Source organism: Phenylobacterium sp., assembly GCF_035276905.1.
In the GTDB taxonomy this organism is placed as follows: domain Bacteria; phylum Pseudomonadota; class Alphaproteobacteria; order Caulobacterales; family Caulobacteraceae; genus Phenylobacterium.
Genome location: NZ_DATELG010000107.1, coordinates 1 through 57,671 on the forward strand (window position 1 = coordinate 1; position 57,671 = coordinate 57,671).

A 57,671-nucleotide genomic window follows, 5' to 3' on the forward strand; every position below is an offset into this window, starting at 1 on the left:
AGATGTGGTGATCGTCGGCGGCGGGGCGTCCGCCGCGGCCGCGGCCTGGAGCCTGGCCGACACCCGCATGCGGATCGTATGTCTCGAGCAGGGGGACTGGCCCCAGCCGGGCCAGTTTCCCACGACCGGACGGGATTGGGAGGTGCGCCAGCACGGCGAATGGAACACGAGCCCGCACCGGCGGCGCGGCGTGGCCGACTATCCGATCAACGACGACGCCTCGCCGATCAAGATCATCAATTTCAATGGCGTGGGCGGGGGCACCGTCCTGTTCGGCGCGCATTTCCCGCGCTTCCATCCGTCCGATTTTCGGGTGCGCTCGCTGGACGGGGTGGCCGACGACTGGCCGATCGACTACGCCACGCTCGAGCCCTTCTACGCCGAAAACGACCGGATGATGGGCGTTTCAGGGCTCGCAGGCGATCCCGCTTACCCGCCGAAGACGCCATTGATGCCGCCCCTGCCCCTGGGACGGTCGGGCATGACGCTGGCGAAGGGGTTCAACGCGCTCGACTGGCACTGGTGGCCCTCGGATTCGACCATCGCCACGCGCGAATACGAGGGCCGGCCGGCCTGCATCAACCTCGGCCTTTGCACCGGCGGCTGCGCGCAGGGCGCCAAGGGCAGCGCCGACGTCACCTATTGGCCGGCCGCGGTTCGCGCCGGCGTCGAAGTGCGCACCCGCTCGCGGGTCAGCCACGTGGAGTGCGACAAGGACGGATTTGCGACCGGGGTCGTCTATTTCGACGCCGACGGGCAGGAACATTTTCAACCCGCCGAACTCGTCATCATGGCCTGCAACGGGGTCGGCACGCCCCGCATCCTGCTCAATTCCACCTCCGGCCGCTTCCCGACCGGCTTGGCCAATTCCAGCGGCCTGGTCGGCAGGAACCTCATGTTCCATCCTTGCGCCTACATTGTCGGCATCTTCGAGGAAGAGCAGGACGGCTACCGCGGGCCGCACAACTGGTTCGCCAGCCAGGAATTCTACGAGACCGACGTCCGCCGGGGCTTCGTGCGAGGCTATACGCTGGAGGGCAATCGCGGCAGCGGGCCGGTCAGGACGGCCGTGGACGCGCTGGCCGCGGGTTTGGCGCCGTTGGGCGAAGGCCATCACGAGGCCTTTCGCCGCCTGTTCAACCGCACTACCGCGCTGCTCGTCATCGGCGAGGATCTGCCGGAGCCGCACAACCGGGTCACGCTCGATCCTGTGCTCAAGGACGCCAACGGCATCCCCGCGCCGAAGATCAACTACACGCTGAGCGAGAACAGCTGGCGTATGCTGGAGCACGGCCGGGACCGCGCCGTCGAGGCGCTGCGCGCCGCCGGCGCCGTCGACATCGCCGTCCAAATGCCGATCGAGCCGAGCGGCTGGCACCTGATGGGCACGGCCCGCATGGGCCTCGATCCAGAGCGCTCGGTCGTCAACGCCTGGGGCCGAGCCCATGACGTGAAGAACCTCTTCATCATCGACGGCAGTATTTTCGTGACCTCGGCGGGCGTGAACCCGACCCCGACGATTCAGGCGCTGGCGCTCTACATCGCCGACGCCATCAAGCAGCGCCTCGCCTCGGCGACCCTCTTCGATTGAGCCCCCGAATGGAAACCCCCACTCAAGCCGACCTGGAGCTGCTGCGGCGGATCGTCGGCCGCATGATCCCCGGCAGCGCCCGCTACCAGCTGCCCGGCGCGGACGATCCGGCCATCTTCGGCGAGGTCGCGGCGATGCTGCGAGCGCGGCCCGTGCCGGTGGGCGCGCTGGTGCAGGCGGCGACGGAGGACAAGCTCGGCGATCGGACGGCCGCCGCCGACCAAGCGCTGTTCGCCTGCCTGCGCGAGGCCGATGCGGATGCGTTCGCCGGGCTGACCCTGGCGCTCGCCCAGTGCTACTACCGGGACGATCGGGTCATGCGAGCGCTCGACATGGAGCCTCGGCCGCCGTTTCCCAAGGGCTACGAGGTTGCGGAGGGCGACTGGTCGTTGCTCGAACCGGTCAAGCGTCGCAGCCCGCTCTGGCGGCCCCCCTCCTGATTCCTCCGGAACCCCTATTGGGGTCCGCGGAACTCGCCCGACTTCAGCGCCGCGGTCTTTGCCGGATGGATCGCGCCCGGCGAGGCCATCACCCGCAGCCGCTCGATGCGGCGCCAGATGAACAGCCACTGGCCGTCCCGTTTCACATACTTCTCATGATAGAAGCCGAAGCCGTGCAGCCAGTGGTCGGCGTCCCCCTGCTTCCAGAAGTGCTGGTCCTCCAGGTACCATCGGCCTGACGCGGTGTCGCGCGTGTGGATGGTGATGTCGGGCGTGTGCGACAGGTGGATGATGTCGACGTGGCCGATGTCCTCGCGCAGATGCCGGACCATGTCCTCGCGCGTCCAGGGCGCGTAACCATCGTTGACCGACTGGTGATCCGGCGCGTGCAGCGCGGTGTAGGTGTCCCAGTCCTTCAGGTCGACCGCCCGGTCCCGGCGCGACTTGAGCTTCTTGATCTCCTCGATCGCGATCAGCTTTTCCAGATCCGAAAGCTCTTCCATGAGATCGTGGCTCCTAGATGCGATAGACCCGCTCGGCGGTCGCGCCGAACAGCATGGCCGCCTCGTCTTCCGTTCGGTCGGCGGCCACCGCCTCGAACACGGTCAGCAGTTCCCCGAAGCTGCTGTAGACGAGGTCGACGGGGAAGTTGCTGCCGAACATGCAGCGCTCGGCGCCGAACAGGCCGATGCAGGCGTCGAAGTAACGCCGGTGAATATCCACATCCGTGCGGTGCACGAACATTGGCAGGCCGGACAGCTTCACATGCGCAAGCGGCGCCGCCGCAAGCTCCGCCATTTCCTGTCGCCAGCAATGGAAGGTGTCCAGGTCGTCAGCGAGCGGCCAGCCCGTATGCTCCAGCACCACCACCAGCCCGTCATGGCGGCGCAACGCCCCGGCGAGCGCGGCGATCCCGCCGCCTGGGTGGGCCACGGCGTCATAGACGAGCTTGCGCTCGGCGAGCGCGCGCATGGCCGCGTCCGCCGCCGGGCTGGCGTAGTCGAGGCCGCCGAGGAAGCGGGCGCCCCGATAGAGCGGGTCGCGCATCTCCCGGTCCAGGATCGCGGCCGTCTCGGCGGCCGAAGCCGCCGCGTCGAACGTACCGACGATGGCGGTGGGAAGACCACGCTCTTTCGCGATCTGCGAGATCCAACGGCTCTCGGCCTCGACATGCGCGGCCGGACCGACCGCCGTCACATGCACGGTCTTGACGACCTCGACGTCGGCCAGCACGGCGAGATAGTCGTCCAGCACGAAGGGATCCGGGAACGCCCTCGGCAGGGCCAGGTTCAGGCCGAAATCGTCGCCCCCGGGCGCCGGGAAGGCGTACCAGTCGTTCCTGGCCGAATCCCAAAGATGCATGTGAGCGTCAACGAACCGGCGCCTGGTCTTGCTCAAGTCCGCCTCCCCTGTTGTTGCATCTTATGACCGCCGCGTTCGTCTGCGCGGCGCGCGGTCCGCCGAGATCCCGGCGGCGGGGGCGGGCACGTCGCCCCCGCCGCCTGGCGACTAGGCCGGCACCGCCGCGGCCTGCTTCAGCCAGCCGGCCGGACGCAGCTGCGGAACGAGCTCGACCGTCGAGTCCGCCAGCGGCGGGGCGCCGCCGCACTCGCGACGCAGCGCCGGCGTCACCTCTTCGGCGAAGGCCTGCATCTGGTCCTCGATCTCACGCGACTCGAAACCGGCGATCTCGAAGTCGAGATTGACCGCGAAGTCCTCGTAGCCGCAGGATTCCTTGATGCGCATGATGCCCTCGATGATCTTGTCGGGCGGACCGCCGAGCGCCAGCTCCTTCTGCTGCACGATGTCCGGCGTGATGCGGGTCGTGGCCGGCCACAGCGGCTCGTCCGCCTCGGCCAGGATCGCGGCGAAGCCGAACGGGCCGTAGTAGTCCCATCCGTGCTGCAGGCCGCGTTCCCAGCGCTTCTTGTCGCCGAGCCCCGGCATCTCGATGTGGATCCAGCGCGCCGGCACGATGCCGCGCCGCTTCTCGGCGTCCCACCCGTACTTGAACGCGCCGCGGTTCTTGTAATCGGGGAAGCCCAGCCGCTCGGCTTCCTTGTGATAGATCTCGATGTTGCGCTTCAGCCGGCTGTTGTTCTCCGCGAAGAACTGGCCGTTGATGCCTTTCTGCGCGCCCAGCTTGATCGTGCGGTCGCTGGTCATCGGCATCCAGATCTGCGGATGCGGCCGCTGAAGGGTCTGCGGGAAGACGCTGAGCTCCTTGAGCCGGGTGGTGGTCGCCACGACCGGGTTGCCGCCGGAATAGAAGTCGGGTCCGCCCATCGCCAGCACGTCCTCGAGAGCCCGCCCGGCGTTGGCTTCGCTGAAGAAGGCGATGGACTGGGTGTGGAACCACTTGGTGTAGCTCGGGGGAATCGACAGGTTTTCGCCATGATGGCTGAACGAATCCTGCGTCCAGCACTTCATCAGGACTTCATAGGCCTCTTCGAAGAAGGAGCGGTTCCGTTCCTGGTCCTGGATCGTCGCGCCGAAGTTGCGGCCCAAGATCTCCACTTCGCGCGGCTGGTAGCCGCGGCCCACGCCCATTTCGCAGCGACCGCCGCTGACGATGTCGAGCATGGCGACCTGTTCGGCCAGACGGACCGGATGGTGCTGGGTGATGACGTTGGTGGCCTGGCCGAGGCGGATCCGCTTCGTGAGCATGGCGATCGCCATCTCGCTCTGCACCGGGTTGGGGCTGAACTCGGCGCCTTCGACCTGGAAGTGGTGCTCGGTCTGCCAGAAGGTGTCGTAGCCGAGCTTGTCGGCCAGCACGCCCTGCCGGATCGTCGCGACGATGCCGCGCATGCAGGACTCGTGGACCGCCCGCAGATCACCCTTTGGAATGACGACGCCGTCCTTGCCCTCCTTCAGAGGAAGGTCGATCCCGCCGTTATGAAAAACGCCGATGTCAATCATAGCTTGTCCCGCTCACGCCGGCCGGGCTCGGCCAAGGAGTCCGGCCTGGGCGAAAATCGCCTCCCCACTGCGACCATGTTCTGCTTATGCGCCCCGGGGGAATGCTGGCGCGCATGCTCGGGATACAGAACGCGCGTGTTCTGCCCGCAATAGAGCCAGTATCTGCTTTGGCCGAAGCGGGGTCCAATAGGTAAGCGCCGGGGACCAATAGCGATTACCTATTGGCGGAAAGGTCGTCGCCGCAGCCCTCGTCGCTTGCAGCGCCGGATCCCTAGACCATTCGCCGCCGAAGTGGAGGCCGGTTCGGCGCAGCGAATGGTCTAACTTCAAAAACTTATGAGCGTTCGGCGGTTCATTCGAGCCGCCGAACGCTCTAGCTCTGCTCCGCCTCGCCACGGGCGATGTAGGCGTCGATCATCCGGTGCAGATTGCGGCACCGGATCTCCGAATAGCGCGAGAAGTTGACGGGCCGCTCGCCGAGCGCCCGCAGTCCCTCCTGGGTAGGCGCCATATTTCCCTCGTCCTGATCGTAGACGCCGGCCAGGTAGCTGAGCTCGTGGAACGCCTCGCTCCACTTCTCGTCGGGCCCCAGGGTGCGCAACTGCGCCGGCGGCGGCTTCGGCTGGTCAATCGGAGAAAGCTTGTAGAGGAAGACCTCGAGCAGGGTCTTCTCATGCTCCAAACCGACAGGCCGGAACCGATAGGAGATCTTGGTGGCGAGGCTGCCCCACAGGTGGAAGTTCGGAAACAGGTCGTGGGACACGCCGTCGAGAAAATCGGCGTCGCAGCGATCGGAGAGATCCCGGCCGGTCCGCGTCTCCAGGTTGGCCCGTCCGATGCTCGCCAGGTACTGCCGCTCGGGAACGGCGCCGTCGAAGACGCCCTCGGCGGCGCCCGCCTTATTGCCGTTCCGGGTGGCCGCCTCGAGGATCTGAGCGGGGGTCAGCTCGGGCCCCTCGTACAACAGCCCCGGATAGCCGTGCGGCGAGATCGCGCGCGTGACATGATCCGACAGCACGTCGTACTGCGCATTGGCGTCGGGGGTGTAGGCGGAGACCTGCGGGTGGGTCACGCCGACGTGGTGGTTCTCCAGGAACGCCTCGCAGACCACCTTCCAGTTCGCCGGGATGACCTTCGCGACGTGGGCGGCCTTGTAGCACTCGTCGATCTTCCAGTAGGCCATGTGCCGCGGCAGAGGATCGGCGATCTCCTCGAACGGCCGCGCGCCCAGGTCGAAGTTGACGAAGACGAACCCCGCCCACCTGGCGACCCGCGCCTCGCCCAGACCGAAGGTCTTTGGCTCGATCTGCGGGAAGTCCCAGATCACCGGCCCTGGGCGGAAGCTGCCGTCCAGCTCCCAGGTGAAGCCGTGGTAGGGACAGCGGAAGGCCGTCTTGCAGCCGCCCTGCGTGGCGATCTTGCGGCCGCGGTGCAGGCAGACGTTCTCGAACGCCCGAACCGAGCCGTCATGCTGGCGCGCCACCAGCAGAGATCGACCGACCAGGTCGAAGACATAGGTGTCGCCGGGGCTGGGAATCTCTTCTTCCCGGCAGGCGTATTGCCAGGTCTTGAGGAAGACGTGCTCGACTTCCTTCTTGAAGAAGGCCGGGTCGGTGTAGCGGCGGGCGCTATAGGGCTCGACGCCGAGGTCGACGATCCGATGCTCGCGCATGATGTCCGAGACCGGCCGCGTCTTCTCGTCCTCGTCGAGGATCTCCTGGTAGCTCGGGCCCTCCCAGGCCTCGACCGGGCTTCGTTTCATGGCGCGCCCCCGGATGGCGGCCGGGGCGGTTCCCGGCGAGGGGTCAAGGTCGTCATTTGCACTCGCCACTCCTTCTGCCCGAGGACGCCAGGCCCGGCGCAATCCTCAAGCTCACGCGTCAAAGGCGGCTCTGCTGGTGAGCTCCCGCAGCGAGCCCAGGCTCTCGAACCGCCGCACGAGGCCGACGATCTCCTTGGACCGGCCATCGCCCAGTATGGGCGCCACCAGGCTATGGAACTTGGCCTCGAGGTCCGCCCACTGCCGGGAAAGCGCCTCGTCCGGGCGGGGCTCGAAGATGTTGACGCAAGCCTCGTGCGTCTCGCCGTTCTTGAGGCGCACGGTCACCTCCGTCGGCATCGACATGTGCGGCAGGCGCGCGACGGGGGTGACCTTCACAAGCTCACGCACCGCGGTCAGGCGGGGGTCCTGGACGCGCGCGTCCGTGAACGCGTCCGGCCCGGTGTCGCTGTCGGTCAGGGCCAGCGCCGTGGCGTAGCGGACGCTGAACATCCCTTCCATGGCGGTCTTCGGCTCGGCGATCCCGCACACGCCTGGCAGCAGCTCGCAGACGACGAGCTCGACCTCCTCGACGTCATCAACGGTGAAAGGCCGCCTGGCCTTGATCGCGCGAACCCCGTCGATCGCCGAGTGCGTGCCGCCGCAGGCGGCGTGAAGCTTGAACATGATGCCCTCCACGCCCAGCCGCTCCTCCAGGAAGGCGCCGGGGCGGGAGGGATCGAAGTGCGCCTGGGTCCCGCTCATCGCATTGGCGAAGCCCTGGGGATGCTCGATCACGTCGGTCGGGCCGACGAATCCGGCCTCGGCCAACCGCGCCGACAGCACTCCGGCTGCAGCCGCGTTGCCGGCGTTCAGGTGCTTGCACATCGTGCCGAAGCCCGCCCGAAGGCCGGACGCCTGCATGCCGGCGATCCCCAGCGCCCACTGCTGGCGCAGGGGGTCCAGCTTGAGCAGCCGCCCGACCGCGGCGGCGGCGCCGAACGCGCCGAAGGTGCCGGTGCAGTGAAACCCCCGCGCATAGGAGTCGTCGGTCACCGCGGCCATGAGCAGCTTCAGGGTCTCGTACCCCCGCAGGATCGCTTGCAGCGTGTCCTGCCCGCTCGCGTCGATCTCTTCGGCCACGGCGAACGCCGCTGGAAGCACGACCACGGAAGGATGCATCAGCATCCCCATGTCGTCGAAGTCCTGAGAGTGGCTCGCGACGCCCGTGACCAGCGCGGCCTGCCGCGCGGTCATTCGATGGGGGGAGCCGGGCACTTGCGCGACCGGATCGCCGCCCTCCGCCTCCAGCACGCTGATGGCGGCCGCGGTCGAAGGCTGGCGCGATCCTGAGATCGTCACCCCAAGCCAATCCAGGACCGCGTGGCGAGTTCGCTCCAGGACCCTCTCGGGCAGCGTCCGCGAGGCGATCGCACTGGCTTCCGAGACCAATTGCGCCGTAAAGCCGCTCGAGACCTTCGCCGCACCGTCCGCCATGGGTTCCTCACTTCCAATCGACATTAGATCAGCCTTCCGGCGAGGTGCGGCAACCGCCACGCCTCATCAAGCTTCGGCGAGCTCCGTCGCCAGACACCGGCGTCGCGGCCGTCGATAGCGGCCCGCCCCGTCGCGTATCCAGCGACCGCCTTGCCCGCAATTGGAAAGGCCCTGCGTCGCTGCAGAATTCACCATCGTGATTGTCGTCGTCAGAGGGCCTTGTCGGGCGGCGAGCGGATAGTCGGATGGTTCAATTCAAATTTAGATCAGTGTATCGCCACAGTCGTTGGGGCGCGCATGGAGCGTCGCTGCGCCTGACGACCGTGCGCGGCTGGGCCACCGTCGGCGCCGGCGCAACCCGTTGGTACACGGCAGGGATGGTCGAGATGGATGCGGCGTCGTGGGAAGAAGACCTCGTGGCCTTGTCCGAGGGTATTTCCGACGTTCTGGAAGCCGAGTGCGACCGACGCGCCGTGCATGCTTTCTTCGACGGACAGAACGACCTCGACCAGCAGCTTTGGGCTCGCGCGGCTGAGCTCGGCTGGCTGGGTCTTGGACTTCCCGAAGATTACGGCGGCCTGGGCCTTGGGGCGCCGGGGCTGGATGTCCTCTATCGCGCGCTCGGCGCGGCGCTCGCGCCCGGCGCCTTCATTCCGACGCTCGCTGTCGCCCAGTGGCTCAGCGGAACAGCCGCCGACAGCGTCAAGGAAGAGGTCCTGCCGCAGGTGGCGACGGGCGCGCTGACGCTTGCCGCGCCCGCGTCGCTGGAGGCCGAGCCGCTGCCCGTGGGCGACGGCCTACTCCGCGGCGTCTCGCAGCCGATGCTGGGGACCAGCCGCGCCGCACTCGCAATCGCCCCGGTCCGCGTCGACGGGCGGAACGGCTTTGCCGTGGTGCGGCTCGACGGCGCCCGCGCCAAGTTCGAGGCGGCCGACACCTGGGACCGCACCCGCAGCATCGGCCGTATCGTTTACGACCGCGCCGAGCCCCTCGCGCTCCTTGCCGACGCCGACGGCGCCTTGAACTCGTCGCTGCGCAGCAATCTGGCGCTCGCGGTCGCCGGCGACAGCGTCGGCGGGGCGCGTGCGATCGCCGAGCAGACCATCGCCTACATGAAGGAGCGCGTGCAGTTCGGTCGTCCGATCGCCAGCTTCCAGGCCTTGAAGCACCGTGCGGCCGATCTGATGGTGGCGGTCATCCAGGGCGAGCAGGCGCTCGATCAGGCGGTCGCCGCGGCGGCCGACGGCGAGCCGAACGCGGCCATGTGGGCGAGCCTGGCCAAGGTCGCGGCGGCCGAGCATTTCCGGTTCGTGGCGGACGACTGCGTGCAACTGCACGGCGGCGTTGGCTTCACCTGGGAGTTCGACTGCCACATCTTCCTGAAGCGCGCGCTGCTCAATCGGGAGCTGGCCGGGAGCGCCGGCGCGCTACGCGACCTCGCCGCAACCTATCTCGCCGCGGCGAGCCGGGCGGGGCGGACCACTGCGGAGCTGACGACGTGATCCTCGACAAGGTTGGTGACGACGCCGCGTTCCGCGCCGCCCTGCGCGCCTGGCTGGGGACGGTCCTGCAGGCGCCGGAGGCCAGGCCCACGCCGGGCGACAGCCGCAGCTTCTACGAGAGCCAGAAGTGGTGGATGGCCGAACGGCACAAGGTCGGTCTGGGCACGCCGCACTGGCCGAGCGCCTACGGCGGCGCCGACCTTGGCCTGAGAGATCAGATCATCATCGCCGAGGAGGTCGCCCGCGCCCGGGCGCCGACCCTTGGGCTTTTCACCGTCTCCCTCAACCACCTGCCGCACACGTTGTTGAAGTGGGGCACGGAGGCGCAACGGGCGACCTATCTGCCGGGCGTCACGCGCGATGGGGTGATGTGGTGCCAGGGCTTCTCAGAGCCCGGCGCGGGGTCTGACCTGGCGGCGCTGCGCACCCGCGCGGTGCGCGACGGCGACGTCTATGTGGTCAACGGGCAGAAGATCTGGTCGTCCTACTCGATGTACGCCGAGTACTGCATACTGTTGACCCGCACTGATCCGGACGCGGCCAAGCACGGCGGCATCACCTTCCTCATCCTCGACATGAATACGCCGGGCGTTGAGGTGCGTCCCCTGCGGCAGGCCAACGGCATGGCGAAGTTCGCCGAGATATTCCTCACCGATGTCCGTATTCCGGTGGAGAATCGTGTCGGCGACGAGAACAACGGCTGGGCCGTCGCCCAGACCACGCTGGCGTCGGAGCGCGGGGTGCTGTCGTTCGAGCGGAACGAGCGCCTGCGCTACCATATGGAGGATTTTCACGCCGAGGCCCTGCGGCGCGACGCGCCTTGGCTTCGCGACGACGAACTCCGCCGCGAGTTCATGCGCCTGTTCATGGAAATGCAGGGCTGCCGGCGGCTGATGCGGCGACTGCTGAGGCAGACAGAGGCCGGATCTCCGGCGGCCTCGAGCACAGTGCCTTATGTCAAACTGATCAACACCGAGCTGCGCAAGAGCGCGGGCGAATTCATGGTGCGGGCCAACGGGATCGATGCGCTCGACTACGTACCGGGCTTCGACGAACTCTCGCTGGATCCGATGTTCACCTACATGACCGCGCTCGGCGGCACGATCGCCGGCGGCAGCAACGAGATCATGCGCAATCTCATCGCCGAGCGGATCCTGGGAATGCCGAGGGGATAGGCCAGGAGATGATCGGACAGCCCGGCTCCACGAACCAGCCGGCGGGCGACACGCCGTACTGGGCGGACGTGGTGGTGATCGGCGCCGGCTTCGCTGGCCTCTATGCCCACCACAGGCTTCGCGAATTGGGGTTCGCGGTTTGCGGCTTCGAAGCCGCGCCGGACGTCGGCGGAACCTGGTTCTGGAACCGTTACCCCGGCGCCAGGTGCGATGTCGAAAGCCTGGACTACAGCTATTCCTTCTCCGAGGCGCTGCAGGACGAGTGGCGGTGGAGCGAACGGTTCGCCACCCAGCCCGAGATCCTGCGGTACATCAACCATGTGGCCGACCGCTTCGACCTGCGACGCGACATCCGGTTCGAGCGGCGCGTCGTCCGCGCCCGTTACGACGGCGGCGAAGGCGTCTGGATCGTCGAGACCGACCGGGGCGAAAAGGTTCGTTGCCGCTTCCTGATCGCTGCGGTCGGCAGCCTGTCGTTGCCGAAGCCCCCCGACTTCGAGGGTCTGGAGACCTTCGAGGGCCAGTGGGCGCAGACGGGACTGTGGCCGCGCGAAGGCCTGGACTGCGAGGGCAAGCGGGTCGCCGTGATCGGCACCGGTTCCTCCGGCATTCAGTCAATCCCGCTGCTGGCCGAGGTGGCGCAGCGCCTCACGGTGTTCCAGCGGACACCCGCCTATACCGTCCCGGCGCTCAACGGGCCGATCGATCCGGAGTTCGAGGCCAGTGTCCGCGCCGACTACCCGGCCTACCGCCAGCAGACCCGCAAGACCTACAACGGCGGCCGAGCGCCGCTTGCGGGGACCACGTCCGCGCTCGCGGCGTCCGATGATGCGCGGCGCGCGACCTTCGAGGCCGCCTGGCGCTTCGGTTGCTTCTCGCTGCTCACCGTCTACCGCGACCTGATGACTGACGCCGACGCCAACGCGGCCGCGAGCGCGTTCGTGCGTGAGAAGCTTCGAGCGGTGGTGAAGGATCCGCTGATCGCCGACCGGCTGACCCCGCGCGGTTATCCGATCGGCGCCAAGCGCCTGGCGCTGGACACGGGCTATTGGGCCATCTTCAACCGGCCCAACGTCGAGCTGGTGGACGTCCGCGCCGCCCCGATCGAGCACATCACCGCCCGCGGCGTGTGCACGGTGGAGCGGGAATATCCAGCCGACGTGATCGTCTTCGCCACCGGCTTCGACGCGATCAGCGGACCGCTGCTGGCGATGGACATCGAAGGGACCGACGGCCGCACGTTGAGAGAGGTCTGGGCGCAGGGGCCGGTCAGCTATCTGGGCCTTATGATCGCGGGCTTTCCCAACCTCTTCACCATCAACGGACCGGGCAGCCCCTCGGTGCTGACGAACATGGTGGCGGCGATCGAGCACCATGTGGACTGGATCGCCGATTGCCTTGCGGAAATGCGCCAGCGGGGACTTGAGGAGGTGCAGGCCGAGCCTGCCGCGCAAACGGCTTGGGTGGAGGAAGTCCGGCGCATCGCCGACATGACGCTCTTTCCCCTGGCGGAGTCGTGGTACATGGGCGCCAACGTGCCCGGCAAGCCGCGCGTCTTCATGGCCTACCCCGCGGGCCTGCCCCCCTATCGTGAGCGCTGCGAGGACGTGGTCCGCAACGGCTACAGCGGCCTGCGCTTCTCCGCCCGCCAAGCCTGACACCGCTTCGCTTCGAGGATTTCAGGGACGAGGTTCACCCTCGCCCCTGCCGTCCCGCCGACTGTTCGCGCGCCGATCAGACCGGCAGCTTGTAAAGCCGGGCGGCGTTGCCCCCCATCACCTTGCGGGTCACCTCCTCGCCCCACGGCTGCAGGACCTTGAGGCCGTGCTCGACCGCCCCGGGATAGAGGCAGGTGGCGTGCGGAAAGTCGGATTCGAACAGCACGTTGTCGAAGCCGATGACGTCGAGAAGCCGACTGGGCGCGGCCTCCTCGAACCAGAAGCAGCTGTAGACCTGGTTCTTGAACAGCTCCCGCGGGCCGGGCTGCTTCAGGCCCTTGTCCTGGAACGGCGTATCCAGAAGCTGCCACTCCAGCCGCTCGATGATGAACGGCACCCAGCAGAGGCCGCTCTCGACCAGCACCCACTTGGTCTTGGGGAAGCGCGGGAGCAGGTCACAGGTCAGGAGATTGGCGAGGATGCGCGCATTGTAGAGTTCCAGCTGGGAGTTGCCGATCACCAGCTTGCGCTGGTTGTCCAGGCCCGGCCAGGTCGACTGCATCCAGGCGTCCAGGCTGAACTCCGACGAGCCGACGTGGAAGTTGATCGGCAGCTCGAGCTCGGAGCAGGCGTCCCACAGCGGGTCCCAATGCGGGTCGTGCAGCGGCGGCAGATCGCTGCCAGCGTGCGGCTCGGGGCAGATCGTCACTCCGCGCAGCTTCAGGTCACGCGCGCACCGCTCGACCTCCTTGACCGCGAACTTGATGTCCCAGAACGGCGCCAGGGCCTGCGGGAAGCAGCGGTCGCCACTGTCGCGCTGGAAGTCCGACATCGCGTCGTTGTAGACCTGAACCGTCACCCGGGCGACTTCCGGATCGAGCTTGGTCAGGCGGTGCGCGCCAAATCCCAGGATGTTGCCGTAGACAATCTGCGCCCAGATCCCCTGCTGATCCATGAACTGGGTGCGCGCCTTGGCGTCATAGGACGCCGGGGTGACCTCCTCCAGGCTCATGCCGCTGCGGATGTCCCACTCCCAGAACGACTGCTTCGAGCCGTCGGTCCTGATCACCGAGGAGGCGCCGACCTTCTTCTGCAGGATCTCGTCGCCGTTGATGTACCAATGCGGCCGCCCCTTCGGCCCGGGGCGCACGTGGGGGACCTTCGAGCGCCAGGATTCCGGCACCCGGCTCGTCCAGAGGTCGTGGGGCTCCGAGAAGTGCGTATCGGCGTCCACTACTTTCAGGTCCTGCAAAACTTTACTGCCTTTGAGCGCGGTATCGCCGTCCATGCTTAATCTCCTAAGAAAGTCGACTTAACGACTACAGTTCCATGTCCAGAATGAAGGACTGATAGGATTTGGCCTGCGTATCGACCATCAGGCTGGCCGAATAGGCGCCGCCAAGCGCCCCGTGCAGGACGAAGTTCAGTCCCTTGAGATTGGGGAATTCATAGCGCTCGACCGGGCCTTTGACCGTGCGCGAGAAGAACTCCTTCACCCGCGAGGCCGTCAGCTTCTCGCGAAGAAGCTCCCAATCCTCGTCTTTATAAGGGAAGACGCAGATGTTGGCCGTGTCGCCCTTGTCGCCCGAACGCGAGTAGGCGATTTCGCGAAGCCTCATGCCGTGACCACCTCTGTCTGGACGCTGACGGCGCTGCGATCGACCGGCACGCCGACGACGGTCAGGGCCTCGATGATCTCCGCCTTGGGGCCGGCGACGCCGGCGGGACGGTCGAAGTAGACCATGCCGGTCTCGTTGCAGACGACGCGCGCGGCGTCCCGGGTCCGGCAATGGGCGGCGACGCGATAGCGCAGCTCATTGAGTTCGGGCGGGACGTTCGCGGCGTTGCCGTACATGGTCGAGACGCCGTAGATGTCGAACCGCAGGTCGAGGATCTCCCCCTCCAGCGGCCGCAGGCGCTCGCGGACGATCTCCTCGACCAGCTTCGCCCGATCCACGCAGCCGAAGCCGCCGAGCGAGCCCTCGGCCAGGGCCTTGTAGCCGTTGCGAACGCCGACCAGCGCGCGGAGCTTCTCCGGCCGCGGCTTGCCGCGCATGCCGCGCAGCTCGACGACATCGGGGGCCGGGACGCTGAGCTCGATCATCGACATGTCCATGTCGACGTCAGGCGTCAGGTAGGATCGCGGGTCGTGGATCTCGTAGCCGACGCGGCACTTCACCGTCTCGGCGGTGACCAGGCCGCCGGCGGCGGGCAGCTTCGTCACCTGCACGGCGTCCTCGTCCAGGATGACGTAGGGGAACCCCAGCGGCGCGAGGCCGGGCACGATGCGATACGGCGGATCAGCGAAGCCGCCGCCGGAAATGCCGGTGCTCCCCTGCAGCATGTGCCCGGCCAGGGTGCCGAGCGCGGCGCGTTGCGGGGTCAGCTCGTCCCAGCCCATGGCGTCGTAGGTCAGCGCCACGGCCATCGAGGGATCGGCGATCCGGCCCGCCAGCAGGAAGGTCGCCTCGGCCTCGAGAAGCTCGATGAAGCCTTCCGCGCCGAGATAGGCGTGCGCGCAGATCAGCCGTTCGCCCAGTTCGTTGATACGGCATCCGAGCTCGGGGAGCTCGACGTTCTGGCGCTTCAGATGATCGAGCACGTCGCCGCCGTGCATCGCGCCGATCCTGAGGCCTGAGAGGCCGGCGGCGCGGGCCGCGTCCACCGCTTCGGCGAGCGCGCACTCGACGTTCGCCTGGCCGAAGCTTCCGGCCACCACGCCGCCGCGGCGCAGATAGCCGCCCAGCGCCTTGAGCACTTCGCCGGTGCGCGGATCATAGCCCTTGTTGGGGTTCTTCATCCGCCGCAGCGTCGCCTGGGTCATGGTGGCCTCGCCCAGGCGGTCGAACATCATGTAGTCCACCTCGCCGCTTTCAGCGAGGTCCACCGCTGGCGGAAGGCTGTCGCCGGCGAAGGCCGAACCAGCCCCGATCCGCGGTCGGCGCACATGTCTTGTCTTCACGTCGGCCACCTGCTCACACCACGCCCTTTTGCCGCAACTGCTCGATCTCGCGTTCGCCAAGCCCAAGCTCGCTGGCCAGCACCTCGTCGGTGTCGCGGCCGAGGAAGGGCGGAGGCCGATAGCTCTCCACCGGCTTGCCGCCGAAGCGGATGGGATTGGCGATGACCGAGACCTGGTCGACGCCGTCGCGATCGAGATCGACCCGCATTTGCCGGTGCTTGACCTGAGGGTCCTCGAAGGTCTGATCGATCGAATAGACCGGCGCGCACATGATGTCGGCGGCGACCAGCTTCTCGTACCAGTGCATCATGGTCCCCGAGCCGAACCTGGCGTTCAGCGCCGCGGCCAGCGCCTCGACGTGCTGGTAACGGTTCATCCGCGTGGCGAACCGTTCGTCCGACTTGAGCTCAGGCAGCTCCACCACATCGCAGAGGCGGTGAAACTGAGGGTCGGCGGTCGCCTGCACCTGCAGCAGCCCGTCCACGCAGCGGAAGATTTCCGAAGGCGCCGAGCCGAATGCGCGCGGACCGAGACGTTGAGGCACTGCGCCGCTCGTGAAATATTCGAGCGCGGCCGGGGCCACGGCGGCGACCGAGCAGTCCATCAACGCCATGTCGATGTGCTGGCCGCCGGCCTGCAGCACTTCGCGCGCACGCAGCGCCATGACCAGCGCGTTGGCGGCGTAGAGACCGGTGATCAAGTCGCTCACCACGACGCCGATGCGTTGCGGCAGGCGGTCCGGCTCGCCCGTCAGGCTCATCAGCCCGCTCATCGCCTGGAAGATCGCGTCCGCCCCGGGACGGCCCGCATAGGGGCCGTTCTGGCCAAATCCGGTGACGGACAGGTAGATGATGTCCTGGTTCAGGGCTCTGATCGAGTCGTAGTCGAGCCCGTACTTCTTGAGGGCCCCAACCTTGAAGTTCTCGACCATGATGTCGGAGCGTCGGGCAAGGTCACGGACAATCCGCTGACCGTCGGGCTGGCCGATGTCGACGGTCAACGACCGCTTGTTGCGGTTGACCGAGCGATAGTTGGAGGATTCTACCGAAGCGGCGCCGACGGCGTCCTTCACCGGTCGCGGCGCATAATGGCGGAACTCGTCACCATGTCCGGGCCGCTCGACCTTGATGACATCGGCGCCCATGTCCGCCAGCAACTGGGTCGCAAACGGAGCCGCGAACAGGCGGCCGAGTTCCAGCACCTTGACGCCTGCCAGAGGACGGGAAATTTCGCCCGCCGCCGAGCCCTGATCAATCTTCTCGCTCATGAGCCGAATCCGGACCTCGCCTTGCCCGCACCGTGTCTGGCCCTTCTGGGTTCGCCCGACCGGGCCTCGAGCGAGGGATAGGCGATATTCAAATCGGCGCATATCCGGGGCCCAGCCATTTCAGATATGTGAGAATTCACGCCGCCGGCTGGAATTTCCGGCCCGTCGAGGCGGGCCGATACCGGGCTGGCGAGGAGCTGCGCCGCCGGCGCTGGGAGCTCGGCCGCCGCCACCGCACAATTTCAGCGCGCTGATTTCTTTTGAATGCTGGCTGTCCTTCGCCAAGGCGAAGAAGATGTCGTCCGCGGCGCGTCGAGCTTTGGAGCCAGGCTGGAGCATTCGGCGGTTCGAAATGAACCGGCGAATGCTCATAAATTCTTGAAGTCAGGCCATTCGCTAGGCCGAACCGGCGTTCACCTGGGCGCGAATGGTCTAGGTCGCGATGAACGGCGCCGTGACCTGCGCCCCGTGGTTCAGGAACACGGTCTTCGGCTTCATGAAGTTGAGGATGTTCTGCTGTCCGTTCTCGCTGCCCAGCCCGCTCTCCTTGTAACCGGTCGACGGCAACAGCACGCTCAGCAGCCGGTAGGTGTTCACCCACACCGTGCCCGCCTCGAGGCGTTCGGTCATGCGGAACGCGCGTGAAATATCGGACGTCCAGACGCCGGCGGCCAATCCGTAGCGGCTGTCGTTGGCGAGGCTGATCGCCTCGTCCTCATCCTCGAACGGGATCACGGAAAGCACCGGCCCAAAAATCTCGTCCTGGACGATGCGCATGTCGTTGCGCACGCGCGTGAAGACGGTCGGCTGGACGAGCTGTCCGGGACCGTCCAAGGCGGCGCCGCCCATCACGCACTCGGCCCCCTCGGCCCGGGCGCTGTCGAGAAAGCCTATGACCCGATCGAATTGCGGGCGCGTCGTGATCGGGCCGATCTGGGTCTCGGGCCGTCTCGGGTCGCCGATGCGCAGATCCTTCGTCAGCGCAACCAGGCGATCGATGAACCGGTCGTGGATCGACCTGTGCAGCAACAGGCGCGAGCCGGAGATGCAGGACTGTCCGCTGGAACTGAAAATGCCGACGATCGCCCCCCTGATCGCGGCGTCGATGTCGGCGTCGTCGAACACCACGTTCGGAGACTTGCCGCCGAGTTCGAGAACCACCTTTTTCAGCCCGCCGGACGCAAGCGCGTTGATGCGCCGGCCCGTCGCCGAACCGCCGGTGAACTGGATCTTCGCCACCTTCGGATGGGTCACCAGGCGCTCGCCGACCTCGGCCCCCAGGCCGGTCACGACATTGACCACGCCGGGCGGAAAGCCGGCGCGCTCGAACAGCTTGGCGAACTCGAGCGTCGAGGCCGAGGTGAACTCCGAGGGTTTGATGACGACGGTGCAACCCGCCGCCAGCGCGTTCGCCGTCTTGATCGCCGCAATCAGCAGCGGCGAATTCCAGGGCGTGATGACGGCCACCACCCCCAGCGGCTGATAGCACGCGTAGGCGAAGACCCCCGGGATCTCCGGCGGAGCGATCACGCCTTCGATCTTGTCCGCCAGCCCGGCGAAATAGTGGAAGATGTTCGCCAGCGCCGCGACTTCGCCGCGCGTCGCCGCGAGCAGCTTGCCATTGTCCCGCGTCTCCACCTCGGCCAGGCCGTCCGCCACCGTCGGGATCAGGTCCGCCACCTTGCGCATGAGCGCCGCGCGCGCGCTGGCCGGGAGCGAACGCCAGGAGGGCGCGGTGAAGGCGGCGTCGGCCGCCTCCACCGCGGCGTCGACGTCGTCGGCCGCGCCGCGAGGAATGACGGCCCAGGCCTTCCCGGAATAGGGATCCTCGCTGGCGAGGTGATCGCCGCCGGCGGCCTCCACCCAGCGCCCGCCAATCAGCATCTGATACGACTGCGTCATCCCTCATGCATCCTTGTCGCGTCCGGCTCAGGCTTGATGCGCGAGCTTCATGCCGGCCACAGGGCTTCGGCCCTTGGCCACATAGGTGGTCTCCAGGCAGCCAATGTAGAGGTCCTTCATGTCCGGGCCGCCAAACGTGACGTTGCTCGGCATCCGCAAGATCTCGCCAGCCGGGTCGTCGATGATCGTGAGCAGGTTTCCGGCCGGTGTGATCGCCAGGACCTTGTTGGCGAAGAAGAGCGTGACCCAGAGGTTCCCCTCCACGTCGAAGGCGCATCCGTCCGGATAGCCCAGGGTCTTGACATCCCCGAGCGCGCCGGGCTGCGCCGTGCGGCCCAGCGGCGGGCCATACTGCTCGCCGGGACCGAGCCTTGCGCCCGGCAGCACGGGATAGCGGACGACGTTCGAACCGAAGCTCTGACAGCAGTAGAGGAACTTCTCGTCCGCCGACATGGCCAGGCCGTTGGCGAAACCCAAGCCCTCGGCGACGATCGACGAGGTCCCGTCCGGGCGCAGGACGAAGATGAAGCCGTCGTGCGGCAGGTCCTGCGTCAAGGTGGCGAAGTTTTCCCCAGCGATCGAGTTCGAGCACCAGATGTTTCCGGCGCGATCGACCATCGGGTAGTTGCAGCTCGTCAGCTTGCGCCCCTCGACTTCCGTCAGCAGCACCGTGCGCTCGCCGGTCGTCGGATCGAGCCGCTCCAGCGCTCCGGGCTCGCCTTCGGCGGCGCCCAGGTTCGCCATCAGGAGCCGGTTCTCCAGGTCCATGCTGACGCCGTTGATCACGCCGGGGCGGCGCCTCTCGCCGACCGACCTCAAGGCCCCGTCGCGCAGGATCTCGCGCGCGCCGACGTGCGGATCGGTGGCGAACACCCGCCCGTCGCGGCCCACCGCCACGTCCTCCGGCCGCTCAAGGCCCTCCCCCCATCTCAGAAGCGCGTCCAGGGGTATCTGATCAAGCGGCATGCGGCTCTCCGGGCTGGATGTGGCTGAACGCGCTCACGCCGGCGCGCTGGTCTTCGCGGATCAGGTCGGCGGCCTTCTCGCCGATCATCATCACCGTGGCGTTGGTGTTCGCCGAGACGATCTTCGGCATGATGGACGCATCGGCGACCCGCAGGCCCGCGATCCCGCGCACGCGTAGCCGCGGATCGACCACGGCGTTCGCGTCCCGCCCCATGCGACAGGTGCCGACGGGGTGGTAGACCGGGCCCAGGGCGCCCCGCAGCATTTCCACGACTTCTGAATCGTCGGCGGACAGCGGCGTCGTCAGCTTGAAGGTTTCGAACAGCGGCGAGGACATGATCCTCGCCGCCAGCCTCATGCCCGCCACCAGGGTCGCCTGATCCTTGGGGCTCGCCATAAAGTTCACCAGCATGCGCGGCGCATCGGCGATGTTCGGCGAGTTCAGGGTCAGCGCGCCGCGGGACTCCGGCTGCAGCTGGTAGACGGACGTCGTGACCGTCGGCGTCTTGGAGATTCCGATCGTGCCGCCGTCGAAGACGAAGCTGAAGGGGCGCGTGGTGAGCTGCACGTCAGGCTGCTCGACACCGGCCAGGACCCGGGCGAACAGAGCCGAATGGGACGTGCCGAGCGCCAAGAGGCCGGTGCGGGTGGCGGCGTACCTGAGCACCTCGCCCGCCAGCGCCGGCCCGCGGGTCAGGGCGTTGACGGAATACCGCTCCGGCACGTCGTAAACCAGGTGCGCGCAGGTGTGATCGTGAAGGTTGCGCCCCACCTCGGGCGCGTCGCAAATGACCTCGATGCCCAGCTCCTTCAGATGCGCTGCGGGGCCCACGCCCGAGAGCATCAGGAGCTGCGGCGAATTGATCGCCCCGCCCGCCAAGATCACCTCCCGCCCCGCCTGGACCGTCCGGCGTGCGGCCGCGTGCAGGAAGCTGACCCCAGTGGCGCGGCGGCCGACGATATTGATCTTCTCGACCTGGGCGTCGGAGAGGATCGTCAGATTGCGCCGATGGCGGACCGGCGCGAGGAAGGCGTCGTAGGCCGAACAGCGCCGGCCGTTGCGGATGTTGTACTGTAAGCGGCCGACGCCGTCCTGGTCGCCCGAGTTGAAGTCCTCATTGTATGGAAATCCGGCTTCGACGGCGGCCTCAATGAACCGCTCCGGGAACGGATACCGTGTCGCCGGATCGGTTACGTTCAGCTCCCCGCTGGTCCCGCGTACGGCGGGGTCGCCGCCCCGCCGGCGCTCGCCGCGCTTGAACAGGGGAAGGACGTCGCTCCATCCCCAGCCGACATTGCCGAGCTGGCGCCAGTGATCGTAGTCGCGCGGATGGCCGCGCAGATAGAGCATGCCGTTGATCGCACTGGAGCCGCCCAACCCCCGTCCGCGCGGCCAATAGATCCGCCGGTTGTTGAGGTGCGGCTCAGGCTCGGTCATGTAGCCCCAGTTGTAGGGGCAAGCCGTCAGCAGCTTGGAGACCGCGCCCGGAATGCCGATCCATGGGCTCCGGGGCTCCGGCCCGGCTTCCAGCAGCAGCACGCGCACAGTTGGATCGGCCGACAGCCGACTGGCCACCACGCATCCTGCCGAGCCCGCGCCCACGACAATATAGTCGAACGCCTCGGCCATCACCGACGTCCTCCCGTGCCGGATTTCCCCGTCCCAACGAGGGTCCGGGCTTGTTGAACGAAGACTACGACCGGCTGGCCTTGGCCGCGAAGCCCTGTCGGGCCGATAGGCGGCCAAACGGGAGAGGAATTCATGTATCTGAAAACATGGCGTCCAGCGGAGCGCCGGGACGGAGCCGGCCCCAATCACCTGCACCCTCGCGCCGATCTCCGACTGCGGCTCCTCAAATTGATATTCAAATCGACATCGCTCTATGGTCATGGGCCGACAGCGCTCCTCGCAGGCGCGGCCGCACTGGAGACAGGGATGACCATCGCTCGCCTTTATCAAATGACCGCGAAGGAGCACGCGGCCGAAGAACTCGCCATGGCGCTGAAGGCCCTCGCTTCCGTGCTTCAGCAGTTGCCGGGATTCGAAAACGCGGAGCTCATGCAGGATGTAAATGCGCCCGGACGGTTCACCTTCATCGAGAAGTGGGCCAGCGCGCAGGCGCACGCCGACAGCGGCCGGCTGCTGCCCAAGGATGCGTTTTCGCAGGTTCTGGCGCTCCTCGGCGAAAAACCGCAAGTCTCCACCTACGAGATCATTGAAGGCGTCTGAGCGATCCGTCCTCGGCAGGTGGCCTGCCAGCCCGCGTCTGGAGCTCGGCGACCGCTCTCTTTTCATCCGCCGACGCAGCGGGCGACATTGACGCTCCGCGTCCGCCGCTGTTTACTCTCGCACATGCGTATCCTGCACCTTCGACACACGGAGGGTTGAGCGGTAGTGGACGTCGCGAGTAAGAGCGGCAATTCTCCCCGCGGGTGGAACGTACGGGTAAAGCACCCAGGTGACCGCCGAAGTCTTTCCCGCTCGGCGACACGTGCGCTGGATGTCATGGAATGCTTCGGGCGGCTGCGGCGGCCTCTCCGTGCGATGGAGATTTCCAGGGTGCTGGGGCTGCATCCCTCCACGGCGAACCAACTGCTGAAGACCATGGTCGAGTCCGCCCACCTGACCTTCGATGCGGCCACCAAGACCTACCTGCCCTCCCACCGACTTACGAGCTTCGGGGCCTGGTTGGTCGAGAACTACGGCGCTGATGAACGTCTGCGCGGGCTGGTGCGCGACGTGCAGGCGGCCACGGGCGAGTTGGTCACCCTGACGACGCCGAACGACCTGTTCATGCAGATCGTGGATCTGTCCGGGATGCCGGCCGCAGATGACTTCACCGAACGCGGCCTGCGGATCTCGATCTTCGGTTCGGCGATCGGCGCCGCCTTTCTGTCGACGCAGAAGGATGCGGAAGTCGCGCGGCTGGCCGAACGCGCGCGAATTGCGCCCGCGGATCTGCGCGAGCTGCAATCGAAGCTCGTCGAAGTCAGGCGCGATGGCGTCGCCGACGGTTCCGCCCTCGGCGGGGAGTTGTGGTCGGTCGCCGCCCCGCTGCCGGCGGAAGTGTTCCCAACGCCCCTGGTGCTGGGCCTTTCAGGGCCGAATGCGCGCGTGCAAGCCAATTTGGGCGAGCTGCGCGAGCTTCTGCCCGCCGCCATCGCGCGCTGGGTTCCGCGCCAGCCGGTTCCTCCGCAAGCTCTGTGACCGCGGGCTCGGCCCGTGGCGATCGGGGGCCGGCGGCTGGCCGAACGCCGGAAAGATCCGGCGTCGTGAAACCTCTAATGGAAAAATAGACGGCTATACGCACCCAAATACGTAAATACGTAACGACGTAAAATTGCGATCACCGAGAGAAGAATTCTCTTCACTAGGAGCAACGGAGACGCACAATATTGCCCGCACCTCCTCTCTGTGGGCCGCGTTACAAGCGGCCGCGTCGTGGAGGTGAGGAGGAAGGCATGAAGGACATCCTGGGGCTGCAGGGGCAGCCAACGCTCGTCGTCGGCGGAGGATATGGCATCGGCCGCGCGACGGCGCTCTTGCTGGCCGAGGCGGGGGCGCAAGTGGCCGTCGCCGACATTGACGGCGAACGCGCCGCCAGCGTTGCAAAAGAGGTGGGCGGGCACGCCATCGTCGGCGATGTCACCACGGCAGCCGGGGCCGACGCCATCGTGGACGAAGCCCACGACGTACTTGGCGGGCTCACGCGGCTCGCGAATATCGTCGGCCGGGTCCAGATGCGCGAATTCGAAGACACCGATCCGGCGCAGTGGCAGGACCAGATCCAGTTCAACCTCGTGCAGCAAATGCACGTCTGTCACGCTGCGGGACGGCACATGCGCGCGCGAGGCGGCGCGATCGCGATGGTGGCCTCCGTTAGCGGCATCTATGGCGCCCGCAAACACGTGGCCTACGGCGCCGCCAAAGCCGGCGTGCTGTCGCTGGCGCGAAGCCTTGCCGATGAATGGGGACGGTACGGCATCCGGGTCAACACCGTCGCGCCGGACATCAACGCGACGCCGCGCATCCTGGACGGCGCGAACCGGCCGATCGACGAGGCGCTGGCCAGCATGGACGCCAAGGCGGCGCGGGAGGGCGTGCCGCTCGGCCGCTTCGGCCGGCCGGAGGAGGTGGCCGGCCCCCTGTTGTTCCTGCTTTCCGACCTCTCATCGTTCATGACGGGGCAATGCCTGGTCGCCGACGGCGGAACCATGGCCCGTTTTCCCCATGCCGTCGCCGGCGAAGGTTGATCCGCGGCTTGACCAGATCTCGGGCGGCCCACCGCGGCCTTTCGCCATCACCCTGGCTCAATCGACAGGTATTCGCGTTCATCTATTTGGCACTTTCAGTTTGTTCTGACATCACCTTGGCTGGAACGGTATGAAAAGCGCATTCGACTACGTCATCCGCGGCGGAACGATCGCGGACGGGACTGCCGGCGATCTTTATGAAGCGGACGTGGGCGTAACGGCCGGTCGCATCGCGGCGGTCGGCGCTTCCCTCCCCAGCGGCAAGGAGGAGATCGACGCCCGCGGGCTGCTGGTCACGCCGGGCTTTGTCGATATCCATACCCACTATGACGGTCAGGTGACCTGGGAGGACACGCTTGCGCCCTCCTCGGATCACGGCGTCACAACCGTGCTGATGGGGAACTGCGGCGTCGGTTTCGCGCCCTGCCGGCCGTCCGACCACGCCGCCCTGGTCACGCTGATGGAAGGCGTGGAGGACCTGCCGGAAATCGTCCTGGCGGCCGGGCTTCCCTGGGCGTGGGAGGACTTCGGCGGCTATCTCGATTTCCTGGAAGGCCGATCGTTCAACATCGACGTCGCCGCCCAGATTCCGCACGCACCGGTGCGGGTGTTCGCAATGGGCGAGCGCGCCTTCAATCGCGAGCCCGCGACCGAGGCCGACAATGCGATGATGGCGCAGATCGTCGGGGAGGCGATCCGCGCCGGGGCGCTTGGCTTTTCGACGTCGCGCAGCTTGAACCACAAGGGAAGCGACGGACGCGTCACGCCCTCCTGGCGCGCCGCCGAGGCGGAGCTGAGCACGATCGCCCGCGCGGTCGGCGAGTGCGGTACGGGGGTGCTGCAGGTGATTTCCGATCTCGAGGACCCGGCGGCCGAGATGGCGATGCTCGGGCGGGTTTGCCGCGCCAGCGGCCGGCCAATGTCGATATCGCTGTTGCAACGGCATCGGGCGCCGGGCGTATGGCGCGACGTCCTGCGCTGGGTCGAGGAGCTCAACGCGGAAGGCATGACCGTTCGGGCCCAGGTGGGAGACCGTCCGATCGGCGCGCTGATGGGACTGGCGTTGAGCCTCAATCCGCTCGCCGCCTCGCCCGCCTATCAGGCCGTCGCCCATCTTCCGCTGGAGGCGCGGGCCAAGGCCCTGGCCGAGCCGTCGCTGCGCGCGCGCATTATCGCCGAGATCGAGGCGAGCGCGCCGTCATTGGACTTCGATCACCTGTATCCGCTCGGCAATCCCCCGAGCTACGAGCCGCCCAGCGACCGCTTCATCGGCGCCATGGCGCGTGCGCGGGGCGTGAGGCCGCTGGAACTGCTCTACGATCTGCTGCTGGAAGACGCCGGCGCAGCCATCATCGCGCATCCCACGGCCAACTATGCCGAGGGCGACCTGGATTCGTGCGGAGAGCTCCTGCGCCATCCGTACACCCTCATCGGCCTCGGTGACGGCGGCGCCCACCTCGGCATCCTCTGCGACGCCAGCCAGCCCACCCACCTGCTCCACTACTGGACGCGCGACCGGGCGCGAGGCCGAATTCCTCTGGCCAAGGCCGTCTCGGCGCTCACCCGTGAGACCGCCGCGGCCGTGGGGCTCGGCGATCGCGGCCAGATCGCCGTCGGCAGGCGCGCCGATCTCAACGTCATCGACTACGACCGCCTGTCGCTCGAGCCGCCCACCGTCACCTACGACCTGCCGGCGGGCGGCCGGCGGGTGCGGCAACGCGCGCATGGCTATGTCGCGACGCTTGTCGCCGGCGAGGTCGTCGCCCGCGATGACCAAGACACGGGCGCGCGGCCTGGCCGTCTGGTGCGCGGCGCAAGGTGACGCGCGCTGGCGGAGCATGAGCCGCTCCGCAGGTTCTGCAATTCAAAGCAGAGGTGCGAACGCTCCGCCTTGGAGAGCTCAAGGCAAACGAACGCCGGCCAGAAGCGGCCGACGACTGCTTCATGATTCCGCAAATCCTACTCTTAGATTCCAGCTCCGCCAAGCGCACGATTACATGATTACGTATTTATATTGAGTTTAGATTGTTCAATTGCAAAGCGCGGGACACTCTGATCTGCTCAACTTCGGTAACCCGCATGGGAGAACGCACTCCGTAGAAGTGCGGGCCGGAATTCCAGGAAAGCTGGAGCTTCGGGAACGACAGAAATATGGGGGAAGGAAACATGGCGCGGAGCATTTCGCGTAGTGCGTATCGGGCGGTGCTCTTCGGCTGCAGCGCCCTGGCGGCGGCGGGCGCTGGGGCGGGGGCCTGGGCTCAGGCCGCGCCTGACCAGGGAAACACGCTTGGCGAAATCGTGGTCACCGCGCAGAAACGCGAGCAGAGCCTGCAAGACGTGCCGATCTCGGTCACGGCCGTAACCCAAGCGGCGCTGCAGGCGAACCGCATCACCAATGTCACCGACCTTGGCGCGGTGGCTCCCAACCTGTCCGTCCGCAGCGCCGCCGGCGGCTCCGGCATCCCGGTGTTCGCGATGCGCGGCGTGGTCAGCTTCGGCTCGGTGCCCGGTCAGGACAAGTCGATCTCGATGTACCTCGACGGGGTCTTCATCGGCAGTTCCTACGCCACGTCCTTTGAGCTTCCGGACCTGGAGCGGATCGAAGTCCTGCGGGGTCCGCAAGGCACGCTGTTCGGCCGCAATTCCACCGGCGGCGCGATCAGCATCATAACCCGCAATCCTAGCGGTCGGTTTGGCGTCCACCAGGCCGTGACGTATGGGAACTACAACGAGGTCAGGTCCGTCACGCGAGTCGAGCTACCGCAATGGGGGCCGCTCAGCGCCTCGGTCAGCTATGTCCACGATCAGCGCGACGGCGACATCAAGAACCTGGGCGCAGGGCAGGTCTGGGACCGGAGCGGTCCGAGAACCTTGCAGGGGGTGCAGGTTTCGCCGAAGACGCTGGGCGCCAAGAACGCAGACACCTGGTTTGCGACGGTCCGCTTCAAGCCAAACGACAATTTCGAGACAGTCTACAAGTTCGACTACGCCGTAAACCACGGCACGCCTGAAGGCACCGGCGTGGTGGGCGTCTTCCCGGCGGGCGCCGGACGCAACGCCGCATTGCTGAACGCGCTTCTCGCCGGCAATCCGCCGCTCGTGTTCAGCGGCGCCGAGCGGCCGAAATACGTGAACAATTTCTGGACGTCGAACAACTACCAGCGGGTTTTCGGTCACAATATCACGACAAACATCGCGATAAACGATCATATTTCCCTGAAGAATATCCTGGCTTATCGAAAATCGTTCAACTACTCGAACGACGATATCAGCGGCGCCGGAGGGCTTTTCGTGACTCCACAGGTGGTCGCGAGGATGCCGCAGCTAGCCAGCGTACTGGGCGCGCCGTTTGTCATCTCCGGCTCTGAATCGCAGAGCACGGCCAAACAATGGAGCGACGAGGTCCAGCTGAACTACAATTCTCAGCCCCTGACGCTGACGGCGGGCGCGCTCTATTTTCACCTCGACACGGTGACCGGCACGCCGGACGGCCTGCTTGGCCCGTCGATCACCTTGACGCCCGTGCCGGGCGGACGAGTGCCCTTCGGCCCGCGCAATCTTAACTTCAACTACGCCAAGTCCGCGGCCGCCTACGTTCAGGCCGAAGTCCATGTCACGCGAAAGCTGGACATCGTCGGCGGCTATCGCATCACCAAGGACGACAAGACCGGCACGAACTACGTCAACGGCGCCTTGTTCAACTTCACCTACTCCAAGACCAAGCCGTCCTACATGGCTGGCGTCAACTACAGGCCCGCCGAGGGTATCCTCGTCTACGGCAAGTACGCGAATGGTTTCGTCTCCGGCGGCGCCGTGGGGCCGATCGCCTTTGCGCCGGAGACGGTGCGGTCCTGGGAGGGAGGCGTAAAGAGCGATCTCCTCGACCGTCGGCTGCGGCTGAACCTCGCGGTGTTTGAAGCCAGTTACAAGCATATTCAAGCGGTCAGCGGCGGCGTCTTCATCAACCGACCGGAGCTCGGGACCCTGGTCATTGACCAGGGCGGGATTAAGACCAAAGGCGTCGAGGGTGAATTCACCCTGTTGCCGATGCGGGGCCTGAGCTTCAACGGCGGCTTCGGCTACACCGATGTTCGCGCGACCAGCGTGAACCCAATTTTTGGCACGCTCGCCACCTACCATCCCACGCTGCGGCCGAGGTGGACCACCAACATAGCGGCGCAGTACGAAACCGAGCCGCTGTTCAGGGACGCGCGCCTAGTGCTCCGGGCCGATGCGAGCTGGCGGTCGACTATCCGCACATTTTCGCAGGATGTGATCCCGGCGCCGTTCCGCATTCTGACCTATTCGCCGGCGTCCTGGATCGTGAACACCCGGGTCGCCTTCAAGGATATAGCGCTCGCGCGCGGTCATGTGGAGGTGGCGCTTTGGGCGAAGAACCTTAATGACAACGGAGCGCCAGTGTTCCCGATCAACTTCTTTTTCCTCGGGTCCACTACCTATCAGTCCGCGCGGACTTTCGGCATCGATGTGATCTACGACTATTAAGGACTGGCACCGGAGATTATCGAACATGTCCTCCGCCACGACAGACATGCTGCGGCTTCCCGCTCGGGAAATCCCCATCCCGACGTCGATCAGCCCCGCCGCCCAGGCATATCTGACGCCGCGGCCCGCCCCGCAGGTCGACTATCCGCCCGCTCACGACCACGCCGCCTGGCGAGCGCTGATCGCGGCCCGCGAACAGGACCTTCTGCCCCTTCTGCAGCGCATCAACCCAGGCGTTCCGGCGAAGGTCGAGACGCGCGAGATCGATCGCGCCCGCGTCTTCGACATCACCCCGGCAGGGGCGCCGGCGGACAGCCGCGGGATCGTCCTGGACATGCATGGCGGCGGTCTTTTCCTGTGCGCCGGCGACCTGTGCCGCATGATGGGGGTTGGCCTTGCGACGCGGCTGCAGCGGCGTGTCTGGGCGGTGGACTACCGCATGCCGCCCGACCATCCCTATCCGGCGGGGCTGGACGACGCCGTCGCGGTCTACCGCGCGCTGCTGCGCGAACACTCGCCGCAAGAGATCATCGCCAGCGGCGGATCGGCGGGGGGCAATCTCGCGGCCGCGCTGGTCCTGCGCACCCGCGACGAAGGCCTCCCTCTGCCGGCAGGCCTGCTGCTGAACACGCCTGAAATCGACCTCACCGAGTCTGGCGACAGCTTCCATACCAACCTGGGGGTCGATCCCGGCCTGCGCAGCCTCATGCCCGTCAATCTCCTCTATGCGAACGGCCATGATCTAAGTCACCCCTACCTGTCGCCACTATTCGGGGATTTCCGCAAAGGGTTCCCGCCGACCCTGCTCACGACGGGCACGCGCGACCTTTATCTGTCGAACACGGTTCGCATGCACCGCGCGCTGCGCGCGGCCGACATACCGGCCGAACTACATGTCGTCGAAGCCGGCGGCCACGGCGGCTTCCCCGGCGCCCCTGAGGGCGAGGAGATCAATCGCGAGGTGCGCCGCTTCATTCAAGCGCTCTGGGCCGACCTTTGAGCGTCGTGCGCCCGTCGTCGCCGAGACCTCGGCGCGCCTCAGCCGAAGCCGTCCTGACGGACCACAATCGTGAAGGGTTCAAGGTGCCGAGAATTTACTATGGATGGGCAGTCGTTACGGCGACCATCATCACCTACACCTTGATCATGGGTGCGACGTACAGCTCGTACGGATTATTTGTCCTGCCCATATCGAAAGATCTCGGTTTGTCGCGGGCGAACGCCAACACCGGCATCATCATCATGAACCTTGGCATGATGATGCAGGCGCCGCTTCTAGGCATGCTTCTGGACCGCGTGCCCGCCAGGCGGATCATGATCCTCAGCAGCCTGCTGTTCATCGCCAGTTTCGCCGTGCTTGCACGCTCGCATTCATTCTGGGTCAACGGAGCGGTCCTGGCGCTGTCGCTGCCGTTCGCCTTCAAAGGCGCGGGCTCGCTGACGGCGCCGCTCCTGATCGTGCGCTGGTTCACCGTCCAGCGCGGCCGGGCGCTGGCCATCTCGCAGCTGGGGCTGTCGCTCGGAGGCTTGCTGCTGCCGCCTGTCGTTGCGGCGCTGATCGAGCACCAGGGCTGGCGGAACGCCTTGCTGGTCACGGGGGCGAGCTGCGGCGCGCTGCTCCTGGCCATAAGCCTGGTCCTCCGCGAGCGGCCGGGACCGAACGATCGCGAACCCGGGGCCGTGCTGCCAGCGGCTGCTTCCGAGCGGCCGGTCGCACGGGGCCCGGGCCCGGTGAAAATTGGCGCGATCCTGAGGACGTCGCAATTCTGGACCATCAACTTGAGCTGCGGGCTTGTGGCGGCGATGTCGTCGGCCCTGCTGATCACCCTGGCGCCGCTGGCGCGGGAGGAAGGCTTGTCCATGATGCAGGCGGCAAGTCTGGTCTCGGTCATGTCCGGGTTCAGCATCGCATCGATGCTGCTGCTCGCCCTTGTCGCCGACCGCATAGACCGCATCGTCCTGCTGACCATCTTGTTCGTCGTGGGCTCGGCGTTCAGTCTCACCCTGACGGTCAGTCACACCTATGCGCTGCTCGTCTCCGCCGCCGCGGCGATGGGCTTGATCCAAGGCGCCACGGTGCCCACGCAGTACGCGCTCCTCGCCGACCGCTTCGGCGCGGCTTCATACGGCGTTGTGACTGGCCTCACAGTTCCGCTGGTCGCCGGCTTGGGCATGATCACGATCCGCTACGGCGGCGAGGTGTTCGACCGCACAGGCGACTACGGGGCCTTGTTCATGACATTCGCCGTGCTGCAGCTGGTCGCCGCCGGCACCATCTTTGTGACCCGCTTCACGCGGGCCCGTGCGGCGTTGGCGACGCCCTGAATCTGGCAGGTCAAGGCGCCGCCGCCGCCATGGCGGCGTGACGCTCGGATCGGCGTTCGCCTGAAACCTGCGTAGGACGCGACCAAGGCGCTCGATCAACGCCGCCGGCCGCGGGCGATCTCACCCTGGTCGGCGCGTTCGCCACCCTCGCCGGCGCCGCTGGCGCGCGTAGGGTTTTGAAGCAAGAGCACGCTTCAACGATCAGGCGATTCCGTCCGACCGTTGAGGCGTGCTCTTCTGTGCTGGGATCTGAAGTTCGCTTGATTTCGGGTCGTGCGCCGGAGCGAACTTCAGACCCGGAACGCTGGAAAACGATTCCGAAGTTCGTCGGCGGCCGTCATAGGCACGTGCGAACTCCGGAATCGCGAGACCGGCAGCGGCTCAGTCCGGGACGAGCGGCGAGGCAGCCAGAGGGCTTGCGTGCTTTGCCGCGGCCAACCCCTGCTCCAAGGCCTGCGCCGTACGGGTGGCGCGCGCCTTCTTCAGCTCCGGAAGCACCTTCGTTCCGAGCAGCTCGATCGAGCGCAACACCGCCGAATTCGGCAGGAAGCCGAAGTTCATGTAGCAGAGCAGCTGATCGACGCCGGCTTCCTCGTACCGGAGCAATTTCTGCACGCATTCCTCCGGCGTGCCGACGATCACCATGTCTTCCTTGTCGAACTCGGTGATGTCGAAGTCGCCCCTGGCCTGCCTTTGAAGCAGCGGAAAGGCCTTTTCCTGCTGCTCGGCTGAAAGATGAGCGAACTCCCACTTCAGATGAAATTCGGCGAGGCCCTTGTACCACCACCACATCGAGTCCCAGAGACGGTTTTCCTCGAAGGTGTCCCGGGAATCGGTGCAATGCACCAAGGTATAGATGCCCACCTTGTTGGTGTGCACGCTGGTCAGCGGCTTGGCCCGCTGCTGCGCCTGGCGGTAGTGGTCGATCAGCGTCTTGAGCTTGTCGAGCGGCTGCATGATGCTGAAGCAGAGCAGGCCGCAGCCGTTCTCCCCGGCCATCACCGCGCTGGACTCCGTGGACGCCGCCATCCAGGCGGGCGGATGCGGATCTTGCCACGGCTTCGGCGTCACCATCCGCTTCGGGAACTCGAGGAACTCGGAATGCTCCTCATAATACTGCTCCGCCCACATGCCGACGACAGTGCGCGCCGCGGCGCACATCTTGTCCTTGCTTCGGGCGATGTCGACGCCGAAGGCGGTCTGCTCCATCGGCGTCGAGCGACCCATGCCCCACACCGCGCGCCCGCCTGAGAGCACGTCGACGGTGGCGACCTTCTCGGCGACTCGAGCCGGGTGGATGAATTCGTGGGGCATCAGCGTCACGCCGAAGCCCAGCTTGATCCTCTTGGTGATCTGGGAGAGCGCGCCCAGCACCACCTCGTTGCACGGCATATGCGACCTGTTTTCGCGGAAATGGTGCTCGACGCACCAGACGGTGTCGAATCCCACCGCGTCAGCGAGGACGATTTGCTCGATGGATTCTTGGTAGGCCTTCCGCTCAGCCAGCCGCTGGCCCCAGGGGTGTTCGCCCTCCCAGGGCTGCGGCACATCGAATTCATAGAGTAAGCTAAGATCCATGGCGCAGCCTTCTTTCAAGAGTGTCAGTTGCTCAATGGTAGAATTCAGCATTGCCTTTGAGCAAATTCGAATTGATATCTGGCGCGAAAAACTTATATACGGAGAGCAATACGCAATCGGCATAGGCTGACAGCTGCGCCTGTCAGCGACGATTTCCTTGTATACGTATAGGCGGAGCCCGCGACCGAAGCTGCGCACCCGGACTGGGTGCAGACCGCCCGTGCGCGAGCGACGGCTGCTTGCCGAACTTTCGGCGGCCGCGCTCGCGCTTCTGTGGCGGACGCTAAACGCGGAACGCGCGTTTAGTATTGTCCGAAAGGATCAATTGCTTCTCGGTAGTGGAAAGGTGGTCGGTCGAGATGATCTCATCGAGCACGAGCGTGCCACGTGACGGACGCCACCTGTCCCGGCGGATCTGCGAGTAATACTGGCTTCCATAGACGACCCGCTCAGCGCCGAATTGCCGGGCGAACTCGATCACCAGGTCGACCAGGCTGCAGGAGGCGGTGTCAAAGATGATGTTCGGCGCGACGTCGGCGATGAAGAAACACTCCTGCAGCCCGTCGAAAGTGTAGAACGGCTCCAGGGCGACGAGCTGCAGGTCGGGCAGCGCCCGCGCCACCTTGCCGAGGCGCCAAAGCGCCTCATGCAGAACGACGTTGGAGGCGTGGATCAGCGGAACCAGGTTGAGCTCGCCCATCCGCTCGAGGATCTTCATCATCCACGGGCTGTCGATCGTCACCCCGCCGAATTCCGTGTGGAAGCTCACGCCCTTGAGCCCCAGCTCGACGATCCGGTCGAGCTCGTCCACCGCCGCCTGCTGATCGAGCGGCTCGACGATGCCGACGGCGACGGGAAACCGGTCGGGCATGGCGTCGCGATAGCGGGCGATGGCCTCGTTCTCGGCGTGCGTCGCCTGGGCGCCCGCGGCGCGGTTGTAGTTGTGCCCGGGGATGGCCACGGCACGGCCGATCCGCATGCGATCCATGAACTCAAGCCGACAGGCGACCTCCGCCGGGTCTATGCGAGCGCCGCTGACTTGGGTGTCGGTGACGAAGCCATGGGCGTCGCCGGTCGAGCCCATGTGCTGGTGGATATCGAAGATCTCGAAATCATGCGCCTCGGTCATGGTGCTCCTCCGAATGACGGCCGCCACAGAGCGGGCGGCCAGACCGTCTCGCGTCGTGGCGGCGACATGGAATGCCGATCACCTGAGGGCCGCGCCGGCGCGGCCGCAGCGCTAGGGCCACCCGGCGCCCGGGACGTCGACCTCCATCATATAGAGGCCGGACGTGTCGACCTCGGCGGGATCGTCGGGCGAACGCTTGAGTCCGGTGTCGTGCCCAGGTCCCATGTAAAGGCTGCCGTGCGGCTTCGACGGATCGCTGCTGGGAAGCCGGCGGACGTCGGTGGCGACGATGAACAGCGTGCGCCGCCCCTCCCCGCCCAGCATGCAGGCGACCGCGCCGGGGATCGAGTACCTTTGCGCCACTTCGCCGCTGGACAGAACGCCGACGACCTCGCCCGAGTATGGCGAGCAGGCCCAAACGGCGCCTTCCGCGTCGAGGCAGATTCCATCCGGCCAGGTATGCTCGAACTCGACAAGCACGCGCTTGCCGCTGAGGCGGCCTTGCGGATCGCGGTCAAAGCGGACAATGCGCCTGGCGTAGATCTCGGCCATGATGAAGCTGCGCCCGTCGGGCGTGATCACCGCCCCGTTCGGCGAGCAGATTTGCTCCACGGGCGCCGCCGACTCGCCGTCCGGCTCGACGACGATCAGGGAATCCGGCCCGCCGGGTTCGCGATAATGAACCGCCGGAGAGACCTTGGTGCTGCGCGTCCCGACATAGGCCCGCCCGTCTCCGTCCACGACCATGTCGTTCAGCCACTCGCCAGGCAGCCCCCGAAGGTCCGCGTGGAGCGAAAGCCGGCCGTCGCGCCACCGTAGCAGTTGGCGTTTGCGCATCGAGGCGATCAGGAGCCCGCCGTCAGGCATGAAGCCGAGTGCGGCCGGGGCGTCGTCGAGTTGCAGCACCACCTCGGACGGCTGGCCCAGCACCATCCGGTTCACCGTCTTCCTATAGTAGTCGGAAAACCAGAACGCGCCGCCATGCCATCGCGGACTTTCCGGACTGTTGAGGTCGAGGTGCGTTCTCGTCGGACCATCAGCTCTCGACACGGCGGTTCACTCCCACACTTCATTCATTTGCGACACCTATAGGCGCCGGCTGACAAGGCTCGCAAACTATAAGGCCTGCTACGAAAAGACATTCGTATGGACGCAACTCGATGCGTAACTATGGATGTTCGGTCGAGGCGCCGCGGCGAGCTTGTTCAGTACCGCCCTCCCCGGCCCGGCGAGCGGTCAACTCCCCGGGATCGGCGTGGCGAGAGGCTGGCCGGCGTAGAACCGGTTGAGATTATCCAACACCATCGCGCCGATATTTTCCCAGGAACCGCGGCCAATCCCGCCGATGTGAGGACTGAGCAGGGAGTTGGGAACATCGGCCCAGCGGGTGTCCCTCACCGGCTCCTGGCCATAGACGTCGGTGGCGGCTCCGCCGATGGCGCCGGTCCGCAACGCCGCGATGAGCGCCTCCTCATCCACGGCCGAGCCACGCGAAACGTTGACCAGAAGTCCCTCCGGACCGAGCGCCTCGAGCACCCGCATATCGACGAGACCGCGGTTGGATTCGTCCGCCCGATGGGCCAGAAACAGGACGTCGCTCTCCTGCGCCAGCTCGAGCACGCTTGCGACCCACGGGTATTTTACGTCCGGCTTGGGGCGGGGTCCGAACCAGCGCACCTGACAGCCGAACGCCGTCAGCCGCCGCGCCAGCAGCTTGCCGATCGCACCCATTCCGACAATCCCGACCCGAAGGTTACGGATCGAGGGCATGCTCATGATGCTTCCGGGGTCCAGCCACAGACCAGCGCGGACGCGACGATCACCGTCCGCGACCCGCCGGACCAGGCCGAGGAACAGCGCCATCGCGTGATCCGCCACATCCTCCGCATTTGCGCCCGGCGCGTGGGTGACCGCAATCCCCCGGGCCAGCAGCCGGTCGGTTTGCAGCCCCTCGTAGCCGGCGCCCATGACCGCGACCAGCCCCAGGTTGGGAAGCGTCTCGATGAGTTCGGGCAACGGCCGGCCGCCAGAGGTTACAATCGCGCGAACATCCGGATATTCACGGACGATCTTCTCGAGTGTCTCGGGGGTCCAATCTACCAGATGGTACTTATCGATGTATTTCTTGATAAAGCCCAAGGCCCTATCGATAAGTACATAGGGTGAGGATGGATCGGTCATCGTTTATACCTCCCGGGGCGCCTGACGCGGCGCGCTTATTGAGCATCGGCGATCATCTGCGCCCCACGCAGAAGCCCGGCGATGTCCGCAGCGAACCGACACGACGCGCCGCGCGTCGTCGCGGTCAGTTCCTGTAGTCAGGGCAAAGCCGATCGAGCTTTCGTAGTAAAGCCGGCCAGACATAGTTGCGCGCATAGGCGGCGCTCTGCTCGTTGCGGCGCGGGCCGGCCTTCATCTTGTCGACGACGGCCGGGTCCGGCATGCGGCAGGGGCGGCCCATCCCCAGGGTTTTGACCTGGAAGGTGCAGGCCTTCTCCAGCGTGTACATGCGAGAGAACGCTTCGGCCACGGTGGCGCCGACGGCCAGGGTGCCGTGATTACGGAGAAACATCAGGTCGTTGTCGCCGAGATCGGCCACCAGGCGCTCACGCTCGCCGAGGTCGACCGCCACGCCCTCGTATTCGTGCACGCTCACCCTGCCGGCGACGATCATCGCCGTCTGGTTCAGCGGCAAGAGTCCTTCGTCAAGGGCTGAAACGGCGACGCCGTCCTCGGTGTGCAGATGCATGACGCAGCCGGCGTCGGGGCGCGCTTGATGCACCGCGCTGTGGACGACGAAGCCCGCCTTGTTCACCGGCTCGTCACTGTCCGACAGGATGTCGCCCTCGACGTCGACCTTCACGAGGCTGGAGGCGGTGATCTCCTCGAACAATATGCCGTACTGGTTGAGCAGGAACGCTTCCGGCTCGCCCGGCGCCGACGGCAGCCGGACCGAGAAGTGCGTGGCGATCAGGTCGTCCCACCCGAACAGCGCCGCCAGGCGGTAGGCCGCGGCCAGGTCTCGACGCAACTCGTGCTCTTTGGGCGGGTCTGTCCGGTTCGGCTCGCGCGACCCCTCGCGAAACATCGCAATGTCTGTCATGGGCCTTCTTCGGTTGGTCGGTCAGGAACAGGCCCAGACGCTACGCTCGCGCCGAGGCGGACGCACCTGATCGCAATCTCTAATCAGCTATCTGAAATTTCGCTGCGCGGATGAAGTCGATCAGCGGCTTTTGTGTTTTTGCGGCCCGCCCCAACCCTTTATTTTAAATTGCATTATTACGCGCCGCGGCGTAACCCGTCAACGTCGGCCTCGAGGACATGGCTGCATGGTCTCGCCGCCGACCCTACCCCTGCAGGGCTAGGAGGCGCATTGTCCGCTTCAGCAAACGCGACCGCCGGCTGGCTGACGCTTCACACGCGTCGCACAAAGTGAGCCAAGAGGAAGGAGAGACATGCCAGGCCAGGATGAAACCTACGACTTTGTCATCGTCGGCAGCGGCGGCGGTTCGATGTGTGCTGCGCTGCTGATGAGGAGCATGGGCAAGACGGCGATCATTCTTGAGAAGATGGAGGTCGTCGGCGGCTCCACGGCAATGTCGGGCGGAGTCCTGTGGCTGCCGAACAACGGTCTCAACCGTGCGGCCGGGGTCCCGGACTCGCCCGAGCTGTCGCTCAAATACCTCGAAAGCTTGACTACACCTGATCCCGGCCGCGGCGGGACGCCGCAGCGCCGCAAGGCGTTCGTCGATAACGCGCCGGTGATGTTGGATTTTCTACAACGGCAAGGCATCCAGCTCGAGCGGGCGGGCGGCTATTCCGACTACTACGACGACCAACCCGGCGGGCTTGCCGAAGGGCGCGCTGTGGTCGCGCGCATCTTCGACGTCAACAGGTTGGGGCGCGAGTGGGCCGGCAAGCTTCGGCTCACCGGACTGACGCTGCCGCTGACGATCAAGGAGGTTTGTCGAATTGTTCTGGTGAGACGGACCTGGGAGGCCCGGGCCGTGGCCGCCCGGCTTATGTGGCGGCTGCTCAAGGGCAAACTCACAGGTCAGCGCCTCGTCGGCACGGGCGCAGCGCTTCAGGGACGCATGCTGGAGGCCAGCGTGAAGGCCGGGGTGGAAATCCGCGTCAACTCGCCGGTGCGCAAGCTGATCGTGGAAGATGGCCGGGTATGCGGCGTCGTTGTCAGCCGCGACGGCAAGGATCAACGCGTCCTGGGCAAACTGGGCGTGCTCATCAATGCCGGAGGATTCGCCCGCAACGAGCAGATGCGGTCGAAATACCAGCCCGGAAGTTCAAGCGCCTGGACCAACGCCAATCCCGGCGACACGGGCGAAATGATCGAGGAGGTGCTGCGGGTCGGCGGCAGCGTCGACCTGATGGACGAGAGCTGGTGGATCAGCGTCAGCGTCCCGCCGAATGCCGGCAGCATGTTGCCGATGCACCTGATGGACATCGCCAAGCCTCACGCCTTCCTCGTCGACGCGGGCGCGCAGCGTTTCTGCGACGAAGCCGCCTCCTACATGGAGGTGGGCCAGCGGCAGCTGGCGCGCACGCGGCAGGGCGTGAACGCCACGCCCGCCTGGATGATCTTCGACAGCCAGCACCGGTCCAAATATATGGTGAGCGGCGCCCAGCCGGGGCGGACGCCTCGCGAGTGGGTGGAAGCCGGCTACCTGAAGGTCTCGGACACGCTCGCGGACCTGGCCCGCCAGTGCGGGCTCGACCCCGACGCGCTGGCCGCGACCACGGAACGGTTCAACCGCTTCGCCGATCGCGGCGTCGATGAGGATTTCCATCGCGGGCGGCGGCGGTACGACAGCTGGTTCGGCGATCCCACGCACAGGCCCTCGGCGACCCTCGGGGCCGTCCGCAAGGGGCCCTTCTACGCCCTGCAGGTCTATCCCGGCGACGTCGGCACCGCGGGAGGCGTGGTCACCGACGAGCATGGCCGAGCGCTCACGGCGGACGGCAAGGTCATTCCGGGTCTTTACGTCACCGGCAACTCCGCAGCGCCCGTGACCGGCCACTATTACGTCGGGCCGGGCACCAGCATCGGCGCCTCCTTCACCTTCGGCTTCCTGGCCGCAAAGCACGCGACCGCCGGCTCCAGGACCGCGGTGGCGCACGACGAGGATCAACGTCCTTACCGTGCCGGCATGTCAACACATTGAGATCGAGCGACTGACGATGACTGTCGAAGACCTTTTGGCGCGAGAAGAAATTCGCCGCACCCTGGCCGGCTACAACCTGGCCGGAGACCGACTTCGCGTCGACGAGGTGGTCAACTGTTTCACCGCCGACGGAGTCCTGGAAATCCCAGGGGCCCGCTTTTCCGGACGGGAGCGGATCCGAGAATTCATGAGCGGGAGGGGACCGTCCACGGAGGGCGCTGCACGGCCGCGCCCGACCTTCGTCAGGCACCACATCACCACCTGCGGCATCGAGCTCACGGGGCCGGACACGGCGACGGCGCGGACCTATTACGCGGTCTATACCGATGTCGGCCCGGATCACTGCGGCTATTATGTGGACGCCTTCCGCAAGGAAGACGGTCGCTGGCTGATCGCGGAGCGCAAGGCGCGGCTCGATTGGCGATCGCCCTCCAGCTTGATGGTCGCCGCCCCAAGCGCGTGAGGCGCGGCGGGCCAGGCCCCAGCCGTCAGGCTTCTCCCGCCTGCTTCTTGTTCGCCGCCGCCATGGCCTTGGAGTCCAGGTTGCCGATCGAGCTTCCCAGGACCAGGTCGTTCTGGGCGTGGGCGAAGTGATGCATGTGGTAGACCGCATCCATCGTCGCGCGCTTGCCGCGAAGGTCCTCGGCGTGGCTGATCGCCTGCTTGGTGAGCCAGAGGCCCAGCGCCGGCCGCTCCGCCAGCTGGTTTGCGATCTTGGCGCATTCGTCGCGCAGGCGTTCACGCGGCGCGACCCGGTTGACCATGCCGAAGTGATGCGCGCGCTCCGCGCTCATCCGTTCTCCGAGCATCAGGAATTCGGCCGCCACACGCGGGGGCAACTCGAAGGCGTGCGCCCAGTATTCGACGCCCGGAATGCCCATCAGCAGGACCGGATCCTGGAAGAAGGCGTCCTCCGAGGCGACGATCAGGTCGCACACCCAAGCCAGCATCAACCCGCCGGCGACGCACGCCCCCTGGACCATGGCGATCGTCGGCTTGGCGATCTGTCGCCAGCGCCGGCAGAGGCCGAGGTAGACTTCCTGCTCGCGCGTGTAGAGGAACTCCGCCGCGGGCTTGTCCGCATGGTCGGGGAACAGATGGACCCGCGGGCGGCTGACCCCCACGTCGCGTCCGGGGGTGCCGATGTCATGGCCGGCGGAAAAGTGCTTTCCCTCGCCGCCGAGCACGATCGCCTTCACCGCAGGATCATCGACTGCGCGCCGGAACGCCGCATCCAGGGCGTAGAGCAGCTGCCCGTTCTGCGCGTTGTGGAACCTGGGGCGGTTCAACATGATCCAGGCGGTGGATCCTTCGACGCCATAGGACACCGGCTCTTCGGTCTCGTACGTCGGGTTGGCCGCCCTTGCGAAATCGTCCGTCATGCTGCCCTCTCTCGGCCCTGGCCCGCTCACGCGATTGCGCCTGACGTTCGCCGGCCGGACTCATCCGGCTTTTCCATCGCAGAAACGCCTCCGATCGACAGTTCTCGCCACGATCGGGCCGGCGATTTCACAATCATGATAGGCCCGCCGCCTGGCTCGGCCCAGGCGGCTATTCGATCGCGCCAATCTCGGCGCCCACGGGGTAGACGGCGCCAGCCGCCGCCCTGTGGATCAGCCGACCGGCGACGGGAGCGGCAATGTCCTGCGCCGCCTTTCCGGTCTCCAGGACATAGATCGGATCGCCCTCGGCGACCTGCGCGCCGTCCGCGGCCAGCCATTCGGCCAGGCCGCCCTCGGACATCGCCATCTCCAGCTGCGGGATCGTCAGAATGGTGCTCATCGAGACTCCTGGGCTCTTATTTGAACGCCACCAGCTCACGCGCGCGGGCGGCGATGGCCGGGGCGTACGGGATCTGGTTGAACTCAATCTCGGGGGAATAGGCGATCGGAGCGTATTCCGCGCCGAGCCGGTCGGCCGGCGCCTTGAGCGTGCTGAACAGCTCCGCATTCAGAGTTGCGGCGATCTCCGAGCCCAGACCGCAGAACTCGGTCGCGGCGTGCACGACCAGGGCCCTTCGGGTCTTGCGCACGGAGTCCAGCACGCGGTGATAGTCGAGCGGCAGCAGCGTGCGCAGGTCGATGACCTCGGCGCTGACGCCCTCCTTGGCGAGGTCCTCGGCGGCCGACATGCACTGATGCACCTCCCAGCCGTAGGAGATCAGGGTGATGTCCGTCCCCGTGCGGAGCACCTTGGCGACCCCGAGCGGGATCCGGTAATCGCCCGCCGGCAACTCCCCGCGGAAACTGCGCAACAGCGTCATCGATTCCAGGTGCACGCAGGGGTCCTCGTCAAAGATGCAGCTGAGCAGCAGCCCCTTGGCGTCGAGCGGATTGCTCGGATAGGCGACCTTCAGGCCCGGCGTGTGCAGCAGCCACGCTTCCAGCGACTGTGAATGCTGGGCGCCGAAGCCGCCGAGCCCGCCGCCGGTCATGATCCGCATGGTCATCGGCACATGGGTCGCCGCGCCCGACATGTAGCGCTGCTTGGCCGCATGGTTGACGATCTGGTCGAGGCACACGGCGGTGAAGTCGCTGAACATGATCTCGGCGATCGGCCTGAGGCCCGCGAGCGCCGCCCCGGTGCCGGCGCCGATGATCGACTGCTCGGCGATGGGCGTCGGCCGCACCCGCTGGGGGCCGAACGTCGTCTGCAGGCCTGCGGAGGTCTTGAAGACCCCGCCCGGCGGATCGCCGATGTCCTCGCCCAGAAGGAGGACGCCTGGATCGGCCTCCATGGCGATCCGCTGCGCCTCGACGATCGCCTCGTTCATCAGCACCGTGCGCCGCTCGCCCGCCGGCTCGGGCTCGGCGGCGCGAATGGGGTAGCGGCCGCGGCGGGGAATGACGTCGGGATCGCCGTAGACGTCGACGAGCATCTCCGCGACGGGCGTGACGGGGCTGGCCAGCGCAGCCGCCACGGCGGAGTCCACCTCGACCTGGACCTCGCGGTCGATCCGCTCCAGCTCGTCTTCCGTGCAGACCCCCGCCTCGAGCAGCCGGGCTCGCGTCCGCGGAGCAGGCGCGGCGGCCTTGCCCGCCTTCAGCTCTTCGCGGGTCAGCTCGGGGCTGTCGCCGACGCCGGCGTGACGGCCGAGGCGCAAGGTGACCGCCTCGACGAACACCGGGCCCTCGCCGCGCCGCACCGCCTCGACGATCGGCTTCATGGCGTTGAAGAAACCGATCGGGTCGTTCCCGTCGAGCTTCACGCCTCGGAAGCCATAGCCCGCCGCACGAGAGGCGAAGTCCGGGCTCGCCGTATAGTCCGGAATCTTAGTATACTCGGCGATCTGGTTGTTCTGGCACAGGAAAATCACCGGCAGCTTCCACACGCCGGCCAGGTTCATCGCCTCGTGCACCGCGCCGATGGAGGTCGCCCCGTCGCCGAAGTTGACCACGGTGACGCGGTCCTCGCCGCGAAGCTGAGCGGCCATCGCCAGCCCGTTGGCGATCGGCGCGCCGGCGCCGACGATCGCCGTGGTCAGCATCGAGCCGGAGGCCGGGTCGGAGATGTGCGGCGCCCCGCCCTTGCCCTTGTTCACTCCGCCGATCCGGCTCAGCGCCTCGGCGAACAGCCGGTCGAGCGGCACGCCCTTGGCCACCTGATCGTGGATCCCCCGATAGGTGGTGACCATGTAATCGCGCGCCGTCAGCAATTGCGACAACACCGCCGGGATCGCCTCCTGACCGGTCATCGGCCAGTAGTTGAACCGCAGTTGGCCGCTGGAAAGGCCGGCCTGTATCGCCTTGTCCACGGCGCGCACCCGCGCCATCTGCCGGTAGATCGCCTGCAGCACCGCCGGCTCGATCCCCAGATTGCCGCTCACCTTCTCGCCGACGCTCATCGCCGCCTCCATCGCCGCCCAGGGGCGCCGCAAGCCCCGCAGCGCCTCACGCCAACCATCGTCAGCGCCGGGCTCGTCGCAGGTCGCCGTGCTTCGAGACGGGCGCTCGTGAGCGGCGAGGACTTTACGAACACTGTGCGCTTCGCCGTCGATACGGCGCGATGAACCTCACTGGCTTTGACCGGCTGCGGCGCCGACGTCCAGCATCCGGCGAGATTCATCAGCTATATGAAAACTGGTCAGGCGCGAGGCGACCTCGCAGCGCGTGGGCGCGCTTGACCTATTTTCCGCGGAAGGTCGGCTTGCGTTTTTCGACGTGGGCGCGGGTGGCCTCGGTGAAATCCTCGGTCTTGAAGGTGTAGGCCTCGTAGGCGATGGAGGTCTCGAAGGCGGCGCCGGTCATCTGCTTCAGGGCGACGTTCAAGGACGCCTTGGTGTAGTTCAGCGCGTGCGGTGGCTGAGCAAGCAGCCGCTGGACGACCCCGTCCACATAGCCGTCGAGCTCCTCGTCCGGGATCACGCGGTTGATCAGGCCGATCTCGGCCGCATCCTCGGCGCTGATCGGGTCGCCCAGCATCAGGGCCTCCTTGGCGCGCCGCAGCGCCCCCAACGCCGGCCACAGCAACACGCCGCCGTCGCCCGCGACCAGCCCGACCCGCACGTGGGAATCGCGGAACTTGGCCCCCGGGGCCGCATAGACGAGGTCGCAGGCGAGCGCGAGCGTGACGCCCACGCCATAGGCCGCGCCGCGCACCTTCGCGATCGTGGGTTTCTCACAATCGAGGATGGCGTAGGCATGCTTCTTGGCCAGCCGTGTCATGGGGAACACGGGATTGGCGACGTCGAACCGCCCGCCCAACCTGCTGGCGTCGGCGCCGGCGCAGAAGTCGGCGCCGTCCCCCTGGAGGACGATCACGCGGACCTCCGGATCGAGCCACACGTCCTCCCAGATCCGCGTCAGCTCTGCGCTCATGGTCGGGTTCGTGGCGTTGCGGCGGCCGGGATTGGATAGGGTGATGGTCATCACGCCATCCTTCTTGTCGAGGCGCAGCGCCTCGTAGCGGCTGTAGTCGTAGGCGCTTTGGCTCGTGCTCAACGTGAAGCTTCCTTCCCCAGCTGCTCGCCTCGACGAAGACCCGGTCGTGACCGCGGAGCTCCTTGACCCTCGCCGCAGCTGCGCCAGGGACAATCTCCATTTGCCTTGAATTCAAATCTGGCGCGGCGTAGCCGCCTCAACTAGATAGGCCAGGCGGCCGCTCGCGAACAGCGCGGAGCCGCATCTGTTTGGATTTTAGCAGCTTATCTTCCGCCCAGCTTGGCGGGCGGCCTCCTCGACGCATACTATCAGTCCAATAGAATTTCATTTCAGCCGGAAAACGACGATATGGCGCGAGCGCGTGCAACCTCCTCCAAGCCGCGAGCGGCGAAGCCGGCTGCGCATGAGCCGTCCGCCGCCAGGGCGGAAGAGCGACGCCGCGAGATCATTCTCGCCGCGGCCGCCGAGTTCGCGCGGAAGGGCTATGCCGAGACGACCCTCGGCGGCATCGCCAAAAGGCTCGGCATTCACACGGCAGGTCTCTACTACTACTTCGAAAACAAGGACGCGATCGTCGTCGCGCTTCTGCAGTTCGCCGCCGAACGGATGACCGCCGAGAGCCAGCAGATGCTGGAGGACCTGCCCGACGTCACGCCGCTCGATCAGATGAAGCTGCTGATCCGCGCCTATGTCGCCCGGACCGCCGAGCGCGATGACGTGGGGCGCGCCTTCTACAAGATCTTCGACCAGGTCTCTCCGGAGCTGCGCCGCAACTGTATCCGCGGCCCGAAGTCCTACCTGCGCCTCTGGCGGGATACGGTCACCCGCGCGGTCGAGGCCGGACAGATCCGAAGCGATGTTCCGCCCAGCCTCCTGCGGCTCTTCCTGATCGGAAGCATGTTCTGGATCGTCGAATGGTATAAGCCCGGCGGTGAGAACAGCCTCGACGAGATCAGCGACGCGCTGATCGCCATCTATCTCGGGAACGGCGAGCCGCCGGAAAAGCCGGCGCGCCGCGCCGCCAGCGAGACCAAGCCGCGCAAGACGACGCGGGCGCCGCGCACCGCGTCGCGAAGCCGCCAGGCTGTCTAGAACGCGTTCCGCAAAAGTGGATCCGGTTTTGCGATCAGAACGCGCTCCAGCTCTTGGAACGGCCGGCCTGGGTCGCCCTAAAGGCCCGCCACGGCGGTGGCGACGCTCTTGATCCTCCAGGTCTGCGAGAGCCGGGCGCCGAGCCAGTGGGCGAGCGCGGCGTTGACCTCGACCGGCTTCTCCTGCTGCACCCAGTGACCGGCCTCGACGACATGCTCCTCAAGATCGGGGCAGTATTCACGCATGGGGCGGGCTAGATCCGAGCTGATCGTCGCGCACGACATGTCGTAGACCGCATGGATAAAGCAGACCGGCATCTCAAGTCTTCCGCCCCTCACCGCGCGCCCGGCGTACTCTGCGTTCAGGTCCTGGTTATGGTAGTACTTGTTGGCGCCGGCAAAGCCGTGACGCTTGAAGTTGGAAACGAAAGCCCAATAGGCGGCCTCGTCGAGAACGGCCTCGTCGCGCTCGAAACCGCGGGTGGCGTCCAGCAGCGGCTGCCAGCCGGCGGGCGCCTTGATCAGTCCGGCGGGGGAGGCTGCGCCGAAGTGCGCCGCGTCCCCCCGGCGGAAGATGAGCCGGACGGAATGCTCGACGTCCGCATCGAGGGCGGCGGTGACGGTCTCGTGGGCCTCCAGGTGATAGTTCCAATAGGCCCACTGCCCCTGCGGGAACCGGTCCTGCGGATAGATCTCGCGGTTCACCAGCGGCACGACGCTGGCGAGCGTGAACCCGCCGGGGAGATAGGGAACGCACAGGTTCGCAACCGCGATGCAGGCTTCCGGGTGATGGCTCGCCAGGGCCCAGACCACGGCGGCGCCCACGTCGTGACCGACCCAGACCGCCTGATCGCGGCCAAGAGCCTTCAACAGCTCGAGCATGTCGCGGACGCACTCCTCCATGGAATAGTCCTCGAACCGGTCGTAGGCGCTCGACCGTCCGTAGCCACGCATGTCCGGCGCGATCACCCGGTAGCCGAGGGCGGCGAAGACAGGCAACTGATGGCGCCAGCTTATCGCCAGCTCCGGCCAGCCGTGCACGAAGATCAACGGCACCCCGTCGGCCGGACCGGCCTCGAGATAGGACGTCATGTGGCGCGCGGTGGCCACGACCCGCTCGGTGACCTGAAGCGTCATTCGACCTAATTTCCTTTAGAATTAACTCCTGTTTGTGGCAGACTCCCCGCCGGCCTGCAAGCCGGTCCAGCAGGGGCGCATGTATGCAGAGGCGATCGACGGCGGATCCACCTCTCCCGGCGCTTTGCATCGGCTCCGGCAATTGTGTCAGGATTTGCGCATTCGGAGTTAAACACCATGCCCTCAGTCGTGATCGTCAGCGCCGCCCGGACGGCGATCGGCGCCGCCCGCAAGGGCTCTTTGGCCCGCACGCCCGCCGAACGCCTCGCGGCGACGGCCGTCAAGGCGGCGGTGGAGCGCTCCGGCTTCGCGCCGGAGGAGATCGATGACGTCGTACTGGCCGAGTCGCTCTACGGCGGCGGCGCCGTCGCCCGCCACGCCGCCGTAGAGCTCGGCATGACGCGGGCCGCCGGCATGGCGGTCAACCGGCACTGCGCCGGCAGCCTGAGCGCGATGGGCGTCGCGGCGGGATCCATCCTGGCGGGGATGGAGCGGGTGATGGTGACGGGCGGCGTCAACTCCAGCTCGCTCTCGCCCCAGATGATGCAGCCCGACCCTGCGACCGGCGAATTGCAGCGCTGGTGGCCGCCGACGCATCCGGATTCGCCGGAGGCGCCAAATCTGGACATGTCGATCACCGTCGGCTGGAACACGGCCAAGGAGCTCGGCCTGACGCGCGAGGAGCTCGACCGTTGGGCGTTGCGCTCGCACCAGCGCGCGGTGACCGCCATCGACGAGGGCCGTTTCATCGAGGAGATCGCCCCGATCACCGTGCGCGACGCCGAGGGCGCCGAGTTCGAATTCAAGGTGGACGAGCATCCCCGCCGCGGGACCACGCTGGAGAAACTCGCCAGCCTCGCGGTCCTGCACCCGGAGATCGAAGGCTTCTCCATTACCGCGGGCAACGCCAGCGGCGGCAACGACGCGGCCGCGGCGATGGTCGTCACCGAAGCGGACATCGCCAGGCGCCGCAACGCTCCGGTGCTCGCCAAGGTCCTGGGCTGGACCGCCATCGGCGCAGATCCGGCGAGAACAGGGCTCGCCGTCGCCCCGGTCGTGGAAAAGCTGCTCTCCCGGACGGGCCGGCGGATCGAGGAGGTGCGGCTCTGGGAGATCAACGAGGCGTTCGCCTCGGTCCCGCTCGGCGCCTGCCGGATCCTGGGATTGTCCGAGGACACGGTGAACATCTCCGGCAGCGGCTGCTCCCTCGGGCACCCGGTGGGCGCCAGCGGCGCCCGCATGCTGATCACCCTGGCGCACGACCTTCGCCGGCGCGGCGGCGGCCTAGGGGTCGCGGCGATGTGCGCCGGCGGCGGCCAGGCCGGCGCCGTCCTGATCGAGGTCTGAGCCGCATCCGGCGCCAGGCGAGCGCACGAGCGCTCGTCTGCACAATTCACGTTCATGATAACGGCGCGCCGCCTGCCTGCGACGACGAAGACTGCCGTATGGTCGGGCGGATTGTACTTCGCATGCGCCGCAGGCCTTCGCATTCCGGCGACGTCGATCCCAAGGAGCCGAGCGTGGCGCTCACACTCGAGGACCGTGTCCTGCTGCAGGACCTGATGGGCCGCTACTGCCTGATGGTGGACGCCGCCGATGAAGGCTGGGCCGACCTCTTCGTCGAGGACGGCGTTCTCGATGGGATCTATCCCGAGCCGCTGATCGGCCGCGAAGCCCTGCGCGTCGTGCCTCGGAACGCAAGAGAAGGGAGCGGCGGATTTTGGCGCCATCACCTGACCAGCGTCGCCATCGACGAAGCCGCCGGCGGCGCACGCCTTCGCGCCTACAACCTCGTCACGGACTGGCGTGACGGCGGCAAGCTGGTGATGAACGCGCGCTACAACGTTGAGGCGGTCCGGACCCCTGAAGGCTGGCGGCTCAAACGGGTCTACGCCGCGTTGGACCGATAGAACGCGGCAATTCGCGTTCAAATCCACAGCGTCCACGAAGCGAGGGATATTCAGGTCGATGAAGCGATACGAAGGCAAGGTCGCCGTCGTCACGGCCTCGGCCGCCGGGATCGGCCGCGCCATAGTCGAGCGGCTCGTCGCGGAAGGGGCGCACGTCCTGGCGACCAGCCGCAACGGCGCGGACGAACTGGCCGCGAAGCTGGGCGAGCGCTGCGTTTCGATGAGGGTCGACATCGGCCAGGAAGACCAGATCATCGCGATGGTCGAGGCCGCCAAGGCGCGGTTCGGCCGGATCGACGTCGCGTTCAACGTCGCCAATGGCGCGCGCCTGGGCACGATCCTCGGCAGCTCGGCTGCGGAGTGGCGGGTCGCCTTCGACGTCTCGGTGATCGGCACCTTCAACTGCGTGCGCCACGAAGCCCGGCAGATGATCGAGGCGGGGATTCGCGGGGCGATCGTCAATGTCGCCTCGCTGAACGCCGATGTGCCCGCCCGCGGCCTGAGCTCATACTCGGCGGCCAAGGCCGCGATCGTCATGCTCGGCAAGGCCTGCAGCATCGAGTTCGCCCAGTATGGCGTGCGGGTGAACACCCTGTCTCCCGGGCTGACCGGCACGGCCGTCAACAAGGACATCCCGGAGGCGATGCTCGCCGCCTTTATGGAACGGATCCCGGTCGGGCGCATGGCGAGCCCCGAGGAGCAGGCCGAAGCCGCCTTGTTCCTGGGCAGCGAACAGGCCTCCTACATCTGCGGCGAGAACCTCGTCGTCGACGGCGGCTGGGCCAACAGCGGCTATCCCGACACCCGTCTATGGTTCGGCGGGCTGCTCGACGACAAGCTCGGCTAGGCGACGCCGCCGGAAACACGGTTGTGATGTCTGCACTGCGCGTCGGGCCGCGGCATTGACGCTCGAGACCCGCCGGCTAGGGTCGCTTCCAGGCGGCCAGAGCGCCGCGGTCCAGGGGCGATCCGTCGAGGAGCCGCGACCCTCTCCGACCGAACTCACGGAGTGCCGAATGACCAAGGTAATGAAGGGGGTGCGGATCCTCGAGGTGGCGCAGTTCACCTTCGTGCCTGCGGCCGGGGCGGTGCTCGCCGACTGGGGCGCGGACGTCATCAAGATCGAGCATCCGGTGCGCGGCGACACCCAGCGGGGCTTCGTGCAGTTCGGCGGCGGTCAGACCTACAATCCCAATCGCCACACCCTCATCGAGCATCCGAACCGCGGCAAGCGCAGCGTCGGCCTGGACCTGTCCAAGCCGCAGGGTCAGGAGCTTCTCTACGACATCGCCCGCACCGCCGACGTCTTCCTGACCAATTACCTCCCGGCGGCGCGGCAGAAGCACAGGTTCGACGTGGAGCACATCCGCGCCGTCAATCCGAACATCATCTATGCGCGCGGCAGCGCCTGGGGCGACAAGGGTCCCGAGCGCGAGGCCGGCGGCTTCGACAGCACGGCCTTCTGGGCGCGGTCCGGCATCGGCCTGGCGCTCTCTCCCTCGACCTTGGATGCGCCGCTCTCCCAGGCGATCCCGGCGTTTGGCGACAGCATCGGCGGGATGACCATCGCCGGCGGGATCTCGGCGGCTCTGTTCCACCGCAACAACACCGGCGAGGCGGTCGAGCTTGACGTCTCCCTCCTCTCGACCGGCTGGTGGGCGGCAGGGGCCGCGATCACCCAGGCGATGGAGTCCGGCCAGGCCGTGCGCCCCGGAGCGCCGCGCATCGGAGGGATGCCGAACAATCCCTTCCTTGGCAGCTATATGACCGAGGACGGCGGGGTGATCATGCTGTGCACGCTCACCCCCGGGCCCTACATCCGCGACGTCTTCGAGCACCTCGGGATTCCGGAGGCGGCGGAGGATCCGCGGTTCGCGAACGCCGAAGCGCTGATGAAGAACTGGGCTGACGCCAGCGGCGCGATCACGGCGGCGTTCCTCAAGAAGCCCTTCGCCTACTGGCTCGAGCGCTTGAAGACGATGAAAGGCCAGTGGGCGCCCTACCAGTCGATGCTGGACTTGGCCAACGACCAGCAGGCGCTGGCCAACGACATGGTCGTCGAGGTCGAGGCGGTGGACGGCGGACGGCCGCTGAAGCTGGTCCGCTCGCCGGTGCAGTTCGACCACGCGCCGATCGAGACCACCCGCGCGCCGCAAGCTTCCGAGCACACAGAGCTCTTCCTGCTCGAAGATCTCGGCGTCGAGTGGGATCGCATCGAAGCCCTCAAGAGCGCCGGCGTCATCGCCTGACCGCCGGCGCCTCAGTCCCGCACCCTTCGGGCCTAGCCTGCCTGGATCACTTCGAGGAGATGGCCCTCCGGATCGGCGTAGAACGCCAGGCGCGCGGTCATGCCGGGCATGTCCATAGGGCCGATCGGCTGGAACACGCTTCCCCCCGCGGCCAGCACACGCGCCTCGAACGCCTCGAGATCGTCGGTGAACATGCCGCAGATCATGGCTCCGGGCGCAGGCGCGGGGCCCCCATCGACATAGGCCATCACCAGCATCTCGACCTTGCCGTCGGGCGCGCTGAAGATGAATTCCTCTACCGCGCGGCCGTTGATCTTCCCGGTCAGGAACTGGCCTTCGCCATAGCCGACGACGGCGCGGTAGAAAGCCGCCTGTTTGTGCAGGTCTCGAACGACCAGCTTCGGGAAGCCGAAGCGTGCAGGGAGTTTGTCAGCCAAGGTCTTCGCTCCAGTGATGAATGATGGCTTGCCCGAGCCACGCGGCTCACTTCAGCGCGTCTCCACGCTCGGCGCACCCGTCGGTATGGTTGTGGGCCCCGCTGTGCGGAGGTTTCCACGTATGTGAAATAGTTGCTGCGTGAATCAGAGACCGCGCCGCCGCCCTTCGCTAGCTATAATTGAAATTAGTATATGATTGACGGCGCGGTCGCGACGCGCGTGAATGGCAGGCCCCGCGCAAGGCTGCGGTCGCGGGGCGTGGGCGGCGTGCGCCGCGGCTGCTGAGCGAGGAATTTAGCGTGTCGATACTGCTGGTCGAGCGGAAGGGCCCCGTTACGGTGCTGACCCTGAACCGCCGGGAGCGCCACAACGCCCTGTCGCCGGCGCTGGGCCTCGAGCTGAAGGCGGCGGTCGCCGCGTTCCGGGATGATCCCGACCAGCTGGTGCTGATTATCACGGGCGCCGGTGATCAGGCCTTCTGCTCGGGCGCCGACCTGAAGGAGATGCGCGAAGGCCAGGCGGACCCGGCGGCGCGGCCGTCCGGCAAGCGCCCGCTGCCGATGGCTCCGGAGCCGGACATGGCGGGCCTGCTGACCTGCCACAAGCCGGTGATCGCGGCGATCAACGGCCTGGCCGTCGGCGGGGGCCTGGAGATCACGCTATGCTGCGACATCCGGCTGGCGGCCGAGGGGGCCTGGTTCGGCCTTCCCGAACCGGGTCACGGCTTCATCGCCGGCGTCGCAGCGGTCGCGCTGCCGCGGCTGATGCCGATGGGCGCGGTGATGGACATGATGCTCGCCGGCGAGCGGCTGCCTGCGGCGGACGCCTATCGCCTGGGCCTGGTGCAGTGCCTCGTCCCGCGCGAGCGCTTGATGGACGAGGCGATGCGCCGCGCCGAGGCGATGGCCAAGAGCTCGCCTTCGGCGCTCTGGGGCACCAAGCAGGTGCTGCGCTACTGGCGCGACCTGATGCTGCAGGAGCATCACCGCTACTACGACGCCGTGGTCCACCGCGTGCTGCTGTCGGGCGACATGATCGAAGGCATCCGCGCCTTCGCCGAGAAGCGCGAACGGCGCTACCGCACGGACTGGCCGGACCCGTTCGAGCGGGCCGAGTCGCTAGGAGGCTCCGCCGACTGAGCGGCAGTGGACGTCGATCTCCTCGCGCATGACGGCCACGAGCTCGGCTTCGCGGGCGCTCAGCTCGCTGGGGCGGGCATGGACGCTGAGCGCGAGCGCCTTGCCGAAGCTGTCGCGGAACGGCAGCTTCACGGCGGTCGCCCCGGCCTCGGCGACCAGCCGGCCGAGCACCGTGGCATAGCCGCGCTCGCGCGCCGCCCGCACGGTCTGCAGCACCGCCTCCGGCTGCTCGCGTTCGCCGATGTCCGGCAGGGTGTTCAGCCGCCGCACGATCCGGCCGATCTCCTCGTCGGCGACCTCGGTCAGCAGCATGACGCCGCCGGCCGCGCGGGTCAGCGGCCGCAGGCTGCCGGCGCGCAGCGCCAGCATGCGCCGGCCGGGCGCGGCCAGGGTGTAGACGTACTGCACGTGCACGCCCTGGCGCGAGGACAGGATCACCGTCGCCCCGGTCCGCTCGCGCACCGCCGACAGCAGGTCCAGCACCTGGAAGGCGTGCAGCCCGTCGAAGCGGAGGTAGCCGCCGACCAGGGCGACCCGGATCGAGGGCGCAAATTCGTGCGTGGTCGGATTGAAGTTCAGGTAGCCGAGCTGAAGGAGGCTGTTGATCAGAACCGAGGTGCTGGACTGCGGATAGCCGAGCAGCTTGGCGATCTCCGACACCCGCGCCGGCCGCTTCAGCTTCTCCATCAACTCCAGGATCGCCAGCGCCCGCTGAGCGGACTTCACCGTGCTCATCTACGCATCCCAGCCCCGCCGCCCGGCCGCCTCCCGTAAGCTTTCGTAGCCGAGGCCCCCCGGCCGCTCAAGCTCCACGACCCCGCTCGCTCCAAAGCCGCTTCCATCAGCAGGCTGATATCGACCCGCCGATGTTGCCCCCAGACTCCGCCGCCGGCATCCTTTCGCCGGCGCGCTTGGCGCCCCGCCGGCGTCGGTCCGGAAGGAGGGATGAGCCCATGGACGACGCCACGCACGAGTCTCCCTGGCGGGGCGAGCTTGCGCCCGACCGGAAATACGGCCTGCTGATCGACGGCGAGTTCGTCGCGGGCGAAGGCGGACAGACCTTCCAGTGCGAGTACCCGTTCACCGGCGAGAAATGGGGCGCAGCGCCGCTTGCGACCAAGGCCGACGTCGATCGCGCGGTGCAGGCCGCCCGTCGGGCCTTCGACGGCTGGGGCCGCACGCGCCCGATGGAGCGCGCCGCGGCGCTGAGGCGCCTGGCCGACCTCATCCTTGCGGACGCCGACGCCCTGGGCCGCCTCCAGGTGCACGAGAACGGCAAGCTGCTGAGCGAGATGCGCACCAGCGCTCCTGCGCTGACGGCGCTCGCCCACTTCATGGCCGGGCTGGCTGAAAGCGACAGCGGCTACACTTCCCAGTCCAATCTGCCGGACATGACGAGCTATGTCGTGCGGGAGCCGATCGGCGTGGTCGCCGCCATCACGCCCTGGAACAGCCCGCTGGGGCTGCTTGGCTGGAAGCTGTTCCCGGCGCTCGCCGCCGGCAACACGATCGTGATCAAACCCTCGGAAGTGACGCCGTTCTCGACCCTGCGGCTTGGCGAGCTGTGCATGAAGGCGGGCATTCCGCCAGGGGTGGTCAACGTCGTCACGGGATTCGGCGACGTCGGTGCAGCCCTGGTCGAGCATCCGCTGGTGGACAAGATCGCCTTCACCGGCGCGACCACGACCGGCCAGGCCATCGCCCGCGTCGCGGCGGGCCGGAATGCGCGGGTGTCGCTCGAGCTCGGGGGAAAGTCGCCGAACATCATCTTCGACGACGCCGATCTCGACCGGGCGATCGACGGCGTCATCACCGGAATCTTCAGCGCCTCCGGCCAGTCCTGCATCGCCGGCTCGCGGATCCTGGTGCAGGAGACGATCGGCCAGGACTTTTTCGACGAACTGGCGCGCCGGGTGAACGCTCTGAGGCTTGGCGACCCGCTGGACAGCGCCTCCGAAATCTCGCCGCTCGCATCGCGCGCGCACATGCAGAAGGTGCTGAGCTACATCGACATCGCCCGGTCCGAGGGCGCGAGCGCGCTCACCGGCGGCGGGCGTCCGACCGAGGCGGCCCTCGCCGAGGGCTTCTTCGTCAAGCCGACGCTCTTCACCGGGGTGCGCAACGACTTCCGCATCGCCCGCGAGGAGGTCTTCGGCCCCGTCGGCGTGATCGTCCGTTTCAAGGACGAGGACGACGCCGCGCGGATCGCCAACGATACGCCGTTCGGTCTGGGCGCGGCGATCTGGACGGAGAACGTGCGGCGCGGTCACCGCATGATCCCGCGCCTGCGCGCCGGCACGGTCTGGCTGAACAGCTACCGGGCCGGCGAGTACACGCGTCCGTTCGGCGGCTTCAAGCAGAGCGGGCTCGGCCGCGAGGTCGGGATCAATGCGCTCGACGCCTACACGGAGCTGAAGTCCGTCTTCATTTCCCACTAGATCCCCCGCTCTTCCCCGCGGAACGCGGGGTGACCGGAGCGGGAGGGTCAACCTGTGGGATCATGCTATAGGCGCGGCTTCGCAGCACGCGCCGGACATTCCCGCCGCGCCCGCGCCATTCGCCGCCGGTCAGGCCCTCAGACGCCGTTTGAAGAAGCGGACGATGGCTTGATAGGCTTCGCTGGGCTCCGGCGCGGAGGCGTCGTAGTAGAAGCAATGGCCCAGACCGTCGAAGACGTGCAGGGACGAGTCCGCGCCCGCGCGGATCAGGGCCCGGTGGGCCGCAATGGCCGGGCTCATATCGAAGGCGCGGGTGGCGGTGAGGATCATGCTGGGCGGGAACTTCGCCAGCAGCGCCGGATCGCCGAGCGTCGGATCAACGAACGGGTCGTCGGCGCGCGCGGTCGAGAAATAGCCGAGCTTGGTGTTGAGCACGCCTGGGATCGGGGCCACGGGCGGAGCCGTGGCGGCGCCGATCGCGGCGAAGTAGTCGCTGTCGCCGTGGGAGAAGCCGCCCGCGCCGAACACCCCGATCGCGGCGGGCGCCGGCAAGCCGTCGGCGACGATCCTGTAGGCGGCCTGGAGCGACAGAATCCCGCCGGCCGACCCGCCATAGATCACGATGTTCTCCGGCGCGTGGTGCTGCAGCAGCTCTCGATAGACGGCGACGACATCGTCGGTGGCGGCCGGATATTTGTGCTCGTAACCCTGGCGGTAGTCGATCGAGACCACCTTCATTCCGGTCAGATGCGCCATCGGGATCGCTTCGATGCGTGAGACATAGCCGTAGCCCGAACAGAACCCGCCGCCGTGCAGGTTCAGGAGGATCCGATCGGGATCGCAATTGGCCGGGATGAACGCCTCGCCTCGGACGCCGGCAAGGACGACGTCTCGCATCTCGACGGGGAACTCGGCCAGCAGCTTCTCCGACAGCGGCCGGGCGAACATCTCGTCCAGGCCCGCGCGGAAGGCGTCGACCGCAGCCCTGTAGGCGTCGGGGACGTCGATCTTGTCGATGGCCGAGATGTCGATCGGCAGCGCCGCGGCAAGCGCCTGGGCCTGAGCCCGGGCGGTCGATGCGCTGAGGGCGGCGGAGATGGGCAGGCTGAAGGATGGAACCTGGATGGTTCCGTCGCTCTCGACCCTGGCTGCGGCTTTGGCGTCGTCAGTAGCCATGAGACCTTCCTCGACAGTCGTTCTGCGATGCTCGCAGGAGGCGGCGTCGCGTAACGCCGCCTCAACGCCTCGCTTAGGCGGAAAACTCGAACATCACGCCCAGGGTGGCGCTCGTCGGCAGTGCAAATCCATCGGGCGCGGCGGCGGCGCCCACCTGGATCCCACGCCGGGTGAAATAGTCGCGCGCCTGCTCAACGTCGCGCACGCCGTAGACGGTGGAGCGGATCCCCTGGCCGTGCTTGGCCAGATGGTCGCTCAGCGCGCCCTCCCCGTCCGGCGCGATCAGCTCGATGTGGGAGTCGCCGACCTTGAATCCCCGGGCACGGGCGCTCACGCCCGACCGTGGGGCCTCATAGGCGATCTCGGTGGCGAACAGACGCTGCAGGAAGGCGCTCGGGGCGTCCAGATCGTGGACCGCCACCGTATAGGCCTTCAGGCCGGTCAAGCCGATGGGATGCTCGTCGCGCCAATAGTCCGCCGGCAGCATGCGCCGGCCCAGCAGCGGCCATTCGCGCTCGTGGAACGACTGGTCATAGAACTCGAACGACACGCCGAAGCAGTCGTCCGGGTGGGTGTGCACCGCGACCTTGATGTCGCGGGCGATGCGGACGCCGCAGGCGGCGATCGTCTCGCGCACCTCTTCCATGTCCGCCTGGTACTCGATCCCGAGCCAGTGGGGGCCATAACGGGCGTTGAGCAGGAATGCGTGCGGGACGAACGGCTCGATGATCACGCCGCCAAAGGCGATCAGGGCGGCGCGCCATTCGGTCTGAGGCATGTCGAGCAGGAACTCCGCGCCGAACAGGTCGCGAAGACGGGCCATGCCGGCGTCAAAGTCCTCCAGCACGACATTCATATGATTTACCCGGAACGGGCGGATTCTGCGGGACATTGTCTCAGCCTCCCCAGGGCGGGCAATCTTGCTCGCCGACCAGCGCTTTAGTTCTGACATCTGGTGGAGTCGATCTACCGGCCTCCCGCCTCAGCTCAAATCAAGAGCGTGATTTCAGGCCCAGATGACGTGCGCGGACCCATGCTGAATGGGATTGTGCCGGCTCGCCGTCACGCATTTTGGAGCTGAATTCGAAATGGAAACGACATCGCTTCAACGGCTCCGCCTCGACGGCAAGGTGGCCGTGATCACCGGCGGCGCCCGCGGCGTCGGGCGGGGCGTCGCCAAGGTGTTCAGCGAGGCGGGCGCCTCAGTCGTCCTGACCGCGCGCACCCAGGCGGATCTCGACGTGGCCGTCGCGGAGATCAACGGCCAAGGCGGCCGCGCCGTCGCGGTCGCGGCCGACGCCAGCCAACGGGGCGACAACGCGCGCACGGTCGAAACGGCGCTGGAGGCGTTCGGCAGGATCGACATCGTCGTCAACAACGCCGGCGGCGCCGGCCCGACGTCGTTCGAGGAGATCACGGAAGAGAAATTCCTCCATGATTTTCAGTTCAACGTCGTTTCAGCTTTCAGCCTCACGCAGCTCGCCGCGCCCCATCTGCGCAAGAGCCGAGGCGGCGCGGTCGTGAACATCTCCTCCCGGGCCTCGCAACTCGGCGGGCCGGGCTTCCTGACCTATAGCGTGGTGAAGGCGGGCCTGGAGCAGATGACGCGCATGCTGGCGAAAGATCTCGCGCCGGACATTCGCGTCAACGCCATCTCGCTCGGGATGATCTCGACGGATGCGCTCGCGGGCTATCTGGACACCCAGCCGGGCGCGCGTGAGCGCGTTCTGCGACAGATCCCATTGCAGCGGATCGGCGACGTCGGGGACATCGGGCTGGCCGCGCTCTTTCTCTGCGCCGAGAACGGCTACGCCACCGGCGCCGTCCTGAACATCGACGGCGGCATCGAGACGTCGCCCTCCCTGACGGGGTGAGACTTGCAGAGCTCCCTTAGCCCGTCGTTCGACCGAGCCTGGCCTCCAGCATGCGCTCGAGCTGGCGTCGCGCCACCTTGTTGCTGGGCAGCATGGGCACCTCGTCCCGGCCGATGGCGACGTAGGCGCGCGGCACCTTGAAGCCGGAGAGGCGCTCTCGCAACTGCGCCTCTATGTCCCCGAAGTCGAGCGTCACGCCATCCCGCGCCACCACGGCCGCGACCACGATCTGCCCCCGCTCCGCGTCGGGCAGGCCGACGACGTAGGCGGAGTGCACGCCCTCGAGTTGCTGCATCTCCATTTCGACCTCGGCGGGAGACACGTTGGCGCTGGCTGTCTTGATCATGTCGCCGCTGCGCCCCACGAAATGGATGCGCGTCCCGTCGCGCACCCCCAGGTCGCCGGTTCGATAAAATCCGTCAGGCTCGAAGACCTGCTCGCGCTCGACCTTGTGGAGACCCGGGGTGACGGCGAACCCGCGCACCTGGATCTCGCCCTGGCCGCCGTCTCCCACCTCGCCGCCGTCCCAGACGCGGACCTCGAAGCCGTCGGCGATGTGCTCAAGCGGAGAGGTCAGCGGGTAGCCCGGGACGCGCAGGGTGTCGGCGTAGGCGTACGGCCCCAAGGTCTCGGTCATGCCGATCGACCAGATGACCTCGTCCGAGGGCGCCGGCCGCAGATCCTCCTCGGCCAGCACGCTGCCCATGGCCTTGCGGCTGTTGGTGGA

49 protein-coding genes (1 of these 49 running past the window's edge) are annotated in these 57,671 nt (G+C 67.0%); 22 read left to right on the plus strand and 27 right to left on the minus strand.

Annotated features, from left to right (window positions below):
- Both VJS38_RS04610 and VJS38_RS04615 read left to right on the plus strand, forming a co-directional pair.
- Window positions 1–1,591: GMC family oxidoreductase (locus VJS38_RS04610; RefSeq protein ID WP_324086976.1), on the plus strand; the 1,591-nt coding region annotated here is incomplete at its 5' end.
- Window positions 1,592–1,599: 8 nt separating this feature from the next.
- Window positions 1,600–2,031: a hypothetical protein gene (locus VJS38_RS04615; RefSeq protein WP_324086977.1), complete on the plus strand. Its 432-nt coding sequence runs from the start codon at window positions 1,600–1,602 to the stop codon at window positions 2,029–2,031.
- A gap of 14 nt (window positions 2,032–2,045) precedes the next feature.
- On the opposite strand, the gene VJS38_RS04620 is transcribed toward VJS38_RS04615, so the two are convergent.
- From VJS38_RS04620 to VJS38_RS04640, 5 genes are all read right to left on the minus strand, one after another.
- Window positions 2,046–2,534 carry a nuclear transport factor 2 family protein gene (locus VJS38_RS04620; protein ID WP_324086978.1) on the minus strand — a complete coding sequence of 163 codons (489 nt, stop codon included), beginning with the start codon at window positions 2,532–2,534 and terminating at the stop codon, window positions 2,046–2,048.
- A gap of 13 nt (window positions 2,535–2,547) precedes the next feature.
- Entirely contained in the window at window positions 2,548–3,429 is an 882-nt protein-coding gene (locus tag VJS38_RS04625) for an amidohydrolase family protein (RefSeq protein WP_324086979.1), read from the minus strand.
- Window positions 3,430–3,540: 111 nt separating this feature from the next.
- Entirely contained in the window at window positions 3,541–4,953 is a 1,413-nt protein-coding gene (locus VJS38_RS04630; protein ID WP_324086980.1) for an LLM class flavin-dependent oxidoreductase, read from the minus strand.
- 373 nt (window positions 4,954–5,326) lie between these two features.
- Window positions 5,327–6,715, minus strand: a complete 1,389-nt coding sequence (locus VJS38_RS04635; protein WP_324086981.1) for an aromatic ring-hydroxylating dioxygenase subunit alpha — start codon at window positions 6,713–6,715, stop codon at window positions 5,327–5,329.
- A 111-nt stretch (window positions 6,716–6,826) separates the two neighbouring features.
- A complete protein-coding gene (locus tag VJS38_RS04640) occupies window positions 6,827–8,209 on the minus strand; it encodes an MmgE/PrpD family protein (RefSeq protein ID WP_324086982.1) in 1,383 nt (460 codons plus the stop codon).
- 269 nt (window positions 8,210–8,478) lie between these two features.
- Here VJS38_RS04640 and VJS38_RS04645 point away from each other — a divergent pair, with 269 nt between their 5' ends.
- From VJS38_RS04645 to VJS38_RS04655, 3 genes are read left to right on the plus strand one after another with little or no spacing between them, the layout of a single operon-like run.
- Window positions 8,479–9,711 (plus strand): acyl-CoA dehydrogenase family protein, encoded by a 1,233-nt coding sequence (locus VJS38_RS04645; protein WP_324086983.1) that lies wholly within the window; start codon window positions 8,479–8,481, stop codon window positions 9,709–9,711.
- Window positions 9,708–10,886, plus strand: a complete 1,179-nt coding sequence (locus VJS38_RS04650) for an acyl-CoA dehydrogenase family protein (protein ID WP_324086984.1) — start codon at window positions 9,708–9,710, stop codon at window positions 10,884–10,886. Before VJS38_RS04645 ends, VJS38_RS04650 begins: the two co-directional genes overlap by 4 nt.
- Window positions 10,887–10,894: 8 nt before the next feature.
- On the plus strand, window positions 10,895–12,544 hold the full coding sequence (locus tag VJS38_RS04655; RefSeq protein ID WP_324086985.1) for an NAD(P)/FAD-dependent oxidoreductase: 1,650 nt from the start codon (window positions 10,895–10,897) through the stop codon (window positions 12,542–12,544).
- Window positions 12,545–12,620: 76 nt separating this feature from the next.
- Here the strand turns inward: VJS38_RS04655 and VJS38_RS04660 are convergent, their stop codons facing one another.
- The 7 genes from VJS38_RS04660 to VJS38_RS04690 all read right to left on the minus strand — a co-directional run bounded on the left by VJS38_RS04660 (window position 12,621) and on the right by VJS38_RS04690 (window position 21,271).
- Window positions 12,621–13,832: an amidohydrolase family protein gene (locus VJS38_RS04660; protein WP_324086986.1), complete on the minus strand. Its 1,212-nt coding sequence runs from the start codon at window positions 13,830–13,832 to the stop codon at window positions 12,621–12,623.
- 31 nt (window positions 13,833–13,863) lie between these two features.
- Window positions 13,864–14,163: an AtuA-related protein gene (locus tag VJS38_RS04665; protein WP_324086987.1), complete on the minus strand. Its 300-nt coding sequence runs from the start codon at window positions 14,161–14,163 to the stop codon at window positions 13,864–13,866.
- Complete coding sequence (locus VJS38_RS04670) at window positions 14,160–15,506, minus strand: acyclic terpene utilization AtuA family protein (protein ID WP_324086988.1); 1,347 nt, start codon at window positions 15,504–15,506, stop codon at window positions 14,160–14,162. Before VJS38_RS04670 ends, VJS38_RS04665 begins: the two co-directional genes overlap by 4 nt.
- Window positions 15,507–15,519: 13 nt before the next feature.
- Window positions 15,520–16,773 carry a CaiB/BaiF CoA-transferase family protein gene (locus VJS38_RS04675; protein WP_324086989.1) on the minus strand — a complete coding sequence of 418 codons (1,254 nt, stop codon included), beginning with the start codon at window positions 16,771–16,773 and terminating at the stop codon, window positions 15,520–15,522.
- 432 nt (window positions 16,774–17,205) lie between these two features.
- A complete protein-coding gene (locus VJS38_RS04680; protein ID WP_324086990.1) occupies window positions 17,206–18,675 on the minus strand; it encodes an aldehyde dehydrogenase in 1,470 nt (489 codons plus the stop codon).
- A gap of 27 nt (window positions 18,676–18,702) precedes the next feature.
- Entirely contained in the window at window positions 18,703–19,641 is a 939-nt protein-coding gene (locus VJS38_RS04685; RefSeq protein ID WP_324086991.1) for an SMP-30/gluconolactonase/LRE family protein, read from the minus strand.
- Window positions 19,631–21,271 (minus strand): GMC family oxidoreductase, encoded by a 1,641-nt coding sequence (locus tag VJS38_RS04690; protein WP_324086992.1) that lies wholly within the window; start codon window positions 21,269–21,271, stop codon window positions 19,631–19,633. Before VJS38_RS04690 ends, VJS38_RS04685 begins: the two co-directional genes overlap by 11 nt.
- 306 nt (window positions 21,272–21,577) lie before the next feature.
- On the opposite strand from VJS38_RS04690, the gene VJS38_RS04695 reads away from it, so the two are divergent.
- From VJS38_RS04695 to VJS38_RS04725, 7 genes are all read left to right on the plus strand, one after another.
- Window positions 21,578–21,871 carry a putative quinol monooxygenase gene (locus VJS38_RS04695; protein WP_324086993.1) on the plus strand — a complete coding sequence of 98 codons (294 nt, stop codon included), beginning with the start codon at window positions 21,578–21,580 and terminating at the stop codon, window positions 21,869–21,871.
- A 165-nt stretch (window positions 21,872–22,036) separates the two neighbouring features.
- On the plus strand, window positions 22,037–22,849 hold the full coding sequence (locus tag VJS38_RS04700; protein WP_324086994.1) for an IclR family transcriptional regulator: 813 nt from the start codon (window positions 22,037–22,039) through the stop codon (window positions 22,847–22,849).
- Window positions 22,850–23,103: 254 nt separating this feature from the next.
- A complete protein-coding gene (locus tag VJS38_RS04705) occupies window positions 23,104–23,895 on the plus strand; it encodes an SDR family oxidoreductase (protein WP_324086995.1) in 792 nt (263 codons plus the stop codon).
- 130 nt (window positions 23,896–24,025) lie between these two features.
- Window positions 24,026–25,717 (plus strand): N-acyl-D-amino-acid deacylase family protein, encoded by a 1,692-nt coding sequence (locus tag VJS38_RS04710; protein WP_324086996.1) that lies wholly within the window; start codon window positions 24,026–24,028, stop codon window positions 25,715–25,717.
- Between the two features lie 344 nt (window positions 25,718–26,061).
- On the plus strand, window positions 26,062–28,401 hold the full coding sequence (locus VJS38_RS04715) for a TonB-dependent receptor (RefSeq protein WP_324086997.1): 2,340 nt from the start codon (window positions 26,062–26,064) through the stop codon (window positions 28,399–28,401).
- A gap of 25 nt (window positions 28,402–28,426) precedes the next feature.
- Window positions 28,427–29,401 carry an alpha/beta hydrolase gene (locus VJS38_RS04720; protein WP_324086998.1) on the plus strand — a complete coding sequence of 325 codons (975 nt, stop codon included), beginning with the start codon at window positions 28,427–28,429 and terminating at the stop codon, window positions 29,399–29,401.
- A 5-nt stretch (window positions 29,402–29,406) separates the two neighbouring features.
- A complete protein-coding gene (locus VJS38_RS04725; protein ID WP_324087028.1) occupies window positions 29,407–30,726 on the plus strand; it encodes an MFS transporter in 1,320 nt (439 codons plus the stop codon).
- Window positions 30,727–31,107: 381 nt separating this feature from the next.
- On the opposite strand, the gene VJS38_RS04730 is transcribed toward VJS38_RS04725, so the two are convergent.
- The 5 genes from VJS38_RS04730 to VJS38_RS04750 form a co-directional block, all read right to left on the minus strand.
- Complete coding sequence (locus VJS38_RS04730; RefSeq protein WP_324086999.1) at window positions 31,108–32,355, minus strand: LLM class flavin-dependent oxidoreductase; 1,248 nt, start codon at window positions 32,353–32,355, stop codon at window positions 31,108–31,110.
- A gap of 232 nt (window positions 32,356–32,587) precedes the next feature.
- The gene (locus VJS38_RS04735) at window positions 32,588–33,433 is read right to left on the minus strand and encodes an amidohydrolase family protein (RefSeq protein WP_324087000.1); all 846 of its coding nucleotides are present in this window, start codon (window positions 33,431–33,433) and stop codon (window positions 32,588–32,590) included.
- A gap of 111 nt (window positions 33,434–33,544) precedes the next feature.
- Window positions 33,545–34,483 (minus strand): SMP-30/gluconolactonase/LRE family protein, encoded by a 939-nt coding sequence (locus VJS38_RS04740; protein ID WP_324087001.1) that lies wholly within the window; start codon window positions 34,481–34,483, stop codon window positions 33,545–33,547.
- Window positions 34,484–34,669: 186 nt separating this feature from the next.
- Window positions 34,670–35,614: an NAD(P)-dependent oxidoreductase gene (locus VJS38_RS04745; RefSeq protein WP_324087002.1), complete on the minus strand. Its 945-nt coding sequence runs from the start codon at window positions 35,612–35,614 to the stop codon at window positions 34,670–34,672.
- Between the two features lie 124 nt (window positions 35,615–35,738).
- Entirely contained in the window at window positions 35,739–36,536 is a 798-nt protein-coding gene (locus tag VJS38_RS04750) for a class II aldolase/adducin family protein (protein ID WP_324087003.1), read from the minus strand.
- Window positions 36,537–36,888: 352 nt separating this feature from the next.
- Between VJS38_RS04750 and VJS38_RS04755 the strand changes: the two genes are divergently transcribed.
- Window positions 36,889–38,613 (plus strand): FAD-binding protein, encoded by a 1,725-nt coding sequence (locus VJS38_RS04755; RefSeq protein ID WP_324087004.1) that lies wholly within the window; start codon window positions 36,889–36,891, stop codon window positions 38,611–38,613.
- 16 nt (window positions 38,614–38,629) lie between these two features.
- Window positions 38,630–39,076 (plus strand): nuclear transport factor 2 family protein, encoded by a 447-nt coding sequence (locus tag VJS38_RS04760; protein WP_324087005.1) that lies wholly within the window; start codon window positions 38,630–38,632, stop codon window positions 39,074–39,076.
- A 25-nt stretch (window positions 39,077–39,101) separates the two neighbouring features.
- Here VJS38_RS04760 and VJS38_RS04765 read toward each other — a convergent pair whose 3' ends face one another.
- The 4 genes from VJS38_RS04765 to VJS38_RS04780 all read right to left on the minus strand — a co-directional run bounded on the left by VJS38_RS04765 (window position 39,102) and on the right by VJS38_RS04780 (window position 43,553).
- On the minus strand, window positions 39,102–39,995 hold the full coding sequence (locus VJS38_RS04765; RefSeq protein WP_324087006.1) for an enoyl-CoA hydratase: 894 nt from the start codon (window positions 39,993–39,995) through the stop codon (window positions 39,102–39,104).
- Between the two features lie 169 nt (window positions 39,996–40,164).
- On the minus strand, window positions 40,165–40,395 hold the full coding sequence (locus VJS38_RS04770) for a lipoyl domain-containing protein (protein WP_324087007.1): 231 nt from the start codon (window positions 40,393–40,395) through the stop codon (window positions 40,165–40,167).
- 16 nt (window positions 40,396–40,411) lie between these two features.
- Window positions 40,412–42,457 carry an alpha-ketoacid dehydrogenase subunit alpha/beta gene (locus tag VJS38_RS04775; protein ID WP_324087008.1) on the minus strand — a complete coding sequence of 682 codons (2,046 nt, stop codon included), beginning with the start codon at window positions 42,455–42,457 and terminating at the stop codon, window positions 40,412–40,414.
- A gap of 280 nt (window positions 42,458–42,737) precedes the next feature.
- Complete coding sequence (locus VJS38_RS04780; protein WP_324087009.1) at window positions 42,738–43,553, minus strand: enoyl-CoA hydratase/isomerase family protein; 816 nt, start codon at window positions 43,551–43,553, stop codon at window positions 42,738–42,740.
- A gap of 288 nt (window positions 43,554–43,841) precedes the next feature.
- Between VJS38_RS04780 and VJS38_RS04785 the strand changes: the two genes are divergently transcribed.
- Window positions 43,842–44,585, plus strand: a complete 744-nt coding sequence (locus VJS38_RS04785; protein ID WP_324087010.1) for a TetR/AcrR family transcriptional regulator — start codon at window positions 43,842–43,844, stop codon at window positions 44,583–44,585.
- Window positions 44,586–44,662: 77 nt separating this feature from the next.
- On the opposite strand, the gene VJS38_RS04790 is transcribed toward VJS38_RS04785, so the two are convergent.
- Window positions 44,663–45,721 (minus strand): alpha/beta hydrolase, encoded by a 1,059-nt coding sequence (locus VJS38_RS04790; protein ID WP_324087011.1) that lies wholly within the window; start codon window positions 45,719–45,721, stop codon window positions 44,663–44,665.
- A 177-nt stretch (window positions 45,722–45,898) separates the two neighbouring features.
- Between VJS38_RS04790 and VJS38_RS04795 the strand changes: the two genes are divergently transcribed.
- From VJS38_RS04795 to VJS38_RS04810, 4 genes are all read left to right on the plus strand, one after another.
- Window positions 45,899–47,068 (plus strand): thiolase family protein, encoded by a 1,170-nt coding sequence (locus VJS38_RS04795; protein WP_324087012.1) that lies wholly within the window; start codon window positions 45,899–45,901, stop codon window positions 47,066–47,068.
- A gap of 173 nt (window positions 47,069–47,241) precedes the next feature.
- Window positions 47,242–47,631, plus strand: a complete 390-nt coding sequence (locus VJS38_RS04800) for a nuclear transport factor 2 family protein (protein ID WP_324087013.1) — start codon at window positions 47,242–47,244, stop codon at window positions 47,629–47,631.
- A gap of 58 nt (window positions 47,632–47,689) precedes the next feature.
- Window positions 47,690–48,478, plus strand: a complete 789-nt coding sequence (locus VJS38_RS04805; protein ID WP_324087014.1) for an SDR family NAD(P)-dependent oxidoreductase — start codon at window positions 47,690–47,692, stop codon at window positions 48,476–48,478.
- 169 nt (window positions 48,479–48,647) lie between these two features.
- A complete protein-coding gene (locus tag VJS38_RS04810; RefSeq protein WP_324087015.1) occupies window positions 48,648–49,880 on the plus strand; it encodes a CaiB/BaiF CoA transferase family protein in 1,233 nt (410 codons plus the stop codon).
- Window positions 49,881–49,912: 32 nt separating this feature from the next.
- Here the strand turns inward: VJS38_RS04810 and VJS38_RS04815 are convergent, their stop codons facing one another.
- Window positions 49,913–50,317, minus strand: coding sequence for a VOC family protein (locus VJS38_RS04815; RefSeq protein WP_324087016.1), 405 nt, complete (start codon window positions 50,315–50,317; stop codon window positions 49,913–49,915).
- 299 nt (window positions 50,318–50,616) lie between these two features.
- Between VJS38_RS04815 and VJS38_RS04820 the strand changes: the two genes are divergently transcribed.
- Window positions 50,617–51,456 carry an enoyl-CoA hydratase/isomerase family protein gene (locus VJS38_RS04820; RefSeq protein WP_324087017.1) on the plus strand — a complete coding sequence of 280 codons (840 nt, stop codon included), beginning with the start codon at window positions 50,617–50,619 and terminating at the stop codon, window positions 51,454–51,456.
- Here VJS38_RS04820 and VJS38_RS04825 read toward each other — a convergent pair.
- On the minus strand, window positions 51,436–52,191 hold the full coding sequence (locus VJS38_RS04825) for an IclR family transcriptional regulator (RefSeq protein WP_324087018.1): 756 nt from the start codon (window positions 52,189–52,191) through the stop codon (window positions 51,436–51,438). The two genes, VJS38_RS04820 and VJS38_RS04825, sit on opposite strands and share 21 nt — an antisense overlap.
- 218 nt (window positions 52,192–52,409) lie before the next feature.
- On the opposite strand from VJS38_RS04825, the gene VJS38_RS04830 reads away from it, so the two are divergent.
- Window positions 52,410–53,894, plus strand: a complete 1,485-nt coding sequence (locus VJS38_RS04830) for an aldehyde dehydrogenase (protein ID WP_324087019.1) — start codon at window positions 52,410–52,412, stop codon at window positions 53,892–53,894.
- Between the two features lie 129 nt (window positions 53,895–54,023).
- Here VJS38_RS04830 and VJS38_RS04835 read toward each other — a convergent pair whose 3' ends face one another.
- Window positions 54,024–55,070, minus strand: coding sequence for an alpha/beta hydrolase (locus tag VJS38_RS04835; RefSeq protein ID WP_324087020.1), 1,047 nt, complete (start codon window positions 55,068–55,070; stop codon window positions 54,024–54,026).
- Between the two features lie 73 nt (window positions 55,071–55,143).
- Window positions 55,144–55,962, minus strand: coding sequence for a VOC family protein (locus VJS38_RS04840; protein WP_324087021.1), 819 nt, complete (start codon window positions 55,960–55,962; stop codon window positions 55,144–55,146).
- Window positions 55,963–56,116: 154 nt separating this feature from the next.
- Between VJS38_RS04840 and VJS38_RS04845 the strand changes: the two genes are divergently transcribed.
- Complete coding sequence (locus tag VJS38_RS04845) at window positions 56,117–56,944, plus strand: glucose 1-dehydrogenase (protein ID WP_324087022.1); 828 nt, start codon at window positions 56,117–56,119, stop codon at window positions 56,942–56,944.
- 16 nt (window positions 56,945–56,960) lie between these two features.
- Here the strand turns inward: VJS38_RS04845 and VJS38_RS04850 are convergent, their stop codons facing one another.
- A protein-coding gene (locus VJS38_RS04850; protein ID WP_324087023.1) for a class I adenylate-forming enzyme family protein crosses the window boundary here: on the minus strand, window positions 56,961–57,671 show its end. Its footprint extends 831 nt past the window's final position; only the last 711 of its 1,542 coding nucleotides appear in the window; its start codon lies beyond the right edge, outside the window — the gene reads right to left on this strand; its stop codon occupies window positions 56,961–56,963.

Bases quoted from the DNA above. Each gene is read 5' to 3' on its own strand.
- VJS38_RS04735 (WP_324087000.1), bottom strand. From the start codon at position 33,433: ATGACCGAGGCGCATGATTTCGAGATCTTCGATATCCACCAGCACATG.
- VJS38_RS04750 (WP_324087003.1), bottom strand. From the start codon at position 36,536: ATGACAGACATTGCGATGTTTCGCGAGGGGTCGCGCGAGCCGAACCGG.
- VJS38_RS04805 (WP_324087014.1), top strand. From the start codon at position 47,690: ATGAAGCGATACGAAGGCAAGGTCGCCGTCGTCACGGCCTCGGCCGCC.
- VJS38_RS04705 (WP_324086995.1), top strand. From the start codon at position 23,104: ATGAAGGACATCCTGGGGCTGCAGGGGCAGCCAACGCTCGTCGTCGGC.
- VJS38_RS04635 (WP_324086981.1), bottom strand. From the start codon at position 6,715: ATGAAACGAAGCCCGGTCGAGGCCTGGGAGGGCCCGAGCTACCAGGAG.
- VJS38_RS04760 (WP_324087005.1), top strand. From the start codon at position 38,630: ATGACTGTCGAAGACCTTTTGGCGCGAGAAGAAATTCGCCGCACCCTG.
- VJS38_RS04745 (WP_324087002.1), bottom strand. From the start codon at position 35,614: ATGACCGATCCATCCTCACCCTATGTACTTATCGATAGGGCCTTGGGC.
- VJS38_RS04730 (WP_324086999.1), bottom strand. From the start codon at position 32,355: ATGCTGAATTCTACCATTGAGCAACTGACACTCTTGAAAGAAGGCTGC.
- VJS38_RS04615 (WP_324086977.1), top strand. From the start codon at position 1,600: ATGGAAACCCCCACTCAAGCCGACCTGGAGCTGCTGCGGCGGATCGTC.
- VJS38_RS04785 (WP_324087010.1), top strand. From the start codon at position 43,842: ATGGCGCGAGCGCGTGCAACCTCCTCCAAGCCGCGAGCGGCGAAGCCG.
- VJS38_RS04640 (WP_324086982.1), bottom strand. From the start codon at position 8,209: ATGGCGGACGGTGCGGCGAAGGTCTCGAGCGGCTTTACGGCGCAATTG.
- VJS38_RS04665 (WP_324086987.1), bottom strand. From the start codon at position 14,163: ATGAGGCTTCGCGAAATCGCCTACTCGCGTTCGGGCGACAAGGGCGAC.
- VJS38_RS04770 (WP_324087007.1), bottom strand. From the start codon at position 40,395: ATGAGCACCATTCTGACGATCCCGCAGCTGGAGATGGCGATGTCCGAG.
- VJS38_RS04755 (WP_324087004.1), top strand. From the start codon at position 36,889: ATGCCAGGCCAGGATGAAACCTACGACTTTGTCATCGTCGGCAGCGGC.
- VJS38_RS04710 (WP_324086996.1), top strand. From the start codon at position 24,026: ATGAAAAGCGCATTCGACTACGTCATCCGCGGCGGAACGATCGCGGAC.
- VJS38_RS04830 (WP_324087019.1), top strand. From the start codon at position 52,410: ATGGACGACGCCACGCACGAGTCTCCCTGGCGGGGCGAGCTTGCGCCC.
- VJS38_RS04655 (WP_324086985.1), top strand. From the start codon at position 10,895: ATGATCGGACAGCCCGGCTCCACGAACCAGCCGGCGGGCGACACGCCG.
- VJS38_RS04810 (WP_324087015.1), top strand. From the start codon at position 48,648: ATGACCAAGGTAATGAAGGGGGTGCGGATCCTCGAGGTGGCGCAGTTC.
- VJS38_RS04695 (WP_324086993.1), top strand. From the start codon at position 21,578: ATGACCATCGCTCGCCTTTATCAAATGACCGCGAAGGAGCACGCGGCC.
- VJS38_RS04720 (WP_324086998.1), top strand. From the start codon at position 28,427: ATGTCCTCCGCCACGACAGACATGCTGCGGCTTCCCGCTCGGGAAATC.
- VJS38_RS04795 (WP_324087012.1), top strand. From the start codon at position 45,899: ATGCCCTCAGTCGTGATCGTCAGCGCCGCCCGGACGGCGATCGGCGCC.
- VJS38_RS04680 (WP_324086990.1), bottom strand. From the start codon at position 18,675: ATGACGCAGTCGTATCAGATGCTGATTGGCGGGCGCTGGGTGGAGGCC.
- VJS38_RS04775 (WP_324087008.1), bottom strand. From the start codon at position 42,457: ATGAGCGTCGGCGAGAAGGTGAGCGGCAATCTGGGGATCGAGCCGGCG.
- VJS38_RS04825 (WP_324087018.1), bottom strand. From the start codon at position 52,191: ATGAGCACGGTGAAGTCCGCTCAGCGGGCGCTGGCGATCCTGGAGTTG.
- VJS38_RS04620 (WP_324086978.1), bottom strand. From the start codon at position 2,534: ATGGAAGAGCTTTCGGATCTGGAAAAGCTGATCGCGATCGAGGAGATC.
- VJS38_RS04675 (WP_324086989.1), bottom strand. From the start codon at position 16,773: ATGAGCGAGAAGATTGATCAGGGCTCGGCGGCGGGCGAAATTTCCCGT.
- VJS38_RS04630 (WP_324086980.1), bottom strand. From the start codon at position 4,953: ATGATTGACATCGGCGTTTTTCATAACGGCGGGATCGACCTTCCTCTG.
- VJS38_RS04840 (WP_324087021.1), bottom strand. From the start codon at position 55,962: ATGTCCCGCAGAATCCGCCCGTTCCGGGTAAATCATATGAATGTCGTG.
- VJS38_RS04835 (WP_324087020.1), bottom strand. From the start codon at position 55,070: ATGGCTACTGACGACGCCAAAGCCGCAGCCAGGGTCGAGAGCGACGGA.
- VJS38_RS04765 (WP_324087006.1), bottom strand. From the start codon at position 39,995: ATGACGGACGATTTCGCAAGGGCGGCCAACCCGACGTACGAGACCGAA.
- VJS38_RS04715 (WP_324086997.1), top strand. From the start codon at position 26,062: ATGGCGCGGAGCATTTCGCGTAGTGCGTATCGGGCGGTGCTCTTCGGC.
- VJS38_RS04690 (WP_324086992.1), bottom strand. From the start codon at position 21,271: ATGGCCGAGGCGTTCGACTATATTGTCGTGGGCGCGGGCTCGGCAGGA.
- VJS38_RS04660 (WP_324086986.1), bottom strand. From the start codon at position 13,832: ATGGACGGCGATACCGCGCTCAAAGGCAGTAAAGTTTTGCAGGACCTG.
- VJS38_RS04790 (WP_324087011.1), bottom strand. From the start codon at position 45,721: ATGACGCTTCAGGTCACCGAGCGGGTCGTGGCCACCGCGCGCCACATG.
- VJS38_RS04685 (WP_324086991.1), bottom strand. From the start codon at position 19,641: ATGCCGCTTGATCAGATACCCCTGGACGCGCTTCTGAGATGGGGGGAG.